At 42.5% G+C, this 57,671-nt stretch carries 59 protein-coding genes and 3 pseudogenes (2 of these 62 running past the window's edge); 45 read left to right on the top strand and 17 right to left on the bottom strand.

Annotated elements, in window-relative coordinates; all coding sequences use genetic code 11:
• The 3 genes from OPS28_RS10510 to OPS28_RS10520 form a co-directional block, all read right to left on the bottom strand.
• A protein-coding gene (locus OPS28_RS10510; RefSeq protein ID WP_265609407.1) for a DEAD/DEAH box helicase crosses the window boundary here: on the bottom strand, positions 1-795 show its 5' portion. 522 nt of this gene lie to the left of the window's left edge; the window shows 795 of its 1,317 coding nt (coding positions 1-795); its start codon is at positions 793-795; its stop codon lies beyond the left edge, outside the window.
• A 108-nt stretch (positions 796-903) separates the two neighbouring features.
• The gene (locus OPS28_RS10515; RefSeq protein WP_265609408.1) at positions 904-1,560 is read right to left on the bottom strand and encodes a CoA transferase subunit B; all 657 of its coding nucleotides are present in this window, start codon (positions 1,558-1,560) and stop codon (positions 904-906) included.
• 1 nt (position 1,561) lies between these two features.
• Positions 1,562-2,269: a CoA transferase subunit A gene (locus tag OPS28_RS10520; RefSeq protein WP_265609409.1), complete on the bottom strand. Its 708-nt coding sequence runs from the start codon at positions 2,267-2,269 to the stop codon at positions 1,562-1,564.
• 106 nt (positions 2,270-2,375) lie between these two features.
• Here OPS28_RS10520 and OPS28_RS10525 point away from each other — a divergent pair, with 106 nt between their 5' ends.
• The 4 genes from OPS28_RS10525 to OPS28_RS10540 all read left to right on the top strand — a co-directional run bounded on the left by OPS28_RS10525 (position 2,376) and on the right by OPS28_RS10540 (position 5,821).
• Entirely contained in the window at positions 2,376-3,266 is an 891-nt protein-coding gene (locus tag OPS28_RS10525) for a LysR family transcriptional regulator (RefSeq protein WP_265609410.1), read from the top strand.
• 465 nt (positions 3,267-3,731) lie between these two features.
• Positions 3,732-4,061 carry a hypothetical protein gene (locus OPS28_RS10530; protein WP_265609411.1) on the top strand — a complete coding sequence of 110 codons (330 nt, stop codon included), beginning with the start codon at positions 3,732-3,734 and terminating at the stop codon, positions 4,059-4,061.
• 119 nt (positions 4,062-4,180) lie between these two features.
• Positions 4,181-4,645: a hypothetical protein gene (locus OPS28_RS10535; protein WP_265609412.1), complete on the top strand. Its 465-nt coding sequence runs from the start codon at positions 4,181-4,183 to the stop codon at positions 4,643-4,645.
• 93 nt (positions 4,646-4,738) lie between these two features.
• Positions 4,739-5,821 carry a calcium/sodium antiporter gene (locus tag OPS28_RS10540; protein WP_265609413.1) on the top strand — a complete coding sequence of 361 codons (1,083 nt, stop codon included), beginning with the start codon at positions 4,739-4,741 and terminating at the stop codon, positions 5,819-5,821.
• Between the two features lie 265 nt (positions 5,822-6,086).
• Here OPS28_RS10540 and OPS28_RS10545 read toward each other — a convergent pair.
• From OPS28_RS10545 to OPS28_RS10555, 3 genes are all read right to left on the bottom strand, one after another.
• A protein-coding gene (locus tag OPS28_RS10545; RefSeq protein WP_265609414.1) for an IS3 family transposase occupies positions 6,087-7,234 on the bottom strand; the annotation gives its coding sequence in 2 pieces (ribosomal slippage) (positions 6,087-6,988 and positions 6,988-7,234; 1,149 coding nt in all).
• Positions 7,235-7,355: 121 nt separating this feature from the next.
• Positions 7,356-7,649, bottom strand: a complete 294-nt coding sequence (locus OPS28_RS10550; protein WP_265609415.1) for a type II toxin-antitoxin system RelE family toxin — start codon at positions 7,647-7,649, stop codon at positions 7,356-7,358.
• Positions 7,639-7,887, bottom strand: coding sequence for a type II toxin-antitoxin system Phd/YefM family antitoxin (locus tag OPS28_RS10555; protein ID WP_265609416.1), 249 nt, complete (start codon positions 7,885-7,887; stop codon positions 7,639-7,641). Before OPS28_RS10555 ends, OPS28_RS10550 begins: the two co-directional genes overlap by 11 nt.
• 242 nt (positions 7,888-8,129) lie before the next feature.
• On the opposite strand from OPS28_RS10555, the gene OPS28_RS10560 reads away from it, so the two are divergent.
• From OPS28_RS10560 to OPS28_RS10575, 5 genes are all read left to right on the top strand, one after another.
• On the top strand, positions 8,130-8,351 hold the full coding sequence (locus OPS28_RS10560; protein ID WP_265609417.1) for an addiction module protein: 222 nt from the start codon (positions 8,130-8,132) through the stop codon (positions 8,349-8,351).
• Positions 8,352-8,750: 399 nt separating this feature from the next.
• Positions 8,751-9,125: a hypothetical protein gene (locus OPS28_RS10565; protein WP_265609418.1), complete on the top strand. Its 375-nt coding sequence runs from the start codon at positions 8,751-8,753 to the stop codon at positions 9,123-9,125.
• Between the two features lie 106 nt (positions 9,126-9,231).
• A complete protein-coding gene (locus OPS28_RS17155) occupies positions 9,232-9,504 on the top strand; it encodes a BrnT family toxin (protein WP_442863983.1) in 273 nt (90 codons plus the stop codon).
• Positions 9,401-9,658, top strand: a complete 258-nt coding sequence (locus tag OPS28_RS10570) for a hypothetical protein (RefSeq protein WP_265609419.1) — start codon at positions 9,401-9,403, stop codon at positions 9,656-9,658. Before OPS28_RS17155 ends, OPS28_RS10570 begins: the two co-directional genes overlap by 104 nt.
• A 190-nt stretch (positions 9,659-9,848) precedes the next feature.
• A complete protein-coding gene (locus OPS28_RS10575; RefSeq protein WP_265609420.1) occupies positions 9,849-10,187 on the top strand; it encodes a hypothetical protein in 339 nt (112 codons plus the stop codon).
• A 110-nt stretch (positions 10,188-10,297) separates the two neighbouring features.
• Here OPS28_RS10575 and OPS28_RS10580 read toward each other — a convergent pair whose 3' ends face one another.
• Together OPS28_RS10580 and OPS28_RS10585 are read right to left on the bottom strand one after the other, a co-directional pair.
• Positions 10,298-10,588, bottom strand: a complete 291-nt coding sequence (locus tag OPS28_RS10580; protein ID WP_265609421.1) for a type II toxin-antitoxin system RelE/ParE family toxin — start codon at positions 10,586-10,588, stop codon at positions 10,298-10,300.
• A complete protein-coding gene (locus OPS28_RS10585; protein ID WP_265609422.1) occupies positions 10,581-10,802 on the bottom strand; it encodes a TA system antitoxin ParD family protein in 222 nt (73 codons plus the stop codon). The genes OPS28_RS10580 and OPS28_RS10585 overlap by 8 nt, the downstream gene beginning before the upstream one ends.
• A gap of 151 nt (positions 10,803-10,953) precedes the next feature.
• Here OPS28_RS10585 and OPS28_RS10590 point away from each other — a divergent pair, with 151 nt between their 5' ends.
• Positions 10,954-11,301 (top strand): hypothetical protein, encoded by a 348-nt coding sequence (locus OPS28_RS10590; protein WP_265609423.1) that lies wholly within the window; start codon positions 10,954-10,956, stop codon positions 11,299-11,301.
• A 450-nt stretch (positions 11,302-11,751) separates the two neighbouring features.
• Here the strand turns inward: OPS28_RS10590 and OPS28_RS10595 are convergent, their stop codons facing one another.
• The gene (locus tag OPS28_RS10595) at positions 11,752-12,264 is read right to left on the bottom strand and encodes a hypothetical protein (protein ID WP_265609424.1); all 513 of its coding nucleotides are present in this window, start codon (positions 12,262-12,264) and stop codon (positions 11,752-11,754) included.
• Positions 12,265-12,439: 175 nt separating this feature from the next.
• On the opposite strand from OPS28_RS10595, the gene OPS28_RS10600 reads away from it, so the two are divergent.
• From OPS28_RS10600 to OPS28_RS10650, 15 genes and pseudogenes are all read left to right on the top strand, one after another.
• Complete coding sequence (locus OPS28_RS10600) at positions 12,440-13,492, top strand: helix-turn-helix transcriptional regulator (protein ID WP_265609425.1); 1,053 nt, start codon at positions 12,440-12,442, stop codon at positions 13,490-13,492.
• Positions 13,493-13,601: 109 nt separating this feature from the next.
• Positions 13,602-13,841: pseudogene (locus tag OPS28_RS17160) on the top strand (transposase zinc-binding domain-containing protein); the annotation flags it as partial.
• Between the two features lie 12 nt (positions 13,842-13,853).
• Positions 13,854-14,078, top strand: a pseudogene (locus tag OPS28_RS17165) (transposase); the annotation flags it as partial.
• Complete coding sequence (locus tag OPS28_RS17170; RefSeq protein WP_442863992.1) at positions 14,026-14,154, top strand: transposase; 129 nt, start codon at positions 14,026-14,028, stop codon at positions 14,152-14,154. The pseudogene OPS28_RS17165 and the gene OPS28_RS17170, both read left to right, overlap by 53 nt.
• The gene (locus tag OPS28_RS17175; RefSeq protein WP_442863984.1) at positions 14,141-14,326 is read left to right on the top strand and encodes a transposase; all 186 of its coding nucleotides are present in this window, start codon (positions 14,141-14,143) and stop codon (positions 14,324-14,326) included. The genes OPS28_RS17170 and OPS28_RS17175 overlap by 14 nt, the downstream gene beginning before the upstream one ends.
• A 496-nt stretch (positions 14,327-14,822) precedes the next feature.
• The gene (locus tag OPS28_RS10605; RefSeq protein WP_265609426.1) at positions 14,823-15,308 is read left to right on the top strand and encodes a hypothetical protein; all 486 of its coding nucleotides are present in this window, start codon (positions 14,823-14,825) and stop codon (positions 15,306-15,308) included.
• 72 nt (positions 15,309-15,380) lie between these two features.
• The gene (locus tag OPS28_RS10610; protein WP_265609427.1) at positions 15,381-15,752 is read left to right on the top strand and encodes a hypothetical protein; all 372 of its coding nucleotides are present in this window, start codon (positions 15,381-15,383) and stop codon (positions 15,750-15,752) included.
• A gap of 138 nt (positions 15,753-15,890) precedes the next feature.
• Complete coding sequence (locus OPS28_RS10615) at positions 15,891-16,100, top strand: hypothetical protein (RefSeq protein ID WP_265609428.1); 210 nt, start codon at positions 15,891-15,893, stop codon at positions 16,098-16,100.
• Between the two features lie 12 nt (positions 16,101-16,112).
• Positions 16,113-16,499, top strand: a pseudogene (locus OPS28_RS10620) (LysE family translocator); the annotation flags it as partial.
• 122 nt (positions 16,500-16,621) lie between these two features.
• The gene (locus tag OPS28_RS10625) at positions 16,622-16,981 is read left to right on the top strand and encodes a hypothetical protein (RefSeq protein ID WP_265609429.1); all 360 of its coding nucleotides are present in this window, start codon (positions 16,622-16,624) and stop codon (positions 16,979-16,981) included.
• 132 nt (positions 16,982-17,113) lie between these two features.
• Positions 17,114-17,434, top strand: coding sequence for a hypothetical protein (locus tag OPS28_RS10630; protein ID WP_265609430.1), 321 nt, complete (start codon positions 17,114-17,116; stop codon positions 17,432-17,434).
• A 120-nt stretch (positions 17,435-17,554) separates the two neighbouring features.
• Positions 17,555-17,746, top strand: a complete 192-nt coding sequence (locus OPS28_RS10635) for a hypothetical protein (protein ID WP_265609431.1) — start codon at positions 17,555-17,557, stop codon at positions 17,744-17,746.
• 324 nt (positions 17,747-18,070) lie between these two features.
• Positions 18,071-18,499 (top strand): hypothetical protein, encoded by a 429-nt coding sequence (locus tag OPS28_RS10640; RefSeq protein ID WP_265609432.1) that lies wholly within the window; start codon positions 18,071-18,073, stop codon positions 18,497-18,499.
• A 416-nt stretch (positions 18,500-18,915) separates the two neighbouring features.
• A complete protein-coding gene (locus OPS28_RS10645; RefSeq protein WP_265609433.1) occupies positions 18,916-19,074 on the top strand; it encodes a hypothetical protein in 159 nt (52 codons plus the stop codon).
• Positions 19,075-19,460: 386 nt separating this feature from the next.
• Positions 19,461-19,883 (top strand): hypothetical protein, encoded by a 423-nt coding sequence (locus OPS28_RS10650; RefSeq protein ID WP_265609434.1) that lies wholly within the window; start codon positions 19,461-19,463, stop codon positions 19,881-19,883.
• A gap of 199 nt (positions 19,884-20,082) precedes the next feature.
• Here OPS28_RS10650 and OPS28_RS10655 read toward each other — a convergent pair whose 3' ends face one another.
• Together OPS28_RS10655 and OPS28_RS10660 are read right to left on the bottom strand one after the other, a co-directional pair.
• A complete protein-coding gene (locus OPS28_RS10655; RefSeq protein WP_265609435.1) occupies positions 20,083-20,844 on the bottom strand; it encodes a hypothetical protein in 762 nt (253 codons plus the stop codon).
• An 81-nt stretch (positions 20,845-20,925) separates the two neighbouring features.
• Complete coding sequence (locus OPS28_RS10660; RefSeq protein WP_265609436.1) at positions 20,926-21,651, bottom strand: sensor histidine kinase; 726 nt, start codon at positions 21,649-21,651, stop codon at positions 20,926-20,928.
• A gap of 228 nt (positions 21,652-21,879) precedes the next feature.
• Between OPS28_RS10660 and cysB the strand changes: the two genes are divergently transcribed.
• Positions 21,880-22,854 carry an HTH-type transcriptional regulator CysB gene (cysB, locus tag OPS28_RS10665; RefSeq protein WP_265609437.1) on the top strand — a complete coding sequence of 325 codons (975 nt, stop codon included), beginning with the start codon at positions 21,880-21,882 and terminating at the stop codon, positions 22,852-22,854.
• A 26-nt stretch (positions 22,855-22,880) separates the two neighbouring features.
• On the opposite strand, the gene OPS28_RS10670 is transcribed toward cysB, so the two are convergent.
• The 3 genes from OPS28_RS10670 to pabB form a co-directional block, all read right to left on the bottom strand.
• Positions 22,881-24,251, bottom strand: coding sequence for an L-serine ammonia-lyase (locus tag OPS28_RS10670; RefSeq protein WP_265609438.1), 1,371 nt, complete (start codon positions 24,249-24,251; stop codon positions 22,881-22,883).
• A 118-nt stretch (positions 24,252-24,369) separates the two neighbouring features.
• Positions 24,370-24,951, bottom strand: coding sequence for a CoA pyrophosphatase (locus tag OPS28_RS10675; protein ID WP_265609439.1), 582 nt, complete (start codon positions 24,949-24,951; stop codon positions 24,370-24,372).
• Positions 24,944-26,356, bottom strand: coding sequence for an aminodeoxychorismate synthase component I (pabB, locus tag OPS28_RS10680; RefSeq protein ID WP_265609440.1), 1,413 nt, complete (start codon positions 26,354-26,356; stop codon positions 24,944-24,946). Before pabB ends, OPS28_RS10675 begins: the two co-directional genes overlap by 8 nt.
• Before the next feature lie 287 nt (positions 26,357-26,643).
• Here pabB and OPS28_RS10685 point away from each other — a divergent pair, with 287 nt between their 5' ends.
• The 3 genes from OPS28_RS10685 (at position 26,644) to OPS28_RS10695 (ending at position 30,304) form a co-directional block, all read left to right on the top strand.
• Positions 26,644-28,173 (top strand): fumarate hydratase, encoded by a 1,530-nt coding sequence (locus OPS28_RS10685; RefSeq protein WP_265609441.1) that lies wholly within the window; start codon positions 26,644-26,646, stop codon positions 28,171-28,173.
• Positions 28,174-28,205: 32 nt separating this feature from the next.
• Positions 28,206-29,687: a DNA recombination protein RmuC gene (rmuC, locus tag OPS28_RS10690; protein ID WP_265609442.1), complete on the top strand. Its 1,482-nt coding sequence runs from the start codon at positions 28,206-28,208 to the stop codon at positions 29,685-29,687.
• A 74-nt stretch (positions 29,688-29,761) separates the two neighbouring features.
• Complete coding sequence (locus OPS28_RS10695; protein WP_265609443.1) at positions 29,762-30,304, top strand: hypothetical protein; 543 nt, start codon at positions 29,762-29,764, stop codon at positions 30,302-30,304.
• Between the two features lie 141 nt (positions 30,305-30,445).
• On the opposite strand, the gene OPS28_RS10700 is transcribed toward OPS28_RS10695, so the two are convergent.
• The 3 genes from OPS28_RS10700 to OPS28_RS10710 form a co-directional block, all read right to left on the bottom strand.
• On the bottom strand, positions 30,446-31,456 hold the full coding sequence (locus tag OPS28_RS10700; protein WP_265609444.1) for a GGDEF domain-containing protein: 1,011 nt from the start codon (positions 31,454-31,456) through the stop codon (positions 30,446-30,448).
• Positions 31,457-32,122: 666 nt separating this feature from the next.
• Positions 32,123-33,301 (bottom strand): hydroxymethylglutaryl-CoA reductase, encoded by a 1,179-nt coding sequence (locus tag OPS28_RS10705; RefSeq protein ID WP_265609445.1) that lies wholly within the window; start codon positions 33,299-33,301, stop codon positions 32,123-32,125.
• Positions 33,302-33,358: 57 nt separating this feature from the next.
• A complete protein-coding gene (locus OPS28_RS10710) occupies positions 33,359-37,951 on the bottom strand; it encodes a S8 family serine peptidase (RefSeq protein ID WP_265609446.1) in 4,593 nt (1,530 codons plus the stop codon).
• Positions 37,952-38,430: 479 nt separating this feature from the next.
• Here OPS28_RS10710 and OPS28_RS10715 point away from each other — a divergent pair, with 479 nt between their 5' ends.
• The 16 genes from OPS28_RS10715 to pepN all read left to right on the top strand — a co-directional run.
• The gene (locus OPS28_RS10715; RefSeq protein ID WP_265609447.1) at positions 38,431-39,618 is read left to right on the top strand and encodes a thiamine pyrophosphate-dependent dehydrogenase E1 component subunit alpha; all 1,188 of its coding nucleotides are present in this window, start codon (positions 38,431-38,433) and stop codon (positions 39,616-39,618) included.
• Positions 39,618-40,595: an alpha-ketoacid dehydrogenase subunit beta gene (locus tag OPS28_RS10720; RefSeq protein WP_265609448.1), complete on the top strand. Its 978-nt coding sequence runs from the start codon at positions 39,618-39,620 to the stop codon at positions 40,593-40,595. Before OPS28_RS10715 ends, OPS28_RS10720 begins: the two co-directional genes overlap by 1 nt.
• Positions 40,596-40,605: 10 nt before the next feature.
• Positions 40,606-42,201 carry a dihydrolipoyllysine-residue acetyltransferase gene (locus OPS28_RS10725; protein WP_265609449.1) on the top strand — a complete coding sequence of 532 codons (1,596 nt, stop codon included), beginning with the start codon at positions 40,606-40,608 and terminating at the stop codon, positions 42,199-42,201.
• Positions 42,202-42,360: 159 nt separating this feature from the next.
• Positions 42,361-43,137 (top strand): 23S rRNA (adenine(2030)-N(6))-methyltransferase RlmJ, encoded by a 777-nt coding sequence (gene rlmJ, locus OPS28_RS10730; RefSeq protein WP_265609450.1) that lies wholly within the window; start codon positions 42,361-42,363, stop codon positions 43,135-43,137.
• A 4-nt stretch (positions 43,138-43,141) separates the two neighbouring features.
• Entirely contained in the window at positions 43,142-44,971 is a 1,830-nt protein-coding gene (locus tag OPS28_RS10735) for a protein kinase domain-containing protein (protein ID WP_265609451.1), read from the top strand.
• A gap of 60 nt (positions 44,972-45,031) precedes the next feature.
• Positions 45,032-45,892: an acyl-CoA thioesterase gene (locus OPS28_RS10740; RefSeq protein WP_265609452.1), complete on the top strand. Its 861-nt coding sequence runs from the start codon at positions 45,032-45,034 to the stop codon at positions 45,890-45,892.
• Position 45,893: 1 nt separating this feature from the next.
• Complete coding sequence (locus OPS28_RS10745) at positions 45,894-46,433, top strand: gamma carbonic anhydrase family protein (protein WP_265609453.1); 540 nt, start codon at positions 45,894-45,896, stop codon at positions 46,431-46,433.
• A gap of 741 nt (positions 46,434-47,174) precedes the next feature.
• Positions 47,175-48,293, top strand: coding sequence for a pyridoxal-phosphate-dependent aminotransferase family protein (locus OPS28_RS10750; protein WP_442863985.1), 1,119 nt, complete (start codon positions 47,175-47,177; stop codon positions 48,291-48,293).
• A 326-nt stretch (positions 48,294-48,619) separates the two neighbouring features.
• Entirely contained in the window at positions 48,620-49,315 is a 696-nt protein-coding gene (locus OPS28_RS10755; RefSeq protein ID WP_265609454.1) for an SIMPL domain-containing protein, read from the top strand.
• Positions 49,316-49,329: 14 nt separating this feature from the next.
• The gene (locus tag OPS28_RS10760) at positions 49,330-49,785 is read left to right on the top strand and encodes a GAF domain-containing protein (protein WP_265609455.1); all 456 of its coding nucleotides are present in this window, start codon (positions 49,330-49,332) and stop codon (positions 49,783-49,785) included.
• Positions 49,782-50,072, top strand: coding sequence for a hypothetical protein (locus tag OPS28_RS10765; RefSeq protein WP_265609456.1), 291 nt, complete (start codon positions 49,782-49,784; stop codon positions 50,070-50,072). The genes OPS28_RS10760 and OPS28_RS10765 overlap by 4 nt, the downstream gene beginning before the upstream one ends.
• 17 nt (positions 50,073-50,089) lie before the next feature.
• Entirely contained in the window at positions 50,090-50,761 is a 672-nt protein-coding gene (gene proQ, locus OPS28_RS10770) for an RNA chaperone ProQ (protein ID WP_265609457.1), read from the top strand.
• Position 50,762: 1 nt separating this feature from the next.
• Positions 50,763-52,802, top strand: a complete 2,040-nt coding sequence (gene prc / locus OPS28_RS10775; protein WP_265609458.1) for a carboxy terminal-processing peptidase — start codon at positions 50,763-50,765, stop codon at positions 52,800-52,802.
• Positions 52,803-52,896: 94 nt separating this feature from the next.
• Entirely contained in the window at positions 52,897-54,231 is a 1,335-nt protein-coding gene (locus OPS28_RS10780; protein ID WP_265609459.1) for a sodium-dependent transporter, read from the top strand.
• A gap of 14 nt (positions 54,232-54,245) precedes the next feature.
• Positions 54,246-55,718 (top strand): Na+/H+ antiporter NhaC, encoded by a 1,473-nt coding sequence (nhaC, locus tag OPS28_RS10785; RefSeq protein WP_265609460.1) that lies wholly within the window; start codon positions 54,246-54,248, stop codon positions 55,716-55,718.
• Between the two features lie 18 nt (positions 55,719-55,736).
• Positions 55,737-57,671, top strand: the 5' portion of a protein-coding gene (gene pepN, locus OPS28_RS10790; protein WP_265609461.1) for an aminopeptidase N. Its footprint extends 657 nt past the window's final position; 1,935 of the gene's 2,592 nt are visible here — the first part of the coding sequence; its start codon is at positions 55,737-55,739; its stop codon lies off the right edge, out of view.

Below are 57,671 nucleotides of genomic sequence, written 5' to 3' on the forward strand. Positions count from 1 at the left end.
TAAAGTCGTGAGGCGAGTGGTGTCTTCCCGGGTAGCCGTAAAAATTATGGCTTGATTGAAATTACTATTATCAAGACACAGCTGGAGTAGCGTATCTTTATGTTCGACGTGATCGGCGAAGAACAATCGTTGTTCAATGTCTCCATGCTCTGCGCCAGCATCTCCCACAGCTATTCGTACAGGCGCTTTAAGCAGTTGTTTACTCAAAGAGGTCATCGCCACGGTATCTGCGGTGGCTGAAAACATTAATGTTTGTCGTTTGCGATGATCTGCTTGCTCGTTAATCTGGATTAACGCGTCGGAAAAGCCCAGATCCAACATACGGTCTGCTTCGTCCAGGATGAGTAATTCAAGACCATTGAGGAAAAACGCTTTGTCGCGTAAATGATCTGCTATACGGCCTGCCGTACCTACAATAATATGCGGGTTTTTGCGCAATTGTTTAGCTTGGTCGTTAAAATTCTCACCGCCTAGTACCAATACACTTTTCAGGGCTAGGGACGACGTAAGTGACTTGACTTCACCAAACACCTGTTTAGCCAGCTCGCGGGTGGGAGCTAAAATAAGCACCCGAGGGTCCTGTCTGCTTAAGGCTTTTTCGCTTAATAGACGGTGAACAGTCGGGACTAAAAAAGCCAGTGTTTTGCCCGAGCCTGTTTTTGAGGAAGCAATAATATCTTGGCCCTTTAATGCAGGCAAAATCGTTTTTTGCTGTATTTCGGTCAGTTCTTGAAAGCCTTTTTCCTGTAAACGAGAAACGATTTTATGATGGACGGGGAGGTCAGATATTTGCAAGGTGAAAGCTCAGCTGTTTAAAATCACGTATTATCCGTTATTGTAGCAGCAATATAAAGCGCAGCGCACTAAGAAAGCGGACTATGGTAGTCCGCCAACACTTATGCGTTAAAACTGCATTTCTGGAATATCACCTTCAACAACCAATTTACCCGCTGTTTTCTCCTGAATTTCTTCAACAGATACCCCTGGGGCACGCTCTTTTAAATAAAATGCACCATCAGCAACTTCCAATACTGCTAAGTCGGTGATAATTCTAGTAATACAGTTGACACCTGTTAAGGGTAAAGTGCATTCCTGAAGTAATTTAGAATTACCATGTTTATCAGCATGGGTCATAGTGACAATGATATTCTTGGCACCCGCAACTAAGTCCATCGCTCCCCCCATGCCTTTGACCAATTTACCGGGGATCATCCACGAGGCAATGTTTCCATTCACGTCGACTTCAAAAGCGCCTAATACCGTGAAATCGACGTGCCCACCTCGAATCATGGCGAAGCTTTCGGCAGAGTTAAAGATAGAACCACCGGTGATAGCGGTTACGGTCTCTTTTCCTGCATTAATCATATCGGCATCAACTTCGGCTTCAGTGGGATAGCGACCCATTCCCAATAGACCATTTTCGGATTGCAACATGACTTCGATACCGTCTGGTACATAGTTAGCTGCGAGGGTAGGGATGCCAATCCCTAAATTAACATAATTCCCATCCTGAAATTCATGCGCTACACGCATCGCAATTTGATCTCTGGTTAACGCCATCTTAACGTTCCTCCTTTGCCAATACTTTGCGCTCGATACGTTTTTCAAACGTTCCTTTAATCACGCGATCTACGTAAATACCGGGTGTATGAATATGAGCTGGTTCCAACTCTCCAGGCTCTACAATTTCTTCTACCTCTACCACAGTGATTTTTCCAGCAGTGGCGGCCAAGGGATTGAAGTTCTGTGCGGTGTGACGATAAATACAGTTACCAAAACGGTCTGCTTTCCACGCTTTCACTATAGCGAAATCACCGGTGATGGATTCTTCTAGTATATAGGGGCGCCCATTGAACTCTTTAACTTCTTTTCCTTCACCGACGGGCGTGCCATAACCTGTTGCGGTATAAAAAGCGGGTATACCTGCACCCCCTGCACGCATTTTTTCCGCTAAGGTGCCTTGTGGCGTTAATTCAACTTCTAATTCTCCGTTGAGTAATTGCTTTTCAAATAACGCATTTTCACCTACGTAAGAAGACACCATTTTTTTTATTTGTTTATCTTCTAACAAGATGCCCAGCCCAAAACCATCTACACCACAGTTATTGGATACAATGGTTAAGCCCTTAGCGCCTTGCTTTTTTATTTGTGCAATCAGTCCTTCAGGAATACCGCATAATCCGAAACCACCGGCTATAACGGTCATGTTATCTTCAAGGCCCTGCATGGCTTGTTCGTAGCTGGTGACTACTTTGTCAAAACCAGACATTCTGCTCTCCTAATTATTTTTTTGTTAACGAGAAGTATCAGCGAGTAAAAATAAATTGTAAAATTAATTTAATCTCTGTATTGATAAAAAAAATTAATGAATCTTTATGTCAATATCTTACCGTAACATGTACGCGTTTATACAAGTCGCAGACTCATCCACGTTCGCAGAGGCCGCCGACAAGCTGCACATTACCCAGCCTGCGCTTTCCATAGCGATAAAAAAAATGGAGTCACAGCTTGGTGGCGCTTTATTTTCCAGAAGCACCAGAAGGGTACAACTCACGCCAGAGGGGCGGACACTCCTACCTAATGCTAGACGCCTGATTAACGAATGGGATGACACGGTTCTCGATATGCGCAATTTATTTGCAATGAAAAAGGGAACACTATCCATTGCTGCAATGCCTTCTTTCGCTGCTTCCCGGTTACCTGACATCCTTAAGCAATTTCATAATAAACAGCCTAATGTTCGTATTCGGGTTTTGGACGTCGTAATGGAAAACGTTATTGAGATGGTAGTTGCAGGGAAAGTAGAACTTGGTTTTACTTTTGAACCCGAAATTTGTGATGGGCTGTGCTTCCAGCCGTTGTTTAATGATTCGTTTATCGTAGTTGTTCATTCACATCACCCTTTGGCTCATTTCAAAAGTGGTGTCGAATGGAAAAACGTTTGTCAGTCAGATTTCATCGCGATGAATCGAGGCTCATCGTTGCGCAAATGGATTGATGAAATAGCGATAGATCATGGGGCCTTGAACATAGTAGCGGAGACTGGACAGTTGGGCACAATCGGACAGTTAATTAAACAACAAATGGGAATTTCAATTGTTCCTTCACTTTGCCACGAGCAAATGGAAAACATTGGCCTGGTTTGTTTGCCACTATTTAACGCACCCCTACAAAAGAATGTAGGCATGATACGCTCATTAAGAGGGAGTATGTCAGTGGCCTCGATAACGCTTTGGGAGCAATGCTTAAAATCGACGCTTCAATAGTATAAGTGATGTTCACTCTACCTGTCAGTGGGGCGGATGAAAATTGCGCAAGTCAGATCATACCGTATTGTTGAAGGGGATTTGTCTCACCTCACTCTGTTACAGCTTATTTTATCCTCTAAAAGTAATGGCTGATATTCACTTCAAATAAGTAGACACTGCCCTTAGAGTATACAGCCCAAACAACATGTACTCAGTTATGTAATTTAAGAAAGGAGACTTTGTTGCATAACTTTAAAATACTTGTGTAAATACACAGTTATAGCCACCTTTCCCCTATATTCAAGAAAACGACCCAATCGCGCGTTTTTGTCATACGAATTATCAGGTAAATTTTCTTAAAGCCTTGGCATCTATTGGCTTTAAGAAACATGGGAATCATGGCACTATGGACAAAAACGAGCACATGCTCGGTAGAAAAACGCGCAATTTGCGCCTTATTAAATTGTTATGTGGCAATTGAAAATGACTAGATTTATTAACATTTTGCTTGCAGTTTTTTTGTGCGGCTGCACGGCGACCAAGCCTAAAGAAGTAGAATTAAGCTTCTCATATCAGGATAACTACGACTATTTTGGGTACGTTACCCATTGGGTTAGAAACACAGAAGTTCCCCCTGTCGATGACAATATAGTCGGAGCTAAAAAGGACTTTGCACTCTGCAAAAGTGAAATGAAAGATCATGTAGTTGATAAACAATTACCTAGTCAAAATGTCCAATATGCGTTTATCGTAAAATGCATGTACAAAAAGAACTGGTTCTTATCTGCCGAGACTTATATGGTTACGCAGTAAACCACATAACAAACCAAGTAAGCGGGACATTAACAGGTGGGCTCCCGTCACTTCGTTCCGTATTATAGCCCACATGTTATTGCCCCTTCTTGGGGCGTTATGTATCACGGAGGATTGTGGTGAAAAAATTAAGTCTTATCTTTCTTATCTCTGTACTAGCTGGTTGTATTTCTTTGCCTAAATCGGAGCAAGAATTAAAAGCAAATCACTACAAAATAGAGTCCAAATGTGTTCAAACTGAATTATTTAAAGCCTACGAAATAATTGCTCAAAATACAGCTCGATGTCATGGCGGTACCGATGGCTCAATTGTTCCTGCGGCTGGCGGTTACATGGCTATATCAACGGAAGATCGTATAGAGGGATATATTTCAAATGATAAAGCCTTTGCGAAAGTATCTGTAGAACACATTAACCCTGTCGCAGGTGGTTTTCTTCAACTTATCGAATTCCAAAAAACAGAGTCTTGCCCAGCTAACATAAAAGTATACTTGCTTAATGATTCAACCAAGTGGAAAACAGCAACTGAATCCGTTTTTAAATGGCTTGAAGGTGACAAAACTTCATGTTTCGAGTTAATGTGATACATAACAATCAAATGCAGCCGACGCCAAACAGTGGCGCGGCTGATTAGGGCGTTAGCTTTTTAATTTAACCCCACAGTTTATGAGGTAGAAATGGATTATCTTCTGCTGGTTTTTGGCTTGGTTTTATTGATTTTAGGGGCAGAGGGCTTAGTTAAGGGAGCGGCTAGATTAGCGGCCAATATTGGAATTCCAAGTCTCGTGATTGGTTTGACTGTGGTCGCGTTTGGTACAAGCGCTCCTGAACTAGCTGTCAGTATGAACTCCGCGCTCGCAAATAAGACAGAGCTGGCAATTGCTAACGTGGTCGGTAGCAATATTTTCAATGTGTTGTTTATTTTGGGTTTAGCCGCACTTATCACACCACTAGCCATCTCAAAACAATTGATACGCCAGGACGTCCCAATAATGGTATTGGCCAGTGCGCTAGTCTTCTACATGGCGACAGATGGGCTCCTGAGCGTGTGGGAATGTGGGCTATTGGTCGTTTTATTAGTTGGCTACACAACGTTTCTTTTTGTGCAAGGCAAACGAGCTGACAGTGTAGCTGTAGACACAAATGATGATGAAGTATCTTCATTAACAACCGGACACCATCCGGTATGGCAAAGTACCTTATGGTTAGTCGCTGGCTTAGTTCTTTTGATCATCGGTGCGAATTTATTAGTGAATAGTGCGGTCACCATTGCGCGTACATTCGCGGTCAGTGAAGCGATTATAGGGCTCACCATTTTAGCGATAGGCACATCATTGCCTGAAGTAGTCACTTCAATAGTGGCCAGTTTTAAAGGGCAAAGAGATATTGCAGTAGGTAATGTGATTGGCAGCAATGTATTCAATTTGTTGGCAGTTCTTGGCATATCCGGTCTATTTAGCAGTGAAGGCTTGCTTGGTAATACACAACTAATTGAACAGGACTTTCCAATCATGCTTGGGGTTGCTTTGCTATGCGCGCCTCTTATGTTGACCGGGGCTGTATTAAACCGGATTGAAGGCATGTTGTTTTTTGGTTTGTATCTACTGTATACCGCATTTTTAATTGGTGGTGTAAAAGATGCAACTTGGTTATCTCCATTATCAATGGTGACTTGGAATATCATTTTTCCGGTTACATTGATTGTGATTGTTGTTTCTTTAATCAAGCATTGGTGGCAGCAGAAACAGTTGAAAAGCTAACAAGTTGCTGCATCGGAAAACCAACTCGCTGGCGCTCGTCGTTTTCCGCTGAGCAAGGCGTTAGGTGCTTACAAGGAATAATTGCATGCAGAGTTTTGAAATCGGAGAGATAGAATCCGCAATCAAGTATGAGAGGGATAAGCATCTAGACATCATTAAATGGTTGGTAGTTTTCCAAGCATTTCTTTTTACTGCTCTAAATCTCACAGCAAAGATTTCCTTGGCAGATACAATCATTTTTGCTTTGTGAATCGACACCAATAATCTAAACACTTCCTAGCCGTTCTTGATGTCGTTTTTCATACTCTACTGGCGAAAGTAGATCATTGAAACCATGTTTTCGTTTATTGTTATAAAACATTTCTATGTAATCGAAGATATCACTTCTAGCATCGTCCCTTGTTGAATAGACTTTTCGCTTAACTCGTTCACGTTTTAGCAATTGGAAGAAGCTCTCAGCTACCGCGTTATCATGACAGTTACCTCGTCGGCTCATGCTGCCTTCAAGACCATTTACTTTAAGGAAGTGTTGCCAATCATGGCTTGTGTATTGACTACCTTGATCGGAGTGGATTGTCACCATTTTCTTAGGGTTTCGTCGCCATACTGCCATTAACAATGCATCTAACACGATTTCCTTCGTGATCCGTGATTGCATTGACCAACCAATGACTTTACGAGAGAACAAGTCGACAACCACAGCCAAGTAAAGCCACCCTTCATGAGTACGGATATGAGTGATGTCGGTCACCCATGACTCATCTGGCGATTCTGGATTAAATTGCCGCTGCAATCGATTGGGCACGCCGATATGGCTCTCACCGCTACGATGACGAGGTTTCCGGTATCCTACCTGAGCTTTTAGCCCTTCATCTCGCATCAGCCGATAAACGCGATTAACACCGCATTTCTCACCAACATCACGTGAGTCAGAATGAACTTTCCGGTAACCGTAAACACCACCAGACTCTAACCAGAACTGTTTAATCAAACCTGTAAGACGTTGATTGGCTTTAGCTCGGTTAGAGTGAGGCTTTTTATTCCATGCGTAATATCCACTCGGATGAACATCGAACATTTTGCAAAGCCAACGAACAGGCCAACTGTCCGAGTTTTCTTTAATAAAGGCATACCTCAGTCGGACTGCTTTGCGAAGTATGCCGCGGCTTTTTTCAACAGGTCACGTTCTTCTGTCGTCCGTTTTAATTCTTTTTGTAACCGTTTAATTTCGGCTTGAGCATCGCTCAGCTCATTGTGCTGTTTAGAGTCAGGGCCGTATTTTTTGACCCAGGCATAAAGACTGTGTGTTGTGACATCTAATCGTTTCGCAACGTCAGATATTGAATGACCGCGATCAACTACCTGTTTAACCGCTTCAATTTTGAATTCTTCTGGGTAGCGCTTGCCGCTCATATGCACCTCTGTATTTTTAGCTAGTTTATCTAACTAAGAGGCGTCTAGGAAATTAGTGTCGATTCAATCCACGAAAATGCGGGGGCTAGCACTTTCACAGGGAGTCATTTTGTCTAAACCCTTATTCAGCATCAAGTCTCTTTAATGCTTTTTTGTAAGCCTCATTTCTCTCACGTTTTCCAACTGCGAGCACTGTAACCACAACTACGTCATCTAACACCTGGTATACCAACCTATATCCTGATTGACGTAATTTTATTTTGTAAACATTGTCGGCATCTAACACTCTATCTGGCGCTACGTGTGGTGTTTTTAATCTTTCTGCTAACTTCTTTTTCAGTTGCTGCTGCAAAGTGCAACCTAGTTTGTTCCATTCTTTTAAGGCGCTTTTCTTAAACGTTAATTTATAGGTCATCCAAACTCACCGAAACGCTTTCTTCACCTTGCCTTTCTTTAACAAGTTGTAGTAGTTCCAGATCTTCTAAACGGTCCATCATTTTTTCGTAAATCTCAGCCGGGACGCAATAGAATGCGGGTTCATTTCGATTTAATATAGCAACAGGGTCGCCATATGCACTGCGCGCAACTTTCATAGGATTTGCTTTTAGTTCAGTAATACTTGCTGCAACTTCTGCCAAAACTCTCGCCGCCATAACGGTCTCCTAAAAGGTCTTTAATTAGGTCATTCTAGGCTATCGTTGTTGGTTTAACAAGCGCGTAAACTCGCTCACTACGTTCGCTGGGACAAAAATTCGTAGGCTCCCTGCGCTTCGCTTGGTATTGTAGCCTACGTATTGTTGCCCGTTATGCGGGCGTTAGCCACCTAAAGTATTTTTACACTTCTCTAAACCGGTTTTAGTGTTATTATTTGGGTTAAGCTGTCAGAAGGTGCAATATGTCAGATGCATTGAAAATCATGCTTGAAAATATCGAGCAACTTAGTACAAAGGAAAAGGATTTAGCGGCTCATTGCCTTCTTACGGCATTAAATTCGAAGTCTGAAGACAATGTAGACTCTGACTGGTTGAAACTAGCAGAATCACGTAGCTCAGACCTTGAAAGTGGAAAAGTTAATGGTCTTAGTTGGGAAGAATTAAGAAGCAATATTTTTGGCTAATGCTTCCACTTACTTTTCACCCAGACGTTCAAATAGAAATTAAATACTCTTTTGAAAGGTATCAGGAGCAGTCTAAGGGATTGGGTTACGAGTTCATTAATGAGCTAGAAGAGTCATTTGAATCAATTCAGTCACTCCCTTCTGCTTGGCCTAAGAGGGGCAATTTCATCGCCGTTTTGTATTAAGCCGCTTTCCTTTCTCTGTTATATATAAATTCAAGGTGGCGAAACACTTCAAGTTGTTCAGTTATGCACAATCATAGGAAGCCCGGCTACTGGCTAGAACGTGGCTAACAAAGCGCTATTTTTGTTCCCTTCGGTCACTGGGACGCAAAGACGGGGGGCTGCTTCGCATTTAGCCCACGTGCCTGCGTCCCAAAGCTAGGTGTTATGAGTCTTTATGAATAAAGCTATATGTTTGATAGTAGCCATAATTTTTTTAGCATCTTGCACAGATGCTAAAGTGGGGGAGCGTGATAATGGTCTTGAATGGTTGCTAAAGGCAAATCCAGAAATTGATGCGAAAAAAGCGATTCGTTCTGGAGATACGAGGTTTATAGGTGTGATGGGTATGCTTTTGAAGGTGGTGCCTAGAATAGATAAAAATTGTGATCCTGGGAGAAATGTCAGGTACATAAATATTGATGATGTTATCAATAGCTATGAAGAGCGTAAATTACAAGCTATCGCACCAGTATACGCAGAAGCGTACAACCATTACATGTTGCAGTATGGTAGGGAAAATAATGTGCAAGTCTGTAAGTATAACTCATAACAAATCAATGTTGTTCGGCGCTATCGCGTCCGAACTCGCTAATGTTCGCCGCAAATTGAAGTGTTATGCCTTTTGACACATCTCGCGATGTACATACAGTGTGCATATGATTAAATTCGAGTGCCATTTAGCAAAAGCTAATTCCAACATCAAAAAACATGGTATCAGTTTTGAAGAAGCAAGATCTGTTTTCTATGACGAATTTGCTTGCCTATTTTATGATGATAGCCATACCCAACTGGAAGAAGACCGTTTCTTGATGCTTGGGACTAGTAATGAATCAAGGTTACTACTGTGTCATTGCGAAAGAAATGATAGAAATTTTATCCGTATTATTTCAGCTAGTAAGGCTACTAAACTTGAAAAACGGCATTACTGAGGTGATTGATATGAAAGATCAATATGATTTATCAAAAATGAAATCACGGAAGAACCCTTATTTCTCAAAACTTAAAAAGCCTGTCACAATGAGGTTAAGCGAGGATGTCATTGAATATTTTAAAGGTATGTCCGAAGAAAACGGGGTGCCATAGCAAAGTTTAATCAACTTGTATCTTCGAGATTGTGTTGCACAACACAGAAAAATTGATATTTCGTGGCATGCGGGGACATAACAAGCGAATAATCGCGTGCCCGCTAGGGACGGGCTCTGGGATAAAAACACAATGCCGCTTCGCGATTATAGCATTGTATTTTTGTCCGATATTTGGAAGTTAGGTGCAAATGCGAAAGATCCAACATTTTATGTCTGAACATCCGATGGTTATTTTAGTTTTCGGCTTCCTAGTGATCACTCTTTTGGCTGTAATTTTTCAATATTCTTTAATCACTGGTTTTGTAGTTGGTTCAACTGAAGGTAAGGTGTATTCAATATCTGAAAAGCCATTAGGTGGTAACAATCGTAGTGCACACAAAGTAGACTTTGCTAAGGTAAAGCTTAAATCAGGCAAGTTTGTTCAAGTCCAATGTATAAGCTATTGTCGCCTAGACCAAAAGCTCAACATTACCATCTACAAGCGTCTTTGGGGCAATAAACTTAGGAATGTTTATGAGCGCACCTAACAAGCAAGTAATGGCGGGTGCGCAGGCGCACACTAGGACAAAAATACAATACCCCTTCGCGATTATAGCATTGTATTTTTGCCCTTTAGCTTAAAGTTATACGCAATTGATCAGAATAACTTTTTAAGATCACGGTAAAAATTCTCATGCGAACCAAGCGCTATTAATTCAAGGATTACAGTTCCATCCTCGTAACTGTACCCGAGTAAAGTTAACTGCTTGACCATCTTGAATTTGTAGACGCGAAGAAATGACAAGTCACCTTTTTTCTGCTCGCCCTGCAGCGGCTCTTCCATCAGTGCTTTTACCGCCTTATCCAGATCTTTTTTCTGATTCTGGTGTAGCTTCTTAACAGCTTTCTTGAAATTAGCTGTCTGTAAAACAGTGATAATATTAGCCAAAATCGTATGGTTCCAATTTCCCCGCCTCTTTTTCAGCTTTAGAAATTATTGCCTGTTTTACAAATGCGTAAGGCAAATCTGGATTATCTTCCATCATTTCGCCTATTTTCGCCCAGTGCTCAATTTGTTTAGGCATGGTGCGATTCAGCGCTTTACCCATAATAGTAGCTTTCTCAACTAGATCTTGGCTTAGTCTTACGCTCGCTGTTGCCATTATATATCTCCTACTAAACAGTCAATATATTGTAGCGATGCGCTACGAATGTGGCAAATTGCGTAAAGTAAATCGCTATAAGCTAAATACTAGATGAAAAAAAAAGTTTGCTTTTCTCTCCATTCTTTTCGTTTCCTTATTGCTATCTACAATGTTTAAGGTGTTAGAAAGTACGGAATATCACGTGGTTACAGGCGCGCCAGCGCTAATGATTTTCTGTTTAATTTTTCTCGAGTATTTAGTGGAATTAGATGAGGAGCTGGCCGGTGGTTGCTCTAATCCAAATGATTCAAAAAATATTGCTCTGCTATTAGTCCGTGAGCTTGCGCTAAAATTTATTGCGCTGTTACTTGGTCTTTGGGTGGTACTAAAATTTCAGGGTCAGAGTAAATTGTCTTTTAAAAGTACTCTGTTCCTGAAATACGCCCACAAATGGGCTGCGACCGTAACACGGTGGCGGCTTCGTTATTCTCGCCACCGTGTTACTGCCCGTTATTGAGAAGTTATGTGTCAAGGAAGCAGCAATGAAGAGTCATAAATTTGAGCTATTTGCAGACTACTTTCAGGGATACCTGATGGACGTTGAAGCAGAGGACGATGCTTCAGAAATCTGGACGGAAGAAGCACTAACTTAAAGCTTGGAACTCCTCCGAATACTTTCGCGGTTGGTACATTTCGGAACGTGGATTTATCTTTTGAAGTAGAAATCTACGGAAGTGAGCCTGAGGTAAATCCCGAAGAATGGAATCACGCTTCAAAAGGGCATTTCAGTAGTAAATCTGGTCGTTGTACCGTTTTTAGGTGCTCCAGACTTCGCACCCAGGAGGGCTAAAATTTTATTGATAGTCAGCGGGTCTTCAAAATAAGCAATAAGCTGCTATTGAGCTGATAGCCAAGTTTGAGTTACAAAAATGAGATAGCCCGTCGAAAGACGGGCCCTGTCATATTGTTATTGGTCACTGCAAGATTGCTTTTTACGTCTCCATGGCTCAATCGGTTGGACAAAGTAACGCCACCAAACATAACGCCATGGGATCAAAACAATCAACACACCAATTCCGATTAACGATGCCTTTGCGTTGACGATAGCCGGAATTTCTTGGCCTGCCAGCCAGGGTGGCAGAGCGACAACTGACAGCCAGACCAATTTCCATGCAATTTCATAAAGCATAATAGGTAAAAACGCTAAAGGACGAAAAACGCCTCCAATAGCCATTACAGCAAGCGTGGCAAGCATCGAATGCCCGAGACCTCTCCATTGCGTCCATTCAGACGCCCCCTCTAAAATATAATTTAATTGCTTTGAGCCCAGCACTATCACCATTGCAGCAAAGATTATTCGAAGGCCCCAAGTTTCCCATAACGCCACTGGTGGCGCGGCCGCTTTTATTGATGCATATTCATTCTTATGATCTTTTCCTGTTTTAATATCATGGTTTTTAATGTCAGATTGACTTTGCATATCCGTACCTCACTTTATAAATGTCAGCTCAAGACTGCCATGTATAAAGGCTTCCGGCGCATCGAATTTGAAAATCGATGCACGAAATAGATATGAAATGCAAAAATTATCGAAAATGAATTGAATTAACGTAAAATAAACGCGGAAAAAGAGAAAGAAAAAAATGGAATTGAGTGTGGACCACCTGAAAATCGCACAACTACTTATTGTGTTACTAAGCCTGTCGTTAGCATTTTTTCATCTTCGACTGCGACAATCCCACGTTTTGCATCTCGCTTATGCTGTTTTTTGTGGGTCTTCGGCGATGTATATTGCAGGTAAAATGACTGCCGACTTTTGGTCGCCCTATCATCATCTTATCGGCACACTGGGTTTTGCCACCTGCAGCGGCTACTGGCTTTTTGCCCGTGCATTTTTCCGAAAAGCGAACTCTATCAATCGCCACCACCTCTTATTCGTCGGCTTACTTGGTGCTTGCCTGATATTGCGCCACCTTATAATGTTTTCCGAAAAAATGTGGCTTACAAACACAAACTGGCTACCTGTTCTTACTACCGTTTTATCCGAAGCAATTGCGCTGCTATCGTCAGGTATGCTCATTCTTGCATTTTGGGAAGGCTATCGAGGGTTACAAAACGCGACTGCAATAAAGCGTAAAATGATCACGATTTACCTGTCCTCATTCGTAACTGCGGTTTTCAGTGTTATGTTGATCGCCGCAGCTCTTCCAAAAGAAGTGTTAGCCGGTACTGGTCGAGACTGGCTTGTTGTATTTGCTTACTTGTTAGTACTAACCAGCACTCATGGGCTGATTCGATATCGTCAACAACACATTGACGAAAAAGAACAAAAATTGGACGTGTCAGTTCAGGAAGAAACGAAACTCGCTCAGCAAATAAAAACGTTGTTGGTTGAAGAAAAGGGCTTTTTGGAATCAAACTTACGCGTCGCCGATATTGCCCGCGAGTTAGATGTTCCCGAATACCGTATTCGCACTGTTATGCTCAACCAATTCAATGCTAAAAATTTTAATCACTACATCAACCAAATGCGGGTTGAACATGCAAAAAACTTATTGAGTGCGCCTGATAAACAAGAATGGCCTGTACTTGTTGTCGGGATTGAAAGTGGCTTTGCATCTGCCGCCCCCTTTACACGGGCGTTTAAAGAGTTTGCGGGTTGCACCCCAGGACAATATCGCAAGCAGCAGTTGGCAACGCAGGGCTGAACAAACCACAGCAGATCATACTATCAGCCTTCTTGATCGCTATCGCTAGCTTACCGCTAGTTACGCTCAGCTTGGCTTTCACTGTTCGAGTTGAGACCAGCATTGGCCACGGTGCCAAGGATTAAAAACTCAACAATGGGTGGAACAGCAACAGGCACAAGTGCTGCCGGTCCGCTACTTTCATATAGTATTCGCGTTGCCGCATGATCTGAATGTGGTGAGTCGATATGCTGCCAATTCTTTGTATAAAGCGCTGTTTGGTGCAGTCTGGCAAACACTTAGCAAATTCACATCTACCCGCAGCCATGCCCGAGGCCAACTGGGGATGACATCGGTCTTCCACACTTAGGGGCAAAAACAGGCTCAGCATATTCACCTGCATTGCTTAGTACCTGGTGGTGTATTAGACGCAACGGGAAAATGGTGCCCGATGAGAGGGCAGTATCCGGTAAAGGCGCTTTCGAAGATGTTTCGTGCCAAAACGATGGTTAAATTACGCGCTGGTAAAGTGGCTGTTTCCACAAGCCGAAACGTTGACGTTCGAGTCATGGTGCGTGTACTGCAAGCCTTGTATTACAAAGCCTGAGGTGTTGATAAACTATTTATCACGCTACACGCACAAAAAAAATTCTGCATGGATTTCGGTTAGTGGATATTGCTGATGACACTGATGAGTTCACCTACAAAGATTTCCGGCAACCGACCAAGCAGAAAGCCAAGCGATTAATCTGGATTGAGTTTATTTGCCGATACCTCTGTAATATTTTACCGAAAGGTTTTATGCGCGTTAGGCACTTTGGATATCTGGCTTACCGTTGCCGCAGAAAAAACTGATGCATATGAAAAACTGTGCCAGCGCTCCAAAACCTTGAAACGAGAGGGCACAATGAATCGCCTAGCCATTGGCTTTGCCGTAAATGCCATAAAGGAGAGCTGAAGCTGAATTCCCTTGCTCTTCCAGACCTCTTATGGGAAAACGAGACAAGGCGCTATGGGCTGGCTAAGAAACTAGTCAGTCGCATAGGTTTTACAGCGCTGGGTCCGCCCCAGAGAAACAAACTCGGCCTCAATAAAGGATGAAGGAAAAATTGATGAGTTCAAGCATCAAACTAACAATTTAAAAAGGGTGGAAATATGGACAAAGACGTCAACACTTACCAAAACAGTAATGAGCTTGAACACGTCGCCACTTCCCAAATAATACAAGTTCTATTAGCATCATCTATACCGATTTAACGGACCGTGTTGAAGCACGCTCCAGCGAGGTATTTAACTGGTATTTAAAATCATGCCGTTAAAATACTTAGATGTTATGTTTTAAGGAGAGAATGTGGCAAATAGCAAATTAGTTGGCGGGGCAGGTGAGCATTACATTGCATATGTGCTCTCATGCTTTAACTACATCTGCGCTCTAGTCCGTGAAGGTTCCCCCACAATTGATCTTCTCGCATCTAACATTGACGGTAGTAGAACCTTAAGCATTCAAGTTAAAACAAGTAAGTCCGCACGCAGAAAGCGTGGGCGAGGCGATAAAAAAGATTGGCACCATCTAGAATTCACATTAGGTAAAAAAGCTATTGAGCACTCGGGGGAGAACGTTGTATTTTGCTTTGTTGATTTAAAAGGTTTAGATCCTTCAAAAATGCCAGATGTGTACGTAATCCCGTCACTGGTCATCAAAGATCATTATGCAAGTAGAGACCTTAAAAAAATAAAGTGGCTAAGACTCCACTGGAGCATTGAGAAAATGGAGCCATTTAAAAACAATTGGGAACCAGTACATGCAATACTACGGGATTCAGCTAAAGAAACATAACAAACGCATTTTCGGCTGGTTTTCCTCTGCGCTGCAAACCAGCGAAAAATGCGGGCGTTCAAGGAGCAAAAATTGAAACTATCTCTTTTATTCACAATGTTACCGCTGTTAGCATCGTCATATGCTATGGCATGCTCAGAAGTATCTGAGTTCGAAAATCATACTGTTGGAAACCCAGTCTTAAAGATTAACCCTAAGTATCCGAACTCTTTATCTAGTTCAATGCCCTCCGGTTGCGCAATAGTTGAATACCGGCTGACAGAAAAGCCATCTAGTAATTCGAAAGCACTTATCCCAACAGACATAGTTATTATTGAGTCGTCACAAGATGCATTTGGATTGGAATTACAAAAGGCTGTAGGAAAGTGGTTATTTTTTACAAAGGCTCACCCTGATTATCAAAACCTCAAGTTTATTGCTAAGTTTGATTTCGTTGTAGAATGATGAACACTAACAAACGTTTCAAGTCGTACCCGCGGGCGCGGGTGCGGGCGCAAAAATACAGCGTTGCTTCGCGATTGTAGCGCTGCGTTTTTGCCCTTTATTTAAAAGTATACTCTTTAAAGGAAAAGGATAATTCAAATGATTTCAATAGAGTTTTTAGTCACTTCTCTTGTTGTTGTCCTGATTCCAGGTACAGGTGTTCTATATACAATTGCAACAGGGCTTTTTATTGGCAAAAGAGCTAGTGTTGTTGCTGCATTGGGCTGTACGCTAGGGATTCTGCCTGCTCTATTAGCGAGCACATTAGGGTTGGTAGCTCTGTTTCACACTAGCGCAATCGCTTTTTAGGTCGTTAAATACTTTGGCGTAGCCTATTTACTTTATTTAGCGTGGCAAATGTGGACGTCTTCTTCATCGCTCGCAGTAGGTAGTAAAGAAAAAAACAGCCGTTACAAAAATATTGCTATTAAAGGTTTCTTGTTAAACATCTTAAACCCTAAGTTATCTATATTCTTCCTTGCCTTTTTACCCCAATTTATTCCGCAACATTCAGCGAACGCGCTTACGCATATGCTTGTTTTGGGTTTCATATTTATGCTTATGACTTTTATTGTGTATGGCTTCTTATCAGGTAGCTTCAATAAAATCATAATTAAATCAGAAAGAGCTACGGTAGCAATTCAAAAATTGTTTGCGGCCAGTTTCGCCGGTCTTGGAATAAAGTTGGCATTAAGCGAACGGGTATAAAAAAGTTTAAGTCCGTCCGCATCGCAGGGTGAGACGCAAACATGTGGTTGACTCGCTTCGAGCGGATTTTAGTCCCCATGTCTTCGCCCCTTATTTAGCAGTTAGCAGTCAAAAGGAATTTTATGCTTTATTTGTTTTTAGGAAATGCAGTTGTAGGCTTGTTTATTCTTCTTAGCATACCCATGCAAGATAAGCTTTCTAATGGCCAATATATATTTCTCATCGCCTTTTCTCTCCTCTTAGATTTTCTACCAACCTTGGGCTATTTTCTTGGCAGACGTTTATCAAATAATGCGAAAATTCATTGGGAAACTTTGCTTTTCTTAGGTGCTGTTGTGGGTTTGATTTCGCAAGTTATATTACCTGAGCTAGGCTTTGGCATATCCGAAGAAAGTTCACTCTGGTACGTTTCAGCCATTTTGTTTTTTGCAGTCGCTTTCGTGTCACCCAATTTCGAAAAATGGCGGGTTAAATCGGCATGACAGATAACAATCCAATAAACTCGTTCACTACCTTTGCTGGAACGCATACACGCAGGGCGGCGTCGCCATTACGCCCTACGTACCTGTGCCCGTTATCGAAAAGTTATAATTTTATTAAATCATGGAGCGCTTATGAAAAAGATAATTTTATGTTTGTTCTTTGTTTCAGTAACTATGGGCGGAATTGCTGTGGAATATACTCCAAGCAGTAAAATTGAACGGCTATTATTTACTGAAACGGGAGATGTGTATGTGAAAATGGAACAAAATACTACAACATGCACTTGGGGCTTTTATATTTCCCCTGAAAGCGCAGGTTATCAAAATGTGTCCTCAGCATTGCTAGCTGCTTACCACAGTAAATCAGAAATAATTCTATATGCAGATGAAACTGTATTGTGGTCAGGCTCAAAAAATCCCACGTGTAGAATCTATAGTGTTGATCACCGTTAGTTATACAAGGGCTTCAAGAACGGACGCAAAACGCTTGGCGGCGTTCGATGCTCGCAATTTTCGCCAAGTGTTTATATGCTGCCTATGCGCGTGTTATGCGCTAGAACAATAAGAAAACTTATGTCATCTAGATACATTTTAATATTTTTAAGCATTTTCGTTTTTTTAACTTCGTTATTAGCGGTTGATGCCAGCGACTTGCGTGAAAAAAGGGTTGAGCTTAAAAATTTAAAGATAAATTATCAATTCTTAGATTACACATCTATTGAAAAAGAGCCTGAGATAACTGAGCTTGTTTTTTCAGCTTTCTAATACAACCCTTGTTGTTATATGTATATTAGCTACACTTCCTATTGATGGCTTTTTGGGGCGCTGAAAAAATCACCCAGTGTAACGTGGTTAAAAGCAAAACATCGCGTAGAATTAAGTTTGCGATCCAGTCCTTGTTTTTACAGTAGTCTAAATGATTTTAATACTACTTTTATAAACTAAATGATTAGGATGGTTTTAACAGTGACTTACAATAAAATGCTCAAACTACTCCCTTCGGTCGGGAGGACACAAATACATGGGAACCCTCGCTCCGCTCAGGGTTTTAGCCCGCATGTTTGCCCTTATATTTAGAAGTTACACGTCATGAATACTTTAATAGCTAAACGCTTCGTAGCTCTCGGCGCTGTGCTTTTTTTACTCGGACTGTTCACTGGCTTCGGCATACCGGAATTCACAAACCCACGAATGGCCCTCGCCAGTCATCTTGAGGGCGTTATGAATGGCACTTTTTTGATTGCGCTCGGCGCCGCTTGGGGATACGTGAACCTCTCTCCGAAACTAGAATCGGCCGCATTCTGGCTTCTAATCTACGGCAGCTTCGCAAATTGGGCCTTCGTTACCCTTGCTGCAATTTTCGGAGCAAGCGAAATGACGCCCATCGCAGGCACAGGTTTTTCTGCATCACCAATGCAGGAGCAGATGGTTAGCCTTGGACTGATATCTGTCGGGCTAACAATGCTCGCCAGTATAGCCATTATTGTTTTTGGTTTGTTTAAAGGAAACGACGCATAACATGCGCTTAAAGTCGCTTACGCGAATGTCATTAGCTACGAGTATAAATGGAACGTAATCTGATTATCTTGTCAGAAAAAATATGGATGATGCTGTTCGCGTTTACTTAAAACTAGGCTTCACTTAAATTGACGATACACCTCACTACGCTAGGTGGTTTTTCGCTTATTCCGTGTCAAATATTTGGGCAATAGCTGCCATGCTTTTAGGCTCAAATGTGAATAACCTAATAGGCAATATTGGCCATGTTAACAAACGAAAAAATTAATTCACCTGCTGGCGCTAGCATGTGCGCGGCCTTGCTACGCTCGGGATTTTAGCCCCCATGGATACATCACTTAGCTAGGTATGTGGTAGGGGAGTAGAGGGAACGAACCAATAAGGCTCGGACTTTACCGAAAAGCCTTGGAGAGTTTATGAAAGAGCAAGCTCATGGTAAATCGGCTTCTGCAAACGTAACTTTTTATTTTCCATATTTTGAAAAAAAATATAACGGTCACGGCGTTCTAGGTTATTCACGCTTGATAGACGGAAAATATGCAAAACCAGTAAAATTGAGCAATAAGATTAATTAAGGGAAATACATTGCGCATATTTTTGTATTGCGCCAGATAAGTCCTATTTAATGTGGGATGTTGAACGAGAGAACGGGCAGGGGGATGAGCAGGGAACAAGCAGATATCTATATCAGTTTTAGGCTCAAAAATGGTTCTTGATCCCCCTCAATGAATATGAGCTCAATAATAAATTCTGAACTTCAGCAAAGATCTCCACATGTTACACCTGATGGAAAATATCTCTTTTATATGGGGGTGATTGGAAGACCCATGAAGACGGAAGTCGCAATAGGGTAGGGCAAAGGTACTGGGTAAGTGCGCAAGTTATCAAAAATATCAGGCCGAAGTAATAGCCACTACTTTGCTAAAATTTATCTAACAATGAATTATGGGAAAGGCATTATATGGCCAAGATCCAACTAGGATTTTTTTGCCTGATACTTCTTTTTACATCGAGCGCTTTGGAGGCTAATCAAGATGAAGTCCAACCTCAGCGAGGCGTCAGTATAGAGAGTAGAGAAGTTTGCAACGCAGGCGCGACAAAGTGCCAACTAGTAGGCTCTGCGGGTCCCTGGTTACTATCAATTTTCGAAACGTCTGTCGAGGCATGCGAGGGTGCGGGTAATACTAGCGATACAGTTCACAAATGGCTTGAGAGTAACTTATGGTTGATAGATGAAGTTAAAAAGATGACCCCCGAGTATAGTCAGCTGATTAAAATACAAAAGAATTTTTGGAATGTTCCTCGTGCGTATTTAGATAATCAGTGTTTTAGAGTATCGAAGGCCGTTGAAGAAGCGAGTCCATTGAACCATGGTATGCGGTAAATGCCATTTGACAAGCCAGCGGAAAATCATACGCTGGGGACTAATCCACATAAACGGTCGCCTTTGCGGCTGCTTGGGCATTATTACCTTCCGCTAGCCAGCCAATTGTGGGCTGGCATTAGGTAACACGTGTTGATCAGCTCGCGGCACAAAGCAGCCTTTCAGTTTTTGACGAGTACCATCGTTTGAAAGTTTTTTATTACCACTTTTTCTTAGGGGCAAAAAGTTCGTCTAGCTCGTCTCTTTCTTCTTCTTTTTTACGAGCTCGGTCTTCTGCATTCGTATTTTTCAAATTAGCTTGAATTTCGTGCAACCATTCTCTCAGCGTTTGTAGTCGCGACTTCACATAATCATCAGGGTGGGTCTGTGCATCAAGCGCCGCTATCGCTTTTTCGAAATATTGCCGGGCCGAACCTAACATGCCCGAATTCATCGCAGTTCTGCCGCGCCGGGTTAACGTTTCGACATTCACTTTTAATTGCAGGCGCTCAAGGTTTTTATCTTCTTCAATAAAGGTTTTAGTATCGACTCTTCCTTTACTATGTTCTGAACGCAGCATAATTCTTAACTTTTTTACTCCCTGAATGTATTGAATAATCATCTTGTCATTATCAGGCAGCGAAAAATCATTGACTGGCAAACTCTCAGTATTTTCTAACGCAGTGGCACGGCTTTCCGCATCGGAAATGCGCTGTTTAATGTCTGCAGTAGATTGTCTAGTATTACGGATTACTTTTAGAGCGCTGACAATCCGATTCTGCAAAATCTGCAAAATGCGGGGAGATATCGGCATATTACTTGCCGCCATCATTACATTCTCTGTTTCATCTATAATTGCTTTTTGTTTAACAACCTCTGCACGCTCTTCTGCCTCAAGTTTCGCACGATGCTGTTGAAACGCATTTATAAAAATCGCGGCGACAATCAACACTACGATTAAAATTATTATTATGGTAAACATGAAACGTTACGCTCACTTTATTTTGTCGCTTACCTCATTTCGGACCGCGACAGTTTTCATTACTAATTATGTCGGCAGAGTTTACGGTAAATTTACTACAAATACACTACCGCCTAAGTCTCCACCATTTGACAGGGCTATTGTCCCGCAGTTTTTTCCGCGGGTATGCGCCGCTGCTATCAATCTTGCAAAGAACAACCCCAGCCCCGTTCTACCTTGGCTAACGTGGAAGTCTGATAGTTCGGTATTGCTGTTTATTAGCATTTCTTCCGGATAGCCTGGCCCATCATCTTCTACACTAATGACCAAATGTGAGTTTTCTACTTTTGCGCTCAGTCGAATTCGAGATGTGCCGTATCGTAATGCATTTACTACGACATCATTGATAAGCATGTAAATCAAATCACCATCCAGATACCACCTTAGCTCGCTGTCCACGTTGACATCAATGCTTACTTTGCGCTGGTTTGAATAAAGTGCATTAGAACCGGTAACATCTTCAAACAAGTCTGCAATAAAATGTTCGTCTACAGTGGTTGGTAGAGTCTCAAGTTGAGCGCGATAAAGAGAAAGCATTTGAACAAGATTCATATTTAGTCTGGATGCCTCATAATGTACATTGGCAACCTGACAGTGTGCTTCGTCGAGTTCTTTTGGGATAGAATCAGATAAATTTTCAATCGACTGTATTAATAAACACAGAGAATTTTTCATATCGTGAACTGCCGCCGCTAGCACGGAAGAAAAGTCGATGTTAGAGTTGGCGTTAAAGTCGTCCATCTGAACAGATTCAATTGATTTAATCATTAGTACTAATCCTTTTATACGCTACTTAAATTTAAATTGATATAAAAAATACATTCAGAAAGTTATGCAAATGAATGATTACGTAGCGGTTTTGAGTGCGTTAGTTTATAGGTTAAAGCTACTAATATTTATTACCAAATCGTAAAGTTTTATAGCATTCATGGTGAGTTTTCGATATAACGTTACCATTAACCCAGTGAAATTCCAGTAGGTAGCGGATACCCTGATATGAAATTACAACAGCTGCGCTATATCGTTGAGGTACTCAATAACAACCTGAATGTTTCAGCCACCGCAGAGAGCCTGTACACCTCACAACCTGGTATTAGCAAACAGGTTCGAATGCTGGAAGATGAATTGGGTGTACAGATTTTCGGCCGTAGCGGTAAACATCTTACTCATGTTACAGTCGCCGGACAGGATGTAATTAATATTTCACGTGAAATTCTGGCTAAAGTAGAAAGTATTAAGGCGGTAGCCCGCGAACATACTTTGCCTGATCAAGGTAAACTTAATATAGCGACTACTCATACGCAAGCTCGCTATGCGTTACCGGATGTCATTCAGGGCTTTATGCATAAATATGCAAAAGTTTCTTTGCATATGCATCAAGGCACTCCCTCACAAATTTCAGATCTGGCGGCCAAAGGTGAAGCTGATTTTGCGATAGCAACCGAAGCGTTACATCTTTATAACGACTTAGTAATGCTTCCATGTTACCACTGGAACCGAAGTGTTATCGTCAACAAAAATCATCCACTTTCTAAGAAAGAGTCAATCGGTATAAGTGATATTGCCAAGTATCCCCTAGTGACATATGTATTTGGATTTACAGGTCGTAGTGAGCTCGACCAGGCATTTGAACGTGCTGGATTAACACCGAAAATTGTGTTTACCGCTACCGATGCTGACGTTATCAAAACATATGTCCGGTTAGGCGTTGGGATTGGCGTAATTGCTTCAATGGCGGTGAATGAAGAGTTAGACGCGGATTTGGTGAAAATTGATGCCAGCCATTTATTCGATTACAGTACAACCAAAATTGGCTTTCGAAAAGGCTCGTTTTTAAGAAGTTATATGTATGATTTTATTGAACGTTTCGCGCCGCATTTAACGAAGGATAAGGTCGAGAAAGCAATGATGCTAAAAAATAACGATGAAGTTGAAAAGATGTTTAAAGGCGTAACGTTGCCAGTTAAATAGTGGGCAGCATTCGCTGCCCATTCAGGTTAACATTCAATAATATTTACCGCTAAACCGCCACGTGCGGTTTCTTTGTATTTAGTTTTCATGTCGTTACCCGTATCTCGCATGGTTTTAATAACCTTGTCCAGCGAAACTTTGTGTTCACCACTGCCGCGTAATGCTAGCCGTGACGCATTAATTGCTTTGATAGCACCCATGGCGTTACGCTCGATGCAGGGAACTTGAACCAAGCCACCCACGGGGTCACAGGTTAGTCCTAAGTTATGCTCCATGCCAATTTCGGCTGCATTTTCAACAGCCGATATAGAGCCGCCCATAATTTCAGCCAGTGCTCCAGCCGCCATTGAACAAGCCACGCCAACTTCTCCCTGACATCCCACTTCTGCGCCCGATATTGACGCGTTTTCTTTATAAAGAATGCCAATTGCACCAGCAGTAAGTAAAAAACGGCTAGCGGTTTCCGCATCTAAGGGACGCACGAATTTGTCATAATATTGCATCACCGCAGGAATGATGCCTGCAGCGCCATTGGTGGGGGCCGTCACTACACGACCGCCGGCGGCATTTTCTTCGTTTACCGCTAATGCAAATAAATTAACCCAATCCATAGTTTGCATAGGATCGTTTGAGCGTTCATTTTGTAAACGACGATAGAGCCCAGGCGCACGTCTTACTACCTTCAGACCACCGGGAAGGATGCCTTCATTTTCGATACCACGATCAATACAGGCTTTCATTACCTGCCAGATGTCGAAAAGCATAGATCGGACTTCTGAAGCAGGGCGGTGAACCGCTTCATTTCTCATCATTAACGAACTAATACACAATCCGTGTTCTTTACACATGGCGAGCAGTTCGTTAGCGCTTTTAAAAGGGAAGGGCACTTTGGCTTGTTGCGAAAGTGCGTTGTCCTTCACTTCTTCAAATTCTTCGTCTTTAATAATGAAACCGCCGCCAATACTGTAGTACGTCTGTTGGCGAAGAATTTCCTCGCCTTTATTAGCAAAGAAAGTAAGTGCATTAGCATGGCGAGGTAGTGATTTACGACGATGAAAAACAATTGCGTTTTTGTTTGGAAAAGCAACCTCGTGCTCACCATTGAGCATAAGTTTTTGGGTATCCTGAATTTGTTCAAGACGAGAATCTATAGAATCCACATCGACAGATTCAGGTAATTCACCTAATAATCCAAGTATAACTGCTTTACCCGTGCCGTGACCTTTACCGGTTTGCCCTAACGAGCCGTAAAGTTCAACTTTTATCGCTGTCACCTGGTGGAGCAAGCCATCATCTTTAAGTGTGGCGGCAAATTCAGCTCCTGCCCGCATCGGGCCGACAGTATGCGAGCTAGAAGGGCCGATCCCGATACTGAACATATCGAAAATACTAATCATAGGGTCAGAGTCCGTTTATCATTTTATACGATCATGCATGTAGTCAATTCTAACTACAACACACTAAGGGAAATGAAGCCTAATAGGCAGGCTTATCATTGTAAACTTAACTTGATACTTAGTCATTTTCAGCTAACAAATGAAACGATAAATTTCTCAATAAAGCGGCCGTGGCACCCCAAATCATATGTTTATTCCACGGAATAAAGTAGATTGGGAAAGTTTGACCATGCCGATGAGTATGGTGGGTTAAATGATTAGCGCGGTTCATTAAATACGAGAGAGGTACTTCAAATGCGCTCGCAACTTCGTTTTTATCCAACGACAGCTCGCAATCGGGTTTCACTATGCCGATAACGGGTTTTATAGTGTAGCCGCTAATCGTCCGGTAATTCGGTAACGCACCCATGATTTGTACATGTTCTGGTGGCAAGCCAATCTCTTCTTCGGCTTCCCTTAAAGCGGTCCCGACAGGGAAGGTATCTTCAGCTTCAGCACCTCCACCAGGAAAAGAAATCTGGCCGGCATGGTGTCGCAAATGGTGCGCTCGTTCAGTCAATAGTACTTTTAATTCGGTTTTGTAATCAATTAAAGGTACAAGAACAGCGGCGGGGCGCCCCGAATAAGCTAAGGGGTAGTCCAGTTCAGAACGAACCCGTTCAATATGATGAAAACGACGGATAAACTCCGTTTTATTCATTTCGTTGCCCTAATACAGGTAAAATTCGCGATACTTTATCCAGCGTTTCCTGGTATTCCTCATCAGCTATTGAGTCTAATACGATGCCGCCCCCAGCCCAACAGTAGATGTAATTATTTTCAGTAAGCAATGTGCGGATAAGAATGCTCGAGTCCATATCGCCACGAAGGCCCATATAAAGTATGCTGCCACAGTAAACATGACGGCGATGGGGTTCCAACTCATCAATAATTTCCATGGCTCTTATTTTAGGTGCTCCTGTTATAGAGCCACCTGGAAAAGCCCCAGCTATTAAATCCCATGCTGTACTGTCCGGCTTAAGCTTGCCTTTAACTGTACTAACAAGATGGTGAACAGCGGCGTAACTTTCAAGGGCAAAAAGGGAAGGCACATTTACAGAATTTGGTTGGCAATGTTTGCTGAGGTCATTACGCAATAAATCTACGATCATTAAGTTTTCAGCACGATCTTTCTCGGAATTCAAAAGGGCATTGCTACTGTCTTTATCTTTTACCGGATCTGCATACCTCGGCCGGGTTCCTTTAATGGGCTTAGTTTCGACTTCATCTTGATCAACGGAAATAAAACGCTCCGGCGAAATACTTAAAATACTGTTATGGGGGAGACGCATAAATACTGAAAAAGGCGCTTTATTTTGCTGCTTAAGTTTTAAGTACGCGTCCCATTCGCTACCTTCATACGCTGCGTTGAAACGCTGAGCCATATTGACTTGATAACAGTCGCCCGCTTTCAAATAATCTGATATTGAATGAAGTGCTTCGGTGTATTCCGATTTCGATAAGTTCGCCTGCCAACGAGAGCGTAAGGTGAATGATCGCTTAGTATTTTTGCCATTAAGCCACTGTTGTACGTTTATTGGGGGAAGGGTGGATAGGCGACATTCAAATATTTCTCCTGTTACACTATCCTCAATCAGCGAGTGTTCATAAATTCCGATAGCCATATCAGGGCAGGAAAGTTCATTTTTTGCGTTTGAGGGCAATTGTTCATAATACCTGCCAAGATCATAACTACATAAGCCTGCTGCACCGATGATAAAAGGTAAGATTTCGGATAGTTCTTTACTGTCACCATCCTCAATTAAGTATTCTTTACAACGCTTTTTCATCAGGTCGCTTACTACCTGAAGTGGCTTATCGTTTACAAAGGTACGTTCGCCTGAATGAGGCTCAATAACGAAAGTGTTCCCTTTTTCTGCGAGTACCACAAGTGAAGGGGCCCATACGGCTATATTGAACCGTGCATTACTCTCACGGCTGCCGGCCGAATCAAATAACACGGAATACGGCGCGTCTTCTACATAGTCAAACAGAGCGTGAAGATCTACCGAAGAGGGTCGTTTAAGAGCGTTTATAATGACTTTAGCTGGAGATTTATCAGACATATCAAAATGAAAAAGCAGACTCGTTTTAGTTTTTTAGATTAATACGCTTGAAGTATAGTTCGATAAAATATCGTTGCCTTCAGTAGTTAATTACTTGGTGAGCGTAGTTAAGTTGCGCTAGTATACGCTTTTTTGTAACGCCAAGACTATAATAAAACCGTTTATCCATTTTCACATTGTCACTTTCCTTCAATAAAATGTGGAATCTGAAAAAGCAAAATCCAAATTATAAAAATGGCTTTTTCTTTTAAATGGTTAATCAGGCATTGAAAACAGATGAGGAAGCCATGACCGTAATTCGTCAACAAGACTTTATTGACAGCATCGAAGACGCCCTTCAATTTATATCTTACTATCATCCTCTCGATTATGTGAAAGCTGTCGAACAGGCTTATTTGAAAGAAAAAAGCCAGGCGGCAAAAGATGCGATGGCGCAAATTTTAATTAATTCCCGCATGTCAGCAGAAGGTAAACGCCCGCTATGTCAGGATACTGGAATTGTGACTTGCTTTGTAAAAGTGGGGATGGCAGTTCAGTGGGATAAGCATGACATGACGGTTCAGGAAATGGTCGATGAAGGTACTCGCCGTGCCTATTTGAACTCAGATAATCCACTGCGCGCATCAATCGTTGCGGATCCGGCGGGCGCAAGAAAAAACACTAAAGATAACACGCCAGCGGTGGTACATATTGATATGGTTGCCGGAGATAAAATTGAGGTGATGATAGCGGCGAAAGGCGGGGGCTCTGAAAATAAATCTAAGATGGTTATGTTAAACCCAAGTGATGACATCGCCGACTGGGTTGTCAAAACGCTTCCCACCATGGGTGCTGGCTGGTGCCCTCCTGGCATGTTAGGACTGGGTATTGGCGGTACTGCAGAAAAGGCTGCGGTTCTAGCAAAAGAAAGTTTGATGGACCCAGTAGATATTCAGGAACTTATTGAGCGTGGGCCGCAGACCACAGACGAAAAACTTCGACTAGAAATATTTGAACGGGTTAATAAATTGGGCATTGGGGCGCAGGGTCTGGGCGGCTTAACTACCGTTGTTGATGTGAAAATTAAATCAGTACCTACTCATGCAGCATCTAAACCAGTGGCAATGATCCCTAATTGCGCCGCCACCCGTCACGCGCATTTCTTCTTAGATGGCAGTGGCCCTGCGGAACTTAATCCTCCTAAATTGGAAGAATGGCCAGATGTAACCTGGGAAGTAGGAGAAAATACGCGGCGCGTAAATATGGATAATTTAACCAAAGCAGATATACAGGAATGGAAAGTAGGTGAAACTGTTCTTCTTTCTGGGAAAATGCTGACTGGGCGTGATGCTGCACACAAACGCATTCAAACGATGTTAGAAAATGGTGAAGGTTTACCTGAGGGAGTGGACTTAACTAACCGGTTTATCTATTACGTGGGGCCGGTCGATGCGGTTGGCAGTGAAGTCGTAGGTCCTGCGGGTCCGACTACCGCCACCCGGATGGATAAGTTTACCGATATGATGCTTGACCAAACAGGGCTAATCGGCATGATCGGGAAAGCAGAACGCGGCCCGGCAACAGTGAAATCTATCGCGCAACATAAAGCGGTCTATCTTATGGCAGTAGGTGGCGCAGCTTATCTTGTCTCAAAAGCGATAAAGAAAGCACGCGTGGTCGCATTTGAAGATTTAGGTATGGAAGCCATCTATGAGTTTGAAGTAGAAGATATGCCTGTAACAGTGGCTGTTGATAGTACGGGGGCAAATGCTCACGAGACGGGGCCAGCGATATGGAAAGCCAATATCGAGTCTTTAGACGCAGAATTATCTAAATAATAATCAGGGAGCCTGCAGGCTCCCGATTTTCGATGGAATACCTTGCTGTGATGTATCTGGAAACAATACCCGCACTTGCCCTTGTTACTGCGGCGATTATTTTAAGTTTTATTTTCGGCTGGTTACTCGGTCAAAGAAAGCAAAGTAAAGCCACCCAGAATGCATTAGCAGAAAATGCGATTCTTCAGCACCAACTTTCACAATCTCAGGCCGAATCCTCCCACGTCATCCATAAGCTTGAAGATGAATTAAATGCGCACCGCGAACAAATCTACCACTCACGAACACGAATGGGTGAGTTAATCGCCAAAGCAGAACAACTGGAACAAACGCAAGAGCGTTTATCCCGATTGCAACATGAGTTAGATGAAAGCAAACGTGAAAACGCAGAGCTCAATGGTCGCTACGAAGCGAAAGCTGCACGCCTCACAGAGATCGAAAAAGCGCATGTAGAAAAGTTACAGGTTATGGAACAAGCTGAGCATCGTTTGCAAACGCAGTTCGAGAATTTAGCCAATAAAATTTTCGAACAAAAAAGTCAGAATTTTAGTCAACTTAATGCATCTGGCTTAACCGCAATCCTTACGCCTTTAAGAGAACAAATAGATGGATTTAAAAAACAGGTAAGCGACCAATACATTCGCGAGGGGCAAGAGCGAGCGTCACTTAAAACGGAAATTCATACACTAAAAGAACTTAACCAGAGAATTACAGAAGAGGCGGCGGCACTCACTCAAGCACTAAAGGGCGATAATAAAAAGCAAGGTAACTGGGGGGAAGTTGTTCTTGAGCGTATTCTAACCGAGTCGGGTTTACGGCAAGGACATGAATTTGATATTCAAGTCAGCGCTAGAAATGAGGCGGGAAAACTACAACAACCCGACGTAGTAGTGCATTTACCCAACAACAAGGATGTTATCATTGATTCAAAGGTCAGTTTGTCTGCTTATGAGCGTTTTTATAACGCTACTGATGAAATAGACAGAAAACGGTTGCTTACTGAACACGTTAATTCTATACGCGGTCATATTAAAGGATTAGGCGCAAAAGATTACCAACACATTCAGAGTTTAAAAACATTAGATTATGTATTAATGTTTATCCCGATAGAACCTGCCTTCCTGCTAGCTATTGAAGAAGAACCTAACCTTGTTAACCTAGCTCTCTCTCACAATATCATGCTGGTTAGCCCTACCAACCTTTTAGTCGCTTTACGCACTATTAATAATATTTGGCAGTACGAATATCAGAATCAAAATGCGCAAAAAATAGCGCAACATGCGACTAAACTTTACGATAAATTTGTAGGTTTTATCGGTGATATGGAAAAAATAGGTAAATCATTAGAAACGACCCAAAAGCATTATGAAGGAGCATTCAATAAATTAAGTCAGGGTAGGGGGAACATGGTTCGACAAATTGAACATTTCCGCCTTTTAGGTGTTCAATCGTCTAAGCGACTGGCGAATGAGCTCGTCGCCGACGAACTTGATAGCGAAGCCGATAAATTGTAATAGTTTGTGTTTTTTATTGAATTTTCTAACTGATAATTCAAGCTTAAAGAAACATCTTTTCGAGTTGCCTTATCATGCTAAATCAACCTGTGCTTCAGCATCGCAAGACGTCCCTGTCAATTGCTATTATCATTCCTTTCGTAGCACTGCTTATACCGTTTATTGCATCGCAATCGAGCGCAGAGTTCAATTGGAGCGTAACTGATTTTGTGCTTGTGGGTACAATGTTGCTGGTTGCTTCACTAACGTTCTGGTTTCTCTCGCATAAGGTAACTAGCCGATATTGTAAAACAGGGATCGCAATTGGAATCTTAGCGTATCTGGCGGCTATGTGGGCAAATCTTGCGGTAGGTATTGTCGGGAACCCCGAGAATCCAGTCAATCTGGTGTTTTATGCTTTATTATTAATTAGCACGTTTATTACATACTTAGGAAAATTTAGCTCAAAAAAACTGATACTCGCTATGCTAGTTCCTTTGATCGGCTTTTTAGTAATGGCGAGTGTAGCATTTTTTTATAATGAGCCCGTTCATGTACAATTTATCTGCCTTAGTTTTTCGTGTATTTTTGCTATGAGTGCCTGGCTGATTAATACCGGCTCCCGTTTTAGATTGTAGGCTAGGTTACTGGGGACCGTGACAGACGGTCTCCTTTTTTCTCCTATAGTCTTAAATACTATTATCGTTTATGTAGAAGCATTGAAAATTAACAGTCGTGTCACTTTGTCGTTCTGAACTGTATGTAAACAATAGCCGTTGTTAATCAAATTCTTCGTCGTTGGCGAAAGTTTGATTCCGACCATGCTGTTTTGCTTTTAATAGATATTGTTCAGCTCTTCTCATCAACGAATGGCAATTATCATGTTCGCTCAGGCCGGCGATTCCAAAACTGGCGGTGACATTAGTACCTTGCAATAAATACAGCTTCTCTATTGATATGCGCAATTGCTCTGCTACTAAATTTGCTTTTTCCTTTGGAGCATTAAAGAGCACCACTAAGAATTTATCATCAGAAAGTCGGTACAATAAATCTACTTTTCTACACCGCTGCTTTAGATAATTACTCACTCCCTGTAGGACGCCGTCTGCAATATCTTGTCCGTATTTTTCATAGATTTGCTTTAAATGATCAATTTCTAGTATCAGTATAGAAACCGGAATGAGAGTTCTTTTCGATTGCTCTATAGTCGTAGTCAACTCATTTTCTAATGTGCGCTTATTTCGTAAACCGGTAAGTTCGTCGGTGACAGCTAATTTTTGCAACTTCTGCTGTTGATTTACTATCATCCGAATAAAAATAGCGGTAAATGAAGCTACCATAACCAATGCTATTGATAGTCGGAAAGAAAGAGAGGTGTCGAACGTTAGCCAAATATTCGGGATAAGTATTGCTAACATAATGGTGCTTGCTATCCAGGCCCTGCGTTCCGGAAGCATAAAAAAACACGCTATCACGGCCGGAAAGCACCATAAGCTTCCATACAATCCTTGGGTGAGTAGGGACTCAAGTAAGAAGACAGTCACTATAGGAACTAAACCAAACAAAATAATGTCGGTGTGATAACGTTTATACCTATAGGTACTTAGTGCATTCAGGGCTAGAACGGCAATAATACCGATAGAAAAAATGGCTAATACAGATTGACCATTTAAGAGGAGACTGATAGCAAAAGGTAAACCCGTTACGATAAATACGCTAGCAATACGTAGCGAAGATTTATACAAAAATTCATCTTCTGCGATCGATAAACGCTGAAACCACTTCAACAAAAATATACCTACTTTATCCGATAAGAGGGGTATTATTGTAGATGGTTTGAACACAAAAAGTAATGCCGCATAAAGACTTAGAAAAACCTATAATCGAAAAATATCAAACGTATTTATTCCAGGGGCCTTTTACAATTCCAATTCGCTGTTCATTTTTCCATTGCCGAAATCAATTTCCTTAGATCTTGCATAAGCGCGAAAACATATCTTTGCTTCTTTAACTAAAAGGGTTATTACTTATTACTCATTACGGGTAGTTCTCAGCATTCTTCGAACACAGTTACCCTTATTTCTACGTAAGCCTACGCGTTAGACTGAAGGTTTTACTACTTTTAACAAGCCAATTTGTTAAGACCCTTTAAAAGCTATAAAGAAATGATATCGATCGTATAGTGTAAAGGAAAGCAGGGCCAGAGTGTTTCCCCTATGGGTTAATACTGGAACCAAATAAAGGATGATAATAGTGGCCATCGTAACTAGGCTAACGATATATAGTGTTTAACAGGATGTTTTTGCGGCGAGCAGAATATCCTCCCCCACGTATCTGCAATATGCATAGCCATTATTTCGTTAGTTGTTTTTTGCTGTGTCGAGGAGTGGGAGAGAAGTGTTTGAATAAAATAAAAAAGTGAGACGCACCTTATAAAAAGGTGCATCCATTTAGTATTAGTCGCGATTACGGCCTAATTTATCATGGCTGGAAACCCAATGACCGGCAATCACTGCGCAGGCCAAAGAAATATCACCAGCAAGCACAGTCGCCGCCACAATTTCCGCGAGTTTGTTCGCTTTTCCTTTACCGTAACACCCAAGTAATTCTAGACATTCCCGTTGAGTAGGCAACCCCGTGCCCCCACCATAAGTCGCCACAATTAAAGAGGGCAGGGTAACTGATAGGTAGAGATCACCATTGGGTAAAAGTTCATGGGAAAGAAGCCCGGCATGCGACTCCACTACATTGGCTTCATCTTGTCCGGTAGCGATAAATAATGAGGCAATACCATTTGCCGAATGGGGGCCGTTATAGGCAGCACCAGCGAGCATTGCTCCCATATTTGCTAGTACTGATGAGCGTGCCATAACGCTGGTTTCAACTTTCATCATTTTACGCATGATCTCTTTATCTAGCGTGATTTCTGCAACGACGCGCTTTCCGCGTGAATGTAGCATGTTTAGGTGAGAGTGCTTTTTATCTGTATCCATGTTTCCAGATAGTAAATATTCACAGTCACCGGGGTAATGTCGCTTTATCCATTCACAGGCCGCTAACGTAGCCTTACCCACCATATTCTGACCCGCTGCATCACCGGTTGTATAATTGAATCGAACATAACGTAAGCGGGAAACTGACCATTGCTCTAAATGTTGCAGTTTACCAATAGAAGTGGTGCTTTCTGCCGCTTGGCGGATCCCCTCCATGTTGGCTTCCAGCCAATTCCCAAAATCGCGGGCTTCTCTGGCGTCGCTGAAAATGAACGCAGGAGCCCGCTGCATATATTGTTCTACCACGGTGGTTTTGACCCCACCACATTCATTAATGACGCGCATACCTCGGCTATAACTTGCCACTAATGTACCTTCAGTAGTAGCAAGAGGAACATAAAAGCGTCCTTGCGCATGCTCACCATTAATATCTAATGGACCTGCTACACCCACCGGCATTTGTACGATGCCAATAAAGTTCTCAATATTTCCGGGCAGTACATTCGGGTCTATGGTGTACTCGCCAGTATACTTTAGCTCTGCACCCGTCTGTTCGCGCAAAAAATCCCTTCTAATTTCAGCCTGTTCGTTACTATGATCATTTTGTCCATCTCTAGGGATACGATACCGCCCATCACCCATATTGCCTCCTAAGATAATTAGAGAAGTATTTAGAAAATGCTGGAACCGTTTCCAGCATTAATGAAAGTTTCTTCGATAAAGCAAAGGTAATACCAATAAAATAAGCCAGCTAACGGAACCACCGCCCCCGCCACTAGAATTGCCCCCAGAAGAACGCGAAATAATGGTCACGGTTACAGTTTGAGAGACACTATTGACACCATCTGTCACTATCACAGTAAACGTCATGTTGGCTTGATTTGGGGCGACTCGAGTAAGGCTATTGCCTGCAATACCATTTATTGTGAATGACAATGGATCTCCATCAGGGTCGGTAGCCGACGCTGATACGGTAAATGACTGTCCAACCGTAACTGTGTTGGGAGCATTTACTGTTAATACCGGCGGCTGGTTAACTGAGGCCAAGGAAAACGTATTGGTATTCTCTGCTTGTGTGCCGGGTATGTTTGTCACCTCAGATCGGGCTTGATAAGACGGATGTTCGCTAACGCCCGTCCCAGCTAACGTAAGCTTCAGTGAAGCGGGTTTGGTTATATCATCAGTATAATAAAAGCAGATTTGTCTACCATTTACGATCTGACTTTCAACACTGCCAACTTCATTTTGACCCTGCTCAAAATAGGGTAGATGAACCAAAGTATTACCACGGCTACCGGTACTGTTTTCTAATCCCACAGATGCGGGTGGTACGTAGTCGTGAATAACGTTGGCGTAAGAAAATATTATTTGTGGTTCGTTAGAACTAGCATTGTTATTAAATACAATTTGGAAATCAGCTACATCTGCGAAGGTATCTTCAATGTTATAGAGTTCAAAGGGGAAGGTGACATTATCCCATTCTATGACGGTTACGCCATCCTGTTGACTTTCCGCTATCGAAACGGTCGCTCCATTCTGTATATCGAGAAGCCAATCGCGCCAAAATGGTGCAACTACTCCATTGGGTGCAATAGCATTGGGCATTAGTTGATTAATCCAGGGTTCGCTACCAACATCACTATTCACACTCACGAAACCATCATCGGAAACGGTTAATGAGTTGTATTGCCTGCCAAAAAGACTAGCTGACACCGCATACGAGTTTAGTACGGTGTCACCGTCCATTTCCGTTGGCTCAATATCGAACTCCTTAAGATCAATGTACCCCGTTCCCGTTCCAAGATCAGGGTTTTTGCAGTTTGGATCTGTTGCATTCGTCGTCATTCGATAAGTTGGTTCAAGACCAAAAAGGGAGGGTTGGGTCAGTCTCCATTCCAGCGTGCTGCCCTCAATTCTTACATCCCCGGAGCCTAGAGCAGATTCAACCTGTACGTCGGAAGGCAGGGGCAAGGTAACAACATAACGTCGATCTTCGGGGGTAAAGTTTGCCATAACGTTTAATGTAATTTGTTGGGTATCATCAGTATCTGAATTACTCGCCTCTCCAGCTATAAAGACATCATCTTTGCCCCTAATAATATCTACTGGAATCGCACCCAATATAGACGGATTGTTGCTGTCCGTGCCTAAAATTAGCATTCCAGAATAGCGTTTACCCCTCTCGCTATTTTCCAAGTCCCATAATACCCGCATATCGAATAATTCAAACCGGTCTACACTTGACGGGGCAGTTGCCGACAGCTTGGTAGTCGGTATATTTTCCACGATGGAAGTGGATAAGGTGAAGTCATCTATAGCCGTATCAGAAGAAGCTCGCCAGTTTTGTACAATAATTAAGTAATCTCCCTGTTGCGGACTCTCAATGCTGATATATTCATCTGACGTTGATGATTGACTAAATTCTACGACCTCGGCTTCGGACGGCCTTCCATCGTTGTTGGCGTCGAAAACGACAAATAAATCTAAATCCGGTGCACTTGAATTACGCGTTTCAACAACCAATCTCAGAGCGCCAGCAGGTACCGAAATATTCTGAATATAAATACCGTCGGTTAAATCGTCGAGAAAATCACTATTATCCGAGTCCTGTCCGATACTCGCAGTCGTGTCATTTGGTGGATTTAATCCATAGCCAGTGACTTGAAAATCGGTAATTTCTATGGTGCTTAAATCGCGGACCAAATATGAGTCGTGGTCGCGATGAGATGTGAAATTAAGCGTCTCTGGTAAAGTCCCGTTTGAAGGTTTAACAGAAACGGGAATGTGTAAATCAGGTGACGTAGGCGAAACCATTTCTACAATTCCAAAACGCCAAACGCCAGACTTAGCCTGTGAGGCATCGGCAGTAATGGTTAATACCTGCGTTTCACCTTCACTTAGAGTAAACTGCGTAGGCGATACCGAGAGGTTTAAATTTTCAGAAAGCGATGCGCTTGATACTAGCCAACTCCCATCCTTGGTAGCGGTAAACGTTCTTGTCCAACTACATATACCAAAACATTCCGTATCGGTTACCGAAGGCAAATTTAATGTTCTAGGTTCACCGCCTAGCTCAGGGTCAGCGGCTGCGTAATTCGCGCCAGTTTCGTCCATTACCAGACCTGAACGAACAGCTAAATCTACCTGTATTCTACCAGCGCCTATATCAAACCAGTCAGCATCAGAAGTACCGTCTTCTTTCAATAAGGCGGTACTTGCAGTCATCATTAACGCTGAGCGTATGTTATCTGGAGACCAGTCGGGATGTTCCTGTTTTATTAATGCAGCAGCCCCAGCGACATGCGGACTGGCCATTGATGTTCCAGAAAGGTAAGCATAATCTGCGGGTGCGGAGCCAGTTTCATCCTGGCCATACTGTTGATCAGCATATGCGGCATAAATATCGATCCCAGGGGCAGTTAGGGCAGGCGTCAGGGTACTAATAGAGCGATTAGGCCCTCGTGATGAAAAGTCGGCTGTAATGTCAGCGAGTTGTTCGTCAATAACTAATTCCCCTTCTGAAGCAGTTATTGTAGCCTGATGCCCCGACCCAGTTGACAGCCAGCTTAATAGGCGATTTCCCTCTGATTCATTAATATGAATGCCAGGGATAACATAAGCATCGTTATTTAGTGATGTTTGCCCGTTTTCCACGTTGACCAGTACAAAGCCGCTGGCCCCGCCTTCGGCCACATTTATTGCTTTATCTACGCGGGCAATTTCTCCTCGCTCACATACGACTATTTCGCCGCTGAACGTTCCAGGAGGAAAAGGTTCAAGACATTGGGCTGGATCGGTACCAGGCGCATTGATATTCGGATAGTCTCCCGCATAAACAATTGAAGCGGTAATTCCGCCTGTATTACTTCTTCCTTCGATTGGAGAGAGAGAGGTGTTCCCCCCCGTAAAGTCAGTGAGATATTTGACATATTCTACCGATCGGCCTGTAGAGGCTGCGCCAACCGCGGTGACCCATGGGGCATGTTTAGCGGTAGAGAAGGGGGTAGGACCTTCATTGCCCGCTGAATGCGCTAAAAATATACCCGCGTTCCGAGCAGATAACCACGCCGCGTTTAATGCCCCTGTCCACGGATAGCCCCCGCCTGATATAGAGAAATTGATGACATCCACTATTCCAGATTCTATGGCATCTTCCACTGCCGCTACCATGGGTGTGCCAAGGCACCCTCCATAGGTGTCACCTGTATTTCCGGGCTGGCAAACTTGGTATGAGATAATATTCGCATGCGGGGCTACGCCAGAAATTCGGTCAAAGACGAAGCCAGTGGGTTCACCATCGCTTTCATTGCTGCCCAATTCCGGCGTTACCTCAGGGACATTAAGCAAAACATTCCCAGCGGCCGTGGCGGCGGTATGCGACCCATGACCATTGTAATCTTCACCATTTTTCGGCAAAGAAACTGAAAATACATCGCTGTCATCGTAGACGCTGGTAATTTCAGGATAAGAGTAAATACCAATTAGTTTGTCATTACATAACGCTGAAAACTCTCCAGCACAATCACCGAGGTAGTTACCCGCGCCGAGGGGGTTAGTGTGGTTGTAACCATCTCCACCAACATCAGCAAAAGAAGGGTGATCGCTATTTATACCGGAATCGAGCACACCAATAACCACCCCTTCGCCTTCACGACCTACCCCACTTTCAGTAGCGGTACCATTCCATACAGGCTGCGAACCGATCAATAAGGGGCCAGTATCGGTGTCTAATTTATAAAGACGGTCTCGTTCCACATTACGTACACCCTTAATTGTAGCCATTTTTTCAGCTTCAGCAGGCGTGGCTAAAACGGCAAACCCGTTTATTGCATATTGAAAATCAGCGAGGCGCTTGTATTGCGCTACAGTCGCTTGCAGTTTAGTTTCTACTATTGATTGCTTTTTTAGCAATTGTGATTTGTAGCTTTGTGCCTGGGTAGAGTGAATATCTACTATGTTGCGGTCATCCCCGATCGGTCTTTTACTAGCAGGTAAAGAATGCCTCGTCTGTTTAAACAAAATTCCTTTCGGTTCATTCATTAATGCAACCGGATTGTCTTCAAGTTGGATGAGGTAGATAAACTTTTCAGAAGACCCACTGGGTACACCGTGGTGCGACACAACCTTACTGTTTTTTGTTAAGGCATACTTTTTTGTGGGTAAAGTAACAGGGGAGGTAAGCTGAATCGCTTGCTGTAACTCATTGGGAATCTGGCTGCCATCGTCTGGAGCAGGGTGAACTGACATTGACATGAATGCTGTGGTTATAGCCCAAAAAAGTTTATTCTTCATATTGGTAATCTCCTACTTCCTTATACCAATTCACTTGGTGACATTACTCACCCCAAATCCGATAGTTTCAACATAACTTTGTACGCGCAAAAAGCGAACTCGCGATTAAATTTGTTTAATTATCGCAAAGGATTATGAACATTTGCTTAATTACAACAACATTCGTTAATGCTAATTAAAGCGATGGAGGGTTACGAGAAAAATATCCATTAAACAAAAAAACATTGTTAAAATGTTAAGCAATTCACATAGAATTTAACATCGATTCATAAAATTAGGATACTTATCTTAAATATAGCCGTATTTTTGGAACGAGTTTATTCGCAGTACGGTTTCGTATCAGTAAATAGCAAGGTCTTTTATGCGGCTATGATCTAGCATACACACACTTTTTAGAATTTACTTTTCAGATTTACATTGAAAAATGTACTTAACCTGAATTCGGGTTTCTAACCTCACACCTATAAGAGGAATGTATCGTGCAAGACAGAAATCATCTCGCGCGGGTATCAACAACACACCAGGTCAATGTGATTGAAAATGGCCTAATTGATATTCCGATGCTACAAATTCTTCAACCTGATGGGAGCGTGCACCAAGAAGCCGTTGCTCCGGAACTCGATCAAGATACAGCCACTAAAATGTATAACACTATGGCGTATATCCGTGTTCTTGATGAGCGTATGGTCGCAGCCCAGCGCCAAGGAAGAATTAGTTTTTATTTGGCTAGTACAGGTGAAGAAGCGGCAGCGGTAGGTAGCGCCGCGGCGCTATCTGATAATGACATGATAATGTCACAGTATCGCGAGCAGGGGGCCCTAGCTTATCGAGGTTACACTACTGATCAATTTATGAACCAAATGTTCAGTAATGAGAAAGACCCTAATAAGGGTCGACAAATGCCAATTCACTACGGTGACAAGCCACTAAACTTCATGACTATTTCGTCTCCCTTAGGCACCCAGATACCCCAAGCATCTGGTTACGCTTACGGACAAAAGATGGCGGGTAAGGAAGCTATCACCATTTGTTATTTCGGTGAAGGCGCGGCTTCGGAAGGCGATTTTCATGCAGGCTTAAATATGGCGGCAGTTCTTAATTGTCCAGCGATATTTTTCTGTCGAAATAATGGCTATGCCATTTCTACACCAGCCGACGAGCAATTTGCCGGTGATGGAATTGCTTCTCGTGGGCTAGGTTACGGAATTAAGACAATACGTGTGGACGGCAATGATATTTTGGCGGTGTATGCTGCTACTAAATTAGCCCGTAAGCTAGCGCTAGAGGAAGAATGTCCCGTTCTTATTGAAGCCATGACTTATCGTCTTGCGGCGCATTCTACTTCAGATGATCCTACCGGGTACCGTTCCCGGGAAGAAGAAGATAAGTGGCGCGCGAAAGATCCTATCCAACGCATGGAAAAATGGTTGATCAGCAAAGGATGGTTTGATGAAAAAGCGTCACAAAAGCTATTGGACCAAACCCGACAGGACGTTCTCGCTGCAGTCAAACGTGCTGAAAAAGTTGATATCCCACCTATAGAGGACATAGTCAACGATGTCTATGCTGAAGTGCCATGGCATTTGAAGGATCAGCTAGAACAATTGAAATCGCACATTCGTCAGTATCCGGATGTTTACCCTAAAACTTCAGGGAGAATTAAATAATGGCGAAGATGAATTTATTACAAGCTATTAATAGTGCCCTGATCACCGTAATGGAGCAGGACGAACGGGTAATGGTGTTCGGTGAAGATGTCGGCCATTTTGGCGGGGTGTTCCGTGCCACCAGTAATTTACAACAAAAGTTTGGTAAAGGCCGGTGCTTTAATACACCATTAACAGAACAAGGCATTATTGGTTTTGCTAATGGTCTTGCTTCACAGGGGTCTATCCCGATCGCTGAAATTCAGTTTGGTGATTACATTTTCCCAGCTTTTGACCAGATCGTTAATGAAACAGCTAAATTCAGGTATCGTTCGGGCGGTCAATTCAGTTGTGGTACGCTGACGATCCGTACACCTTATGGTGGTGGCATTGCTGGCGGGCTGTATCACAGCCAATCTCCCGAAGCGTTTTTTGCCCATTGTCCGGGGTTAAAAATTGTCGTTCCCCGCAACCCATATCAAGCGAAAGGCTTGTTATTAGCATCTATTCGTGACGATAATCCTGTGTTATTCATGGAGCCCAAGCGTCTTTATCGTGCATCTGTTTCGGATGTTCCTGAAGATGATTATGAATTGCCGCTAGGAAAAGCCGATATTGTTCAGGAAGGCCAAGATATTACCTTGCTAGGGTGGGGCGCGCAGATCGAGATCTTGCAAAAAGCGGCAGAAATGGCGCTTGAAGATGGCGTATCTTGCGAAATTATTGACCTGCGCAGTATTTTACCGTGGGATGCTGAAACGGTTGCTGAATCGGTAATGAAAACGGGCCGTTTGCTCATTAATCATGAAGCACCACAAACGGGTGGCTTTGCAAGTGAAATTGCAGCTACTATTCAGGAAAAGTGTTTCTTGTATCTTGAATCACCCATTGCTCGTGTATGTGGCCTGGATACGCCGTATCCATTAGCGCATGAAAAAGAGTACATGCCTGATCAGTACAAGACATACGAAGCAATAAAACGAACGTTAAAGTACTAAGGGTAAGGTGATGACTACAGAATTTATTTTACCTGATATTGGTGAAGGTATCGTTGAATGTGAATTGCTCGAGTGGCTAGTCGAAGAAGGTCAGCACATTGAGGAAGACCAGCCTGTTGCAGAAGTAATGACTGACAAAGCAACGGTTCAAATTCCGGCAATGCATTCTGGTACGGTTAAAAAATTACATTATAAAGTGGGTGATATCGCTAAAGTGCATTCACCCTTATTCGCGATTGATATCGATGGCGAAGAAAATACGGAAGTGGCAATCGAGCCAGCTCAAAAGTCAGGTGGTGAGAATAAAGAAGATGTTTCAGGAAATGCCCCAGGAAATTCGAGCACAGAAGACTTTATTTTACCCGATATAGGGGAAGGTATCGTTGAGTGCGAAATTGTTAAATGGCATGTGGCTGAAGGCGACACCATAGCAGAAGATCAGCCCGTGGTGGAAGTGATGACGGATAAGGCTGTAGTGGAAATTCCTGCCAAGCACGCTGGCAAAGTGGCCAAACTGTATCATCAGCAAGGGGATATTGCTAAAGTTCACGAACCTCTATTCGCTTTAGAGGTAGAGAATGGCGTCGATGCTTCGCCACAAAAAACATTTGAGGCCCCCCCTAAGACTAGCGCCGAAAAAGCGTCTAAGGATACGCAGCAACGCTGGCCAGATGGCGCTTATGAACCCCCTGTAGTAATTCCCGGGAAGGTTTTAGCCAGTCCTGCGGTAAGACGTATTGCAAGAGAACAAGCTATTGATCTTACGCAGATATCGGGTTCGGGTAAGAAAGGACGTATTTTAAAAAGTGACGTTCAACAACTAGCCAAGCCTGCGGCTGATCCTGTGTCTCAACCGTCCAAAACATCATCTTCTACCGCAGTACCCACTATGGCGAAAGGTGAGACACGCACCGAAAAGGTTCGGGGAATTCAGGCTGCAATGGCTAAACAAATGGCGGCGTCGGTTTATACGATACCTCACTTCACCGTAAGCGATGAACTGCGTATGGACGCTTTGATCGCGTTACGTAGCCAGCTTAAGCCAGTATTTGAAAAACGGGGTCTGAAACTCAGCTTTATGCCATTCTTTGCGAAAGCACTGTCTCTTGCATTGAACGATTTTCCCATTATCAACTCGCAGCTAAACGATGATGCTACGGAACTTACCTATTTCAGTGATCACAATATCGGATTTGCCGTTGATTCTAAAATCGGTTTACTGGTGCCAAACATCAAAGGTGTTCAAAACCTTACTTTGATTGAAATTGCAGAAAAAATGCAAAATATCATTGAACAGGCAAGGGAAGGAAAGCTTAGTGGTGAGGCGCTTAAAGGCGGAACCATAAGCATTTCAAACATTGGCGCAATTGGCGGAATGACTGCAACGCCAGTGATCAATAAGCCAGAGGCGGCTATTGTTGCGTTAGGTAAAACGCAGGCATTACCTCGTTTCAACGAAAAAGATGAGGTGGAGAAACAGCATATCATGCAAGTCAATTGGTCGGGTGATCATCGAATTATTGATGGAGCCACTATGGTTAAGTTTAATAATTTATTTATGAGCTACTTAACTAATCCCAACACTATGTTAATGCATATGCGATAAGTCTATTCGGGCAGGGAGATTTTCCCTGTCCGAATTCCTTCGAACAAGGTAAACTGAAAATATACAGTCCTTTTAATTTTAATTACCTTGTTAAGTTATAAACATATTTTCCATGCTGGTAATCATGCCGATGTAATAAAGCACCTTTGTTGGCTAGGGGTGATTTCTTATCTCAAAAATAAAGATAAACCCTTTACGCTTTTCGATACGCACGCTGGTGCTGGACTCTATCCCCTGGATAGTGAACAAGCGCAAATGAATAGCGAATTTAAAACGGGTATCAGCACGGTTATCCACGCCACTTTCGCTTCTGATCTTTTAACACAATACCAAAGTTTATGCGCATCATATTGGGATGACTATAGTTATCCCGGATCGCCGCTTTTAGCCGCAAACCTGCTACGTCTGAAGGACAAATTACAGGTTATGGAGCTACATCCGAATGAAGTAACCAACTTAAAAAATACACTAAAACAATTTACGGACAGTAAAAAGGCGCACGTTCATCACCGGGATGGTTTAGAAGGTTTGGTCGCAATGGTGCCTCCTCCTTCGAAACGAGGCGCGGTGCTAATTGATCCCCCTTATGAAAGAAAAGAGGAATATCAGGCGGTAGTGAAGAGTGTTTCTACCACGCTTAGAAAGTGGCGGAACGCGCAAATTATTATCTGGTATCCACTATTGTCAGATAGAGCGAAAGGAAAAACTGGATTAAGTGAACGATTAGTTGATGATATCGTAAAACTAAAATGTGAAACCTTGACCGTGGAACTTATAGTCGACCAAAAATCCAGTGACACCGGTATGTATGGTTCAGGCGTGTGTATTGTCAACCCTAGCTGGGGGATAGACAAAAGCTTAAGTGAAGCGCTTGATGAATTTTGTCAAATTGCAACACCGGCGGTCAACCGAATTCAGTGGTATAACAGGCAGTAGCGGTATGCCCAATCCCAAAGCGCTAAAGCACTTTTATATCCCTGAAGAGCAGTCGATCTATCTACTTTCCCATCAGGATGCCAAAAAATTAAAGGACTGGGTTGCCTTATGCATGGAGCAACTCACACACTTAGGATATCGTAAAATTCATTACATAGGAAAAGGTGCCTTTGGTTTTGTATTTGGCGGAGAAACACCAAACGGACAGCATCGGGTGTTTAAGTTTTCTCGCATCAACCTACCGCAACATGTACAGGATCGGCTCGAAGAAGAAGCCTTCATGCTTTCTCACGTCAACCATGAGCAAGTACCCGGCTTGGTCGAATTTCAGCACGTAGGAAAGCAATCAATATTAGTTATGCAAAGGGCGTTGGGCAAAGATCTGGAACAGGTCAGTTTAGAGCAGGGGCCCCTTTCTCCGCGAATAATAGTGAAGATTGCGGTACAACTCGGGGAAATACTGCTTACGCTGAAGAAGCATGAGGAAAAGGGGGCATTTAAACCGCTGGTGCATGGTGATATCAAGCCTTCTAACCTTGTATGGAATGAAGTATTAGAAAAAGTTGAATTGATCGACTGGGGGTCTTCAGTATTTGCACAAATGGATGAGACCGGCCAGTTTATCGGTAACAATGTGATGGATTTGATGTCGGGAGACATGCAACAAACCAATGCGCGTTTAGGTGATATCTATTTTATAGGTGATGAGCAATTAAATGGCGCCTTATCATCTCCTCGTTTTGATGAGCAGGGCTTAGCAAGTACCCTCTACGCGCTTGCTTCAGGACAATCGTGTCGCTTCGGCAAAAATGTTATTACCCCTGAATCTCTAGGATTGCCGAAATTATTCGCTAATATTCTTGCCAATATGCTAAGTGACGACGTGAGAAAACAGCGGCAGGGCGGAGATTATTTTTTCAATAACTTGCATGTATTAAAGCATCTCGTTTTTAGCGAAAACGATAGCCAGAAAAGCGCTTCATTAATACCAACCTGGCTGGGACACAGTGATAAAAGTATAGAAACGGTAGTATATAGTTCTCGAAAATCTTTTCTTCGATTACGGAATGACGAGCACGAAAAAGAACTTAACTACATCAATGATGCGCAATTTGATCGCTATTACAAAAACTATATGCAAGGTATGGGCGCCACTGAAAAGGCATTCATCGCTGCTGTTAGTAGACTTGGACGCTATCCGGTAGTAGGCGGAGTTGTCATAAGATGGGAAGCCGACGGTATCTACGTGGATTCAAGCTTAAATCTTTATAATGAAAGTGTGAAAACTGCGTTTGAGCTAGCGGTGAACAATGTCATCTATTTGGCTAGGGCAATTCATCGACAAGGTGTATTTAAATGTTGTATGTTCAATGCAAAAGATACCCTGCATATAGAAAGAATGATGCCAAGCGAGCCCTTTGTGCCATCTGATGCTTGTCATATCCCTTTTGAATTATCAGCCCTTTCCGTTACACATGATCAAAGCCGTACCCATTCTTATTTTGAAGACGGCCAGGATCCGGACGAATTACTGCAATTACCTGAGGTGATGATAACGCTATTGAAAGAGCTGAATCGGATCCATCATACAGGTTGCATCATTTTCGAAGCATTACCCACCCACTTGAAGATCCACAGTTATTTTATGTTACTTGATCATGAAAGTGAGGGTAGATTTAAACAATTATTGGAACAAATAGTGAAAGCCGTGCCGCGCATAGAAGGGTTGGGTATTTCGGGTTTTATGAAGCTTCCTTATAAAGACACGCGACATTTTGATCACAAAGCCCAACTTCCAGAAAAGTATTATCCTCGCAATCCGAGGGCATGTTAATCTAATCAGGCGCTGTTACGTTTTTAATCTTGTACTAACTAATAAAAAGAGAGTGAATTCATGAGCGATGTGAAGCTTGCTTCATTATTTGAATTAGAAAAAATCGAAAAGGGACTTTATAGAGGCCAAAGTTGGGATCTAGGTTTCAGGGCATTGTTTGGTGGCCAGGTGTTAGGTCAAGCATTGGCTTCAGCTTACCAGACAGTAGAATCGGGAAGAGTAGCTCATTCATTCCATTCCTACTTTTTGATGCCAGGGGACGCGAAAAAACCTGTCGTATATGATGTAGAATTAGTTCGAGATGGCCGAAGCTTTTCCGCGCGCCGGGTAAAAGCCATACAAGATGGTAAAAACATTTTTTACATGACGGCTTCATTTCAAACACCGGAAGAAGGTGCAACGCACCAAAGTGCGACCATGCCAGAAGCACCTGACGTCACTACACTTCAGTCAGACATCGAATTTTATGAAGCAAATTTCGATAAAATTGCGCGCCCACTCCAAGAAGCATTAAGTTACCACCGCCCGGTGGATATACGTACGGTTGATGCTGCAAACGCTTATCAATCAAAAAGGCGTGAGCCTACTCGTTATATTTGGATGCGGGCGCGAGAACCTCTAGGTGATTCAAATACATTACATCAAGCCGCATTATCTTACGCATCGGATTACCATTTTTTAAGCACCTCTTTGCAACCGCATGGAATATCGCTGTTAGATAAAAATTTACGAATTGCCACCATTGACCATGCCATGTGGTTCCATCGTAAGGTAAATTTCAATGAATGGTTACTTTACGCAATGGAGAGCCCTTTTTCTGGAAGTGCCAGGGGGATTGTCAAAGGTCAGATTTTCAATCAGCAAGGTGAGTTGATTGCATCCACGATGCAGGAAGGTTTAATGCGTTTGGTAGGCGAGTAAAGTGATTTACGAAATTGGTGAAAAGAAACCGACACTGGCAGAGGGTATTTTTATCGCCCCAGGAGCGCATATCATTGGCGATGTGAATATTTATTCGCAAGCCAGTATATGGTTTAACGCTATTATACGGGGGGACTGCGATAGTATCACTATTGGCGAAAAGTCTAACATTCAGGATGGGAGTGTGTTACACACGGATGAAGGTATTCCTTTGATATTGGGTGAGGGAATAACCGTGGGACATAAAGCGATGTTGCACGGATGTGAAATTAACGATTACACCCTCATAGGTATCAACACGGTTGTGCTTAATCACGTTAAGATTGGGAAATTTTGTATCATTGGGGCGAATACGCTTATTACAGAAAATACCGAAATACCTGATTATTCTTTAGTCGTTGGATCACCTGGTAAAGTTATTCGAAAACTAGACCCAACAATTGAGACCAAACTAAAAGCTTCTGCCATGCATTACGTCGACAGTGCCAAGCGTTATCGAAAAGAACTCAATAGTCTGGTGGATCCTACCGTTTTTGTTTAAGACCAATATATAAAAGGTTTTTACGTTGTTGGGAGGGAGAATAATTGAATAGCGATTCTTTCTCAGAAACGTCTCTATGTTAATTGAAGTAGGGGAGTAAATTCCTTAAATAAAGTAAAGATGAAATGGCAGAGCATTATTAGCGTGTTTCAATAGATTGGTTTCGAAGACCCTCTGCTTCCCTAACGTTGGGAGATAGTAAAACCGCAAAAACGATGAGGTGGTGCGCGATACTTTTCGTTAATTACCTACAAAGATATTTCGCAATAAGCGCGTTTACATAGAAAGTGGAATTTTTCGGCTGATAAAAAATGCCCAGAACAGAGTTCCGGGCCTAGGGGAATGGCTCATTGCTGAGCCGTGCGCTAACTTTTGCAAGGGAGAGATTCATGCAAAATTTTTTACAACGGAAAGTTATCATAGAACATTATTGAGCAAGTTATAAACTGTTTTTTACGAATTTAATTTTTTATTTTCGTAATTTTAACGCAAGTTACAAATAATGCCTGTGAATACAATGGGTTAAAAAATGGTCAGACAAGCCAAAAAGATACCGATTATTTGTCCACAAGATCTACACAGAATACTTACAGGATAATACCTGCGTCATATGTCAAGTATAGAATGGAAATTATTTTCTTATATTCACCGCGCTTATTGTTGAAATGGATTACTTGTTTGCAGATAAATATGTTGCCAAAATGAGATAGAACTTAATTGAAAAGCAAAAAAGGCTATAACGTGACAGATTTTAAAACGTTTGTACCACCCACTCGTACTTTGATGGGGCCTGGTCCATCAGATGTAAGCCCCAGAGTATTGAATGCGCTTGGTCGTTCTACTATAGGCCATCTTGATCCTGCTTTTGTTTCGTTAATGGATGAAACCAAAGCTTTGCTCCAATATGCGTTTCAAACTAAAAATACGCTGACCCTTCCTGTTTCTGCACCGGGCTCCGCCGGTATGGAAGCCTGTTTCGCCAATCTTATTGAACCGGGCGATAAAGTTATAGTGTGTATCAATGGCGTTTTTGGCAAACGTATGCAGGAAAATGTAATCCGTTGTGGAGGGAGAGCGATAGCTATTGAATCGCAGTGGGGTAATCAAACCAGTTTTGACGAGCTTAAAACTGTGCTAGAAGCGAATGCCGACGTTAAAGCTGTGGCGATGGTTCACGCAGAAACGTCCACTGGTGTACGAAATGATGTGGAACCACTATGTAAGTTGGCGAAACAATATGGCTGTTTAACCATTGTTGATGCAGTTACTTCACTTGCGGGTATAGAGCTAAATGTCGATGCCTGGCAAATTGACGCTATTTATTCTGGCTCGCAAAAGTGTTTAAGTTGCATTCCCGGTATATCTCCCGTGTCTTTTAGTAATCACGCAGTCGAAGCCATTAAAAAGCGAAAACATCCTGTGCAAAGTTGGTTTTTGGATATGAGTCTTATTATGGGCTATTGGGGCGAGGGAAAACGTGCCTATCATCATACCGCGCCAGTTAATAGCATTTATGCCCTGCACGAATCTTTAGGTATATTACGTGAAGAGGGGCTTGAAAACGCATGGGGTAGGCATAGAAGATTACATGAGAAACTTGTGAAAGGGTTAGAAGCATTAGGTCTAGAAATGCTAGTAGCGCCTCAAGCCAGACTGCCACAATTAAATACCGTCTGTGTACCTGAAGGCGTAGATGAAGCAAGAGTCAGGACAGAACTTTTAGATAAATTTAACCTGGAAGTAGGCGCCGGGTTGGGTGCCCTTGCTGGTAAGGTATGGAGAATTGGCCTTATGGGGCATGGTTGTTCTGATCGGAATGTCGACTATTGTTTAGCCGCTTTTAGTTCTGCCTTACGCTAAGACAAATAGCATTTACTTTTTTTACCGATAGATGGCCCCACAACCTTAGTTTCTTTAACTACGTTTGTGGGGGGCGTTGTGTCGTGACTTCATGCTATTTACGCGCTCAGAATGCACATACGTTAAAATTTAATCAAAGACCTCAACTTTTCTGCTGAACTATTCTTTTATAAATGAACTGCGTATCTGTTAGTTCATTCCCGTTAGCGGTTAGCTACTTTTTAATTAACTTTGACGTTTTCATGTTGACGACACGGGCAATGCGTCACTATGCTAACGCCTAACAGTATAGGGACCGTGACACAAAGTAACTAAAAGGCATGTTTATGTTAAAAGCATTTTCGCTTTGGTTTTCCATTTTATTTGTTCTCGTTTCCAGTCAGGCGTGGGCGCATAATGAGGGCAGTAACCAGCCAACTATTCACGTACAAGGCAGCGGAATGGTTGATGTAATGCCGGATGCATTTTCAATAACATTTATTCTTGAGCAAAAAGGACAGGTTGTTTCCAAGTTAAATGAGCGTATAGAAACCGACTTGACCAATGTTATTGAGTTTTTATTAAAACAAGGCGTTGAGTCTAATCAGATTCAATCCATGCAGGTAAGGTTAACCCCCCGCTATGAATCTACTCCACAAGGTCATCGGGAAAATGGGTTTGTATTATCTCGAGAAGTAACCGTCCTGCATAAGAAGCTTAGTGATTACGATAGACTCATAGACGGCATGTTATCCCGGGGTGTAACGCGTATTCAACAATTCGATTTTGTTATTACTGACCAAGCGTCCTATTATAAGCAAGCGTTGACTGCTGCGGTAAAGGATGCCAAACAAAGAGCGCAATTGCTGAGTAAAGAATTGGACGCAAAACTAGGTGCGGTAGTCCAAATTTCTGAGACCGGTGGGTATGCACCCGTTCATCAATCGAAATACCGTATGGCGCAGGCTGAATCTTCACCCTCCTTACCGGGGCAACAATCAGTTTCTGCCAGGGTTAACGTAACTTTTTCAATACATAAGTAAGAGAGTACATATCTTTGTTAAATGATTTTTATCAACGCTTAGTGAAACAAGCAGATAGCCTGGTGGCAGGCGAACACGATTTGATCGCAAATATGGCAAATATCAGTGCATTACTATTTACCCAATTAGAGGATGTGAACTGGGCCGGTTTTTATTTGTATAAAGAAGAACAATTGGTGTTGGGTCCTTTTCAGGGCAACCCCGCTTGCATCAGGATTCCGATGGGTAAGGGGGTCTGTGGCACTGCTGCTGAAAGCCGCGAAACCCTCGTCGTCGAAGATGTTCATAAGTTCGAAGGACATATAGCTTGCGACTCAGCATCTAATTCGGAAATTGTTATTCCGTTAATTGTAGGCGATACTTTATTTGGTGTACTTGACATTGATAGCCCTAGCATTGGGCGTTTTTCAGAGGTAGACAAAGCGGGGCTTACCGCTATTGCAGACAGTTTAATGGCGACGCAATCGTGAAGCAGAATGTGGATGTACAAGTGGTGTTAGCCACGCCGGCGGATATGGAAGATTTTTTTGATGATGCCTCTGAGGCAGCAGAACAATTTAATTTTATTGTTCATGTTTTGTACGACCGTGCCGATGAAGATATAAGCGCATCGAGCATGGACCGTTTATTTCAATATTGTTGGGAAACCTGGCATCGTTATCCAGATTTAACAGACATTGATGAAGATGAATTGATAGATTGGGTTGACCACACGTTGGCAACTTGGGATGATGCAGGTAACCAAGATAATTTGTAATTGATATAGAATAATTGATGGAAGAAGCACAACAAAAATTTTCGAACAGTAAAGAAGTTATCGCTTATTTAGCAGATAAGTTTCCAAACTGTTTCTCTTTAAAAGGGGATGCCAAGCCACTGAAGATTGGTATTTTTCAGGAATTGGCATCTCGACTAGAAGAAGACGAGCGTGTAAGTAAGACTTTATTGAGGTCGACCTTACGCCATTACACTAATAGCTGGCGTTATTTGTACAGTATCAAGGAAGGGGCATATCGGGTTGACCTGGATGGCAATCAAGATGCGCAGATCGAAAAAGAGCATGCAGAACATGCACGGCAGCAATTAGACGAGAGTAAAGAAAAAGCTGCACAACAAAGAAAAGCCCAAAATAATGGCGCTTCTCAAAAGCAGAACAACAGGCAGAAAGAAAAGACTTCAACAACATCGTCACCTGCCAAACGCAATGTTGAAGGAAAAAAGGGAACTAAATTTAAATCAAGCAGACCAACTAAAACACCGCCGCCAAAATTAACTGAGAATGATTTGCACGCTGGCACCGAGGTAACAGTAAAATTGGGTAAAGCACCTATGCATGCTGTAATTACCGAAGTAGCTAAAGATGGTATTCATGTTCAGTTGGATTCAGGCATGGTAGTAAAAGTCACTTCAGAGACTTTACGTTTGGCAAGTTCCAAGAGGTCGTAAAATGAAAAATATCCTTCGTATTTCTATCGCTAGCGCATTTTTATCAATGAGTGTAGGAGCTGGTGCTACTACCAGTTCAGCAACAGTTGATGAGCTCCCAATGCTTAAGCAGGAAACACAACATAGTGTTGCTGCTAAGCGAGTAAGCGCCTTATTTACCCGCGCTCACTATAAGGAAATTGCGTTGGATGATGCGCTTTCAACTAAAATATTTGACCGTTATTTACGTTCATTAGATCACAATAAGCAGATTTTCCTTCAATCAGATATTGAGAGGTTTGAAGCGTATCGTAATAAATTCGATGATGCACTCAGCAAAGGTAATCTTGATATAGCGTACGATATGTACAACCTTAATGCTGAGCGCCGAATAGATCGGTTCAAATATGCATTAAGTCTGCTTGAAACACCTTTTAATTTTGAAGAAGAAGGTGACAAGTTTTATTTTGATCGGGATGATGCGCAATGGCCTGAGTCACAAGAAGCAATCGATGAGTTGTGGCGTCAGCGAATTAAATATGATGCTTTGAACCTGATTCTTGCTGATAAATCGTGGGAAGAAGCAAAAGAACTTTTAACTAAACGATATACCAGAGCCATAAAACGTCTACAGCAGGCTAAAAGCGAAGATGTTTTCCAAACGGTGATGAACTCGTTTGCCCGTAGCATCGAAGCGCATACCAGCTACCTTTCGCCGCGGAATGCGGAACGCTTTCAAATGGATATGAATTTGTCTTTTGAAGGCATAGGCGCTGTATTGCAAAGTGAAGAAGATTATACAGTCATAAAAAGTATCGTACCGGGCGGCCCCGCTGACCAGTCAAATTCGCTTAAACCAGAAGACAAAATTATCGGTGTAGCTCAAAGCGACGATGAATTTGTTGATGTAATCGGTTGGAGATTGGATGAGGTTGTCGAGTTAATTAAGGGCCCGAAAGGTAGTACAGTGCGTTTGCAAGTACAAAAAGGGGCGACTGAAAGCAAAACTATGTCTGTGGTTAGCTTGACTCGTGACAAGATTAAGCTTGAAGACAGAGCTGCCAAATCAGAAGTTTTTGTACCCGATTCTGGCGTGCACCAAGGTGAAAAGTTAGGGGTAATTACTATTCCTAGCTTCTATAACAATCTTCATGCTGACGTTAAGAAAGAAATTGACGCACTTAAAGCACAAGGTGTTAAAGGGGTAATAGTGGATTTGCGAGGTAACGGTGGAGGTTCATTAACCGAAGCTACGCTTCTATCTGGCTTATTTATTGAAAAAGGGCCGGTTGTACAAATTCGCTATGGTGAAGGGAAAGTGTCGGTAAATAGAGATACTGATGGTTTAGTTGCCTATGATGGTCCCCTCACAGTATTAGTTGACCGATATAGTGCCTCTGCTTCAGAAATTTTCGCAGCGGCTATGCAAGATTATAATCGCGGTATTGTAATCGGTGAGCAAACCTTTGGTAAAGGGACGGTGCAACAACATCGTGGCTTGGGTCGTATTTATGATTTGTACGACAACCCGTTGGGAAGCGTACAGTTTACGATAGCAAAATTTTATCGTATCAATGGGGGGAGTACTCAGCACAAGGGTGTAGTTCCAGATATTTTGTTCCCATCCCCTATTAATCCGGCTGACTGGGGTGAAAGTCAGGAAGAAAATGCACTGCCTTGGGATAGCATTAACCGTGCAAACTATACGACTTTTTCTGACAGCCAAAGCGCAATTGATGTATTGACAGCCAAGCACAATGCGCGAATTATGCAGGATCCCGAATTTACTTATATTCAGGAAGATATTTCAGAATATAACAAAAACAAGGACCGCAATTATATTTCTTTAGTTAAGTCAGAGCGTATTGCTGAGAAAACTGAAGCGGAAGAAAAGCAACTAAAACGTACTAATGAGCGATTAGCCCGTTTGGGTAAAGATCCAGTCAAATCGTTGGATGATTTGCCCGATGAGTTGGATGAAATCGATCCGCTACTTACCGAAGCGGCAAATATCACGTATGATATGCTCAACACTGGCAAATACGCGATTACCCATAATTAAAAAGCGTTTTTTGGAAAAGAGGCTGGTGCAATAACCAGCCTCTTTTTTTTGTCTGCCAGAAATAATAATAAACAAAGATTCAGGGACTACACGTATGGCATCACGAGGTGAATTCTCTTCACGTATTGGTTTTATATTAGCGGCCGCCGGTTCAGCGGTTGGGCTTGGTAATATATGGGGCTTTCCAACGCAGGTTGCCAGTAATGGTGGCGCTGCATTCGTACTAGTTTATTTGCTTCTCGCATTTGTTCTTGCTTATCCGGTATTGATGGCAGAGCTTATTATCGGCCGTGCGAACCGCTCAAATATGGTTGATGCGTTGGGTAAAATTTCAGGGAATGCCATTGGTCGAACAGTTGGTATCTGGGGCGGCATAACCGTTTCGCTGATACTCGCATTCTATGCCATCGTTGGAGGCTGGATGATTGCCTATTTCGGCGAGTCAGCATCGAATATTGTTGGTAGCGAAACAATCTCTAATTGGTTGGTTTCATTTTCCATCCCGCGTAACCTCATTTTCTGTGCATTGTTTCTTAGCCTTACCGCTATGATTGTTCTCGGCGGGGTGAAGGCCGGTATTGAAAAGTGGTCAGTCAGACTGATGCCTACACTCGTTGTTATCATTTTATTGCTTATTATCTATGTAAGTTTTCAGCCCGGTGCCACCGATGGCTGGAGTGCCTATCTGGTACCTGACTTTAGTCGTGTATTGGAGCCTGATTTACTTATCAGTGCCATGGGACAGGCATTTTTCTCAATGTCGCTAGGGGTAGGGACGATGCTCGTATATGGATCTTACCTTAATAAACACGAAAATCTTCCCACCATTGGTGCTTCGGTGGCTTTGGTAGATATTGGCGTGGCTATCATTGCGGGTATGTTAATTATTCCGGCGATGTACGTAGCATTAAACAATGGTGTGGAAATATTTACTACAGAAGGTGTGCTAATTGAAGGCGACCAACTTATATTTACCGTGCTCCCAGCCTTATTTGATTCTATAGCAAGTGTTGGCGTTTTCGTTGCCTTCGCATTTTTTGCCTTAATGGTAATCGCAGCTGTCACATCTTCCATTTCTATGCTTGAAGTACCTGTTGCTTACTTAGTTGAAAGTAAAGGGATAGCCCGTAATAAAGCCGTTTGGCTAATGACCTTAGTAATATTTTGCGCTAGCTCTATTATTATTTTCAATTTCGAGCGTTTATTTGGTTTCGTCATCGCGTTGACTACCCAATACAGTCAACCACTATTGGGCTTGGTATTGTGTATATTTGCTGGTTGGGTCTGGCGTCGGGACAATATTTTAGCTGAACTAAAGGAAGGTAATGCGCAAGCTGAACATACTGTGTTCTGGAAAATATGGCCTTGGTATGTCCGTTTTGTATGTCCTGTGGTTATTGCCTTTATGTTTTACCGCTCTATTGCGTAGTTAGAGATTTAGAAATGAAAAAAGAATTAAAAACGCCTTCGTTATTCGACGCGCTTTTTCCGATAGTTGTCCTCGTAATCATGATGGGTGCAGCAGTTTATCTCTTCGGTGACGCTTCGTCGTATGGTCCCAACCAAATAGCTTTATTACTGGGAACAGGAATTGCGGCCGTTATCGGAATGAAAAATGGCTTGAGCTGGCAGGAAATCGAAAAGGGCATTGTAAAGGGCATTTCCATGGCATTGGGGGCCTGTTTGATATTATTGGCGGTCGGCTCTCTAATAGGGACATGGATGCTAGCAGGAACAGTTCCTACACTTATCTATTACGGTTTAGAGCTACTGAACCCTTCATTTTTTTATGCGGCTACCTGTTTGATCTGTGCAGTCGTGGCAATGAGTATAGGCAGCTCCTGGACTACAGCTGCTACAGTAGGTGTGGCTCTAATGGGCGTAGCGACAGGTATGGAAATGTCTGCAGCTATAACAGCCGGTGCCGTTATTTCTGGAGCATATTTTGGAGATAAAATATCCCCTCTTTCTGAAACCACGAATCTCGCCCCTGCTGTTGCAGGTACCGATTTATTCGAACACATCCGATATATGCTTTGGACAACAATTCCGAGCTTTGTATTGGCATTGATCTTATTTCTTATTCTAGGGTTCTCTGAAAGCGGTAATGCATCTGTTGAAAAGATCGAATATATGCAATCGCTGTTACAAGAATCGTTTGCTTTAGGCTGGCATCTACTTATTCCCTTAGTAGTACTGTTAACCTTGGCAATTAAAAAGATGCCCGCTTTCCCCGCGGTGTCTATCGGAGCAATTTTAGGCGGCATATGGGCAATGTTATTTCAAAGTGATGTCATCTTGGGAATGATACAAAATGGGGACAGCAGCGTTGTCGGCACAATTAAAATTGTGTGGGCAGCCTTTTTTGATGGCGTAAGCTTTTCTACACCAGATGAAAACCTAAATAGTCTGTTGAGCAGGGGAGGCATGTCTTCTATGCTCAATACCATTTGGTTAATTATATGTGCCTTGTCGTTTGGAGCGGTATTAGAAAAAGCAGGTTTATTAAAACGAGCTGTTAACGCAATTTTGTCAGGTGCAAAATCCGCTGGCGATATGATCAGTCGCACTATACTAACCTGTATTGGTACAAACTTGATCACCGCAGACCAGTATATGGCGATCGTAATGCCTGGTAGAATGTACAAAGAAGAATTCGAGAAACGTGGATTGCACCAACTCAATTTGTCTCGAAGTCTGGAAGATGGCGGCACGCTAACTTCACCGCTTATCCCATGGAATACTTGCGGCGCGTATATGCATGGCGTGCTGGCCGTACACCCGTTTGAATATATTTTTTATGCGTTCTTTAACGTGATCAACCCCATACTGGCAATCATCTATGCTTATCTTGGGGTGAAAATATTGAAACTAACGCCTCCTTTCCATGCCAATTCAAAGGAGCAACAATCGTAATAAATTTCAGGAGGTTACATGAGTATACAGGTAAAACGTAGAGCGGATTATCGGCCGCCTGCCTTTTTAGTCACCAATGTTGAGTTAACCATTCACTTGCACCCAGAGTCTACACGGGTGCACAGTGTGCTTAAACTCAAGCGGAATGGATCTCACCAAGAAGACCTGGTGTTAAATGGTGAGCACCTAAATCTAGTAGAGCTTTCTATCGATGGGAAAACGAACTGTGATTATGAAGTCACCGATAGTTCGCTAATTATCCCCGGTGTAGGCAATGAGTTTACGGTTTCAACCCTTTGTACGATTGCTCCTGAAGCGAATAAAGCACTGGAAGGTTTGTACCTTTCAAATGGTGTTTACTGCACCCAATGCGAGGCGGAAGGGTTTCGGCGGATAACGTACTTTCTGGACAGGCCTGATGTTCTTGCGAAATATCGTGTTACCGTTCATGGTGATAGCGCTTCGCTGCCCACCTTACTTTCAAACGGTAATCCTATAGATAAGGGACAAAATGAGGACGGTACACATTGGGTAACATGGGAAGACCCGCATCCAAAGCCCAGTTACTTATTTGCGCTGGTTGCTGGGGATTTTGACCTCCTAGAAGATAGTTTTGTCACTGCAAGCGGGAAACAGGTTGCGCTTGAACTCTATGTAGATAAAGGTAAACGTGATCGAGGCCAGTTTGCTTTAGACTCATTAAAAAGAGCGATGAAATGGGAAGAGGAAGTATACGGACTGGAATATGATTTGGACATATACATGGTTGTCGCGGTTGACTTTTTCAACATGGGAGCGATGGAGAATAAAGGACTTAACGTATTCAACAGTAAATTTGTGTTAGCCAATCCGGAAACCGCAACCGATGAAGATTTTTTTAACGTTGAATCTGTTATCGCCCATGAGTATTTTCATAACTGGACTGGCAATCGCGTTACCTGCAGAGATTGGTTTCAATTAAGTCTAAAGGAAGGCCTTACAGTATTTCGTGATCAGCAATTCAGTGCTGACATGACATCTGAACTGAGTAATCGAATTAAACATGTGAAGGTGATGCGAGAGCATCAATTCGCCGAAGATGCGAGTGCGATGAGCCATCCTATACGTCCAGATGAAGTTATTGAAATGAATAACTTCTATACAGTGACAGTGTATGACAAAGGTGCGGAAGTAATCCGAATGATGCATACCTTGTTAGGAGAAGACAGGTTTAGAGCGGGAATGGACGAGTATTTTAAACGCTACGATGGCCAAGCAGTCACATGTGATGATTTTGTCTACGCCATGCAATCAGTAACTGATTTGGATTTAACTCACTTTGCTAAATGGTATAGCCAGTCAGGGACACCTGAAATTACTGTTTCAAGAAAACAGAAAGGGGACAAGACATTAATCACAGTCTCACAATACACGCCCCCAACTGCTGATCAAAAAGAAAAAACAGAGTTGTTCATTCCATTAGGTTTTTCTTGCATTGATTCGGATGGTAATCACTATCAGGACGATAGTGGAACAGTTTCTCACGGTATGCTTCTCCTGGATAAAAAAAACGTTACACTTTCATTTGAGAACAACGGCAAAGAGCTTCTACCCATTTTATTAGCGAAGTTCTCTGCACCCGTAAGAATCAAACAATCGCTTAGCAGTACAGAATTACTTTCCACGTTTTTATATGCGCCTGATCAATTCAATCGGTGGGATGCGTTACAGCAATTATACGACTGGTGTGTTTCACAATATGAAGCTAATCGAATAATTGATGAATCTATGTGGGATGGATTAAAAGCGGCCCTGGCATCTGAAAAAACAAACTATGAATTACTCAGTGAATGCTTGGTTATTCCTAGTTTCGAAACCTTGTGCCAAACTAGAACTAACATTCATGTCGGAAATTTATATGCAGCACGACAGAACTTTGCAAAAGATTTTGTTAACAACTTGCAAAATGAATTG

It is taken from the genome of Alteromonas sp. ASW11-130 (genome assembly GCF_026183735.1).
Lineage (GTDB): Bacteria > Pseudomonadota > Gammaproteobacteria > Enterobacterales > Alteromonadaceae > Alteromonas.

Bases quoted from the DNA above. Each gene is read 5' to 3' on its own strand.
- proQ (WP_265609457.1), top strand. From the start codon at position 50,090: ATGGAAGAAGCACAACAAAAATTTTCGAACAGTAAAGAAGTTATCGCT.
- OPS28_RS10530 (WP_265609411.1), top strand. From the start codon at position 3,732: ATGACTAGATTTATTAACATTTTGCTTGCAGTTTTTTTGTGCGGCTGC.
- pabB (WP_265609440.1), bottom strand. From the start codon at position 26,356: ATGTCTGATAAATCTCCAGCTAAAGTCATTATAAACGCTCTTAAACGA.
- OPS28_RS10740 (WP_265609452.1), top strand. From the start codon at position 45,032: ATGAGCGATGTGAAGCTTGCTTCATTATTTGAATTAGAAAAAATCGAA.
- OPS28_RS17155 (WP_442863983.1), top strand. From the start codon at position 9,232: ATGATTAAATTCGAGTGCCATTTAGCAAAAGCTAATTCCAACATCAAA.
- OPS28_RS10565 (WP_265609418.1), top strand. From the start codon at position 8,751: ATGAATAAAGCTATATGTTTGATAGTAGCCATAATTTTTTTAGCATCT.
- rmuC (WP_265609442.1), top strand. From the start codon at position 28,206: ATGGAATACCTTGCTGTGATGTATCTGGAAACAATACCCGCACTTGCC.
- OPS28_RS10575 (WP_265609420.1), top strand. From the start codon at position 9,849: ATGCGAAAGATCCAACATTTTATGTCTGAACATCCGATGGTTATTTTA.
- OPS28_RS10555 (WP_265609416.1), bottom strand. From the start codon at position 7,887: ATGGCGGCGAGAGTTTTGGCAGAAGTTGCAGCAAGTATTACTGAACTA.
- OPS28_RS10705 (WP_265609445.1), bottom strand. From the start codon at position 33,301: ATGGGTGATGGGCGGTATCGTATCCCTAGAGATGGACAAAATGATCAT.
- OPS28_RS10720 (WP_265609448.1), top strand. From the start codon at position 39,618: ATGGCGAAGATGAATTTATTACAAGCTATTAATAGTGCCCTGATCACC.
- OPS28_RS10640 (WP_265609432.1), top strand. From the start codon at position 18,071: ATGAATACTTTAATAGCTAAACGCTTCGTAGCTCTCGGCGCTGTGCTT.
- OPS28_RS10675 (WP_265609439.1), bottom strand. From the start codon at position 24,951: ATGAATAAAACGGAGTTTATCCGTCGTTTTCATCATATTGAACGGGTT.
- prc (WP_265609458.1), top strand. From the start codon at position 50,763: ATGAAAAATATCCTTCGTATTTCTATCGCTAGCGCATTTTTATCAATG.
- nhaC (WP_265609460.1), top strand. From the start codon at position 54,246: ATGAAAAAAGAATTAAAAACGCCTTCGTTATTCGACGCGCTTTTTCCG.
- OPS28_RS10525 (WP_265609410.1), top strand. From the start codon at position 2,376: ATGTCAATATCTTACCGTAACATGTACGCGTTTATACAAGTCGCAGAC.
- OPS28_RS10655 (WP_265609435.1), bottom strand. From the start codon at position 20,844: ATGTTTACCATAATAATAATTTTAATCGTAGTGTTGATTGTCGCCGCG.
- OPS28_RS10625 (WP_265609429.1), top strand. From the start codon at position 16,622: ATGCTTTATTTGTTTTTAGGAAATGCAGTTGTAGGCTTGTTTATTCTT.
- OPS28_RS10560 (WP_265609417.1), top strand. From the start codon at position 8,130: ATGTCAGATGCATTGAAAATCATGCTTGAAAATATCGAGCAACTTAGT.
- OPS28_RS10615 (WP_265609428.1), top strand. From the start codon at position 15,891: ATGATTTCAATAGAGTTTTTAGTCACTTCTCTTGTTGTTGTCCTGATT.
- OPS28_RS10780 (WP_265609459.1), top strand. From the start codon at position 52,897: ATGGCATCACGAGGTGAATTCTCTTCACGTATTGGTTTTATATTAGCG.
- OPS28_RS10550 (WP_265609415.1), bottom strand. From the start codon at position 7,649: ATGACCTATAAATTAACGTTTAAGAAAAGCGCCTTAAAAGAATGGAAC.
- OPS28_RS10585 (WP_265609422.1), bottom strand. From the start codon at position 10,802: ATGGCAACAGCGAGCGTAAGACTAAGCCAAGATCTAGTTGAGAAAGCT.
- OPS28_RS10660 (WP_265609436.1), bottom strand. From the start codon at position 21,651: ATGATTAAATCAATTGAATCTGTTCAGATGGACGACTTTAACGCCAAC.
- OPS28_RS10725 (WP_265609449.1), top strand. From the start codon at position 40,606: ATGACTACAGAATTTATTTTACCTGATATTGGTGAAGGTATCGTTGAA.
- OPS28_RS10685 (WP_265609441.1), top strand. From the start codon at position 26,644: ATGACCGTAATTCGTCAACAAGACTTTATTGACAGCATCGAAGACGCC.
- OPS28_RS10630 (WP_265609430.1), top strand. From the start codon at position 17,114: ATGAAAAAGATAATTTTATGTTTGTTCTTTGTTTCAGTAACTATGGGC.
- OPS28_RS10710 (WP_265609446.1), bottom strand. From the start codon at position 37,951: ATGAAGAATAAACTTTTTTGGGCTATAACCACAGCATTCATGTCAATG.
- OPS28_RS10645 (WP_265609433.1), top strand. From the start codon at position 18,916: ATGAAAGAGCAAGCTCATGGTAAATCGGCTTCTGCAAACGTAACTTTT.
- OPS28_RS10695 (WP_265609443.1), top strand. From the start codon at position 29,762: ATGCTAAATCAACCTGTGCTTCAGCATCGCAAGACGTCCCTGTCAATT.
- cysB (WP_265609437.1), top strand. From the start codon at position 21,880: ATGAAATTACAACAGCTGCGCTATATCGTTGAGGTACTCAATAACAAC.
- OPS28_RS10515 (WP_265609408.1), bottom strand. From the start codon at position 1,560: ATGGCGTTAACCAGAGATCAAATTGCGATGCGTGTAGCGCATGAATTT.
- OPS28_RS10540 (WP_265609413.1), top strand. From the start codon at position 4,739: ATGGATTATCTTCTGCTGGTTTTTGGCTTGGTTTTATTGATTTTAGGG.
- OPS28_RS10570 (WP_265609419.1), top strand. From the start codon at position 9,401: ATGAATCAAGGTTACTACTGTGTCATTGCGAAAGAAATGATAGAAATT.
- OPS28_RS10635 (WP_265609431.1), top strand. From the start codon at position 17,555: ATGTCATCTAGATACATTTTAATATTTTTAAGCATTTTCGTTTTTTTA.
- OPS28_RS10735 (WP_265609451.1), top strand. From the start codon at position 43,142: ATGCCCAATCCCAAAGCGCTAAAGCACTTTTATATCCCTGAAGAGCAG.
- OPS28_RS10755 (WP_265609454.1), top strand. From the start codon at position 48,620: ATGTTAAAAGCATTTTCGCTTTGGTTTTCCATTTTATTTGTTCTCGTT.
- OPS28_RS10590 (WP_265609423.1), top strand. From the start codon at position 10,954: ATGTTTAAGGTGTTAGAAAGTACGGAATATCACGTGGTTACAGGCGCG.
- OPS28_RS10595 (WP_265609424.1), bottom strand. From the start codon at position 12,264: ATGCAAAGTCAATCTGACATTAAAAACCATGATATTAAAACAGGAAAA.
- OPS28_RS10520 (WP_265609409.1), bottom strand. From the start codon at position 2,269: ATGTCTGGTTTTGACAAAGTAGTCACCAGCTACGAACAAGCCATGCAG.
- OPS28_RS10670 (WP_265609438.1), bottom strand. From the start codon at position 24,251: ATGATTAGTATTTTCGATATGTTCAGTATCGGGATCGGCCCTTCTAGC.
- OPS28_RS10650 (WP_265609434.1), top strand. From the start codon at position 19,461: ATGGCCAAGATCCAACTAGGATTTTTTTGCCTGATACTTCTTTTTACA.